Below are 57,671 nucleotides of genomic sequence, written 5' to 3' on the forward strand. Positions count from 1 at the left end.
TCACCCCTTGCGGCAGCTCATCCATTAATGGCATAACCTGATGCTCAAACCCAGAGAGAATAGACAAGACTTGTTGCCGCTGAGCCGCGTCGGAAATTAAGCCAACCTTAGACTCTATCACCGACTTTGCATGTTTAAGATCCCAGTCAAAATGGCGTAAAGCAGCGCTATGTGAAAAGCCTTGTAAGCAAACATCTAGCTTGCCAATCAAGGTGCCAAGCTGAACATGATGGAGCGAATTAAGCTGTTTATGCTCACAGTAAAAAGTACCTGGCACATAACTCAGTAGCCGCAGCGATCTTTGCCTGCCATATCGGTCCTGCAAAGGGGTGATTTCATGGCCTGAGCAGCTCTTTATCACCTTTGGTAATTGGTAGGGCTGCAGGTTCTGTTCATTAAGGTAATTCATCACTGCATTTTGCATATCCAGCTCAGCCAAAGACTCATCGGCATTAGCAATTTTGAGGATAAAACGTTTTCCTAAGCTATCTGTCAGTAGATAGTTAAGATCTAGGTAACCGGGCAGTGGCTTTGCCTCAACCTCCAGCTGAAAATGTTCCTGTACCAAGGCTATCACTGCAGATGATGAATACTCGCCGGCTTTAGTCTGTAGCTCTTCCATTGCTATTTGCCCCTAAGATCTCATTGAAAGCTAAATGTTAAACTTGTGTAATAATGGATATTGTATACACTAACTATTTTTCAATAGCAATTTTTCAACCACCCAGTGTCGTGGTGGCATTTAGGCTTATAGGAGAGCGAGTGATATGAGCAAAGCCCATATTTGGTTACGTGCAGAATCTAAACCTTTAGAGGAGCGCATAGCCCTAACACCCGATGTAGCTAAACAGCTGTTAAATGCTGGTTTCAAAGTCACCGTCGAAGAGTCTCCTCTTAGTGCTATTCCAGCTAAAGATTACCAACAAGTCGGTTGTGAAATTGCCCCAACACATAGCTGGCACAAAGCACCAAGTGACACCATTATTTTGGGCCTTAAAGAACTCAGTGAAGAGAGCTGGCCACTCACTCATCGCCATATTCATTTTGCCCATGTGTATAAGGAGCAACAAGGATGGCAACAGGTACTGCGCCGCTTCAAAACAGGTGCAGGTGAGCTGTACGATCTTGAATATTTAGTTGATGATAAACAGCGAAGAGTCGCAGCATTTGGCTATTGGGCAGGGTTTGCTGGCGCTGCAGTGGCACTCAAGGCCTTTGCTCGCCGTCAGCAAGCTGCGACTCCCGTGCTCAATAAGCTGACATCCATACCGAGTAAACAGGCCCTAGTCGACGATGTAGCAGATTCATTATCTCAACTGAGCCAAGCGCCAAAAGTCTTGGTCATTGGCGCTAAAGGGCGCAGTGGACGCGGCGCTGTCGAGATGGCTCAATCCGTTGGGGCAGAAGTGACGCAATGGGATATTGCAGAGACTCAAGTCGGCGGCCCTTTTGAAGATATTTTAGATTTTGATCTCCTAGTCAACTGTGTCTTTGTTCAGCAGGCTCTTCCCCCTTTTATTACCTTGCCTATGCTCAATACCAATGGCATACATCCGCGTCAACTCAGCATCATTTGTGATGTCAGCTGCGACCCTTATGGTGCCTATAATCCCCTGCCTATCTACTCAAGCTGCACCACATTCGATGAGCCTTGCTTGCGAATTATCAAGGGCAATAACCCAGTAGACCTCATTGCCATCGATCACTTACCGTCTCTGCTTCCTGTGGAAAGTAGTGAAGACTTTTGCCAGCAACTATTACCTCACCTGCTGCAACTCGATAACCTCAACCAAGGGGTTTGGCAACGAGCCAATAGCGTATTTAACGACAAACTAAGCCAAGTATAACTATCTAAGAATTGACGAATAACGTCTGAATAACTAACCATAAAAGAGACAATGCAATGACTACTATTCACTGGCTAGGCGCCGGGCTATCATCACTTCCGGGTATCAAGAAAATCGCTCAATCTGAGCAGAAACTCATTCTGTGGAACCGAACCTTAGCTAAAGCCGAACAAGCCGTTGCCAACTTAGGGATTAACATCCCCACTAAGCAGCTCGATTGGCAGAGCCTTGAGACCGAGGTTAACCCAGGTGATGTAGTGATCTCTATGCTCCCAGCGACTATGCACCTTCAAGTCGCTGAGCTCTGCCTTGAACAGCAAGCTCACTTTGTATCAAGCAGCTATGTCTCCCCTGAAATGCAAGCACTGCATGATAAGGCTAAGGGTTTAAACCTCTGTTTTGTCAATGAAGTAGGACTCGACCCTGGGCTTGACCATCTTCTAGCTCATGCATTAATTGCCGAATATCAAGCATCTGACAAGTTCGATAAAACAAACCAGCATAGCTTCCGCTCTTACTGTGGTGGCTTTCCTAAAGTGGCGAATGAGTTCAGATATAAGTTTTCTTGGTCACCGCTTGGCGTGCTCAAAGCCCTAAAATCTCCCGCTCAGTGGACCCAAGACGGCGAGGTAAAGCGCACCGAAAGACCATGGCAAGCTTTATCTGATTTTGATATGCGCATGAGCGACGCCAGCCTTGAAACCTTTCAGGCCTACCCGAACAGAGACTCAGTGCCTTTTCACAAACAGTATGGCTTTAGTGAGGACTGGAACATTCAGGAATTTGTTCGCGGCACATTACGACTCAATGGCTGGTCTACAGCCTGGAGCGAGCTATTTGATGAAGTCGACAATGCGATCGGTGAAGCAGGGCTTGCTCGTTTAGCTAAGCTCAGTGATGAGCTATGGGACAAACATCAATACAATGATGGCGAAGCTGACCGAGTGGTATTATCGGTTGAGTTAGAGGTTAAAAATCCACAAGGCGAGCAAACAGTTTGGCACTCAAGTTATGGCATCGATGAAGCTGGCGACGAACGTGGCTCAGCCATGGCACGCCTTGTATCGCTCACCGTTGCACTGGCTATTGAATCTTTAATCGCTGGCAACCTTGCGGTCGGCGTTTCACCCGCCCCACATGACGAAACAACAGTAGGTCACTGGCTTAGCGAGATGAGTAAAATGAATGAAAAAGTGTTCCGTCATCAGCTAGTCTAGGAACATCCTTCGAAAATAGTTACCTCCTTCGCACAGTAAGTCATAGCGATAAGCAACTAGGGGAGTTCCACTCCCCTTGGCCCAATTTAAGCTAAACCTTTGTCTAGTTTGCCTTTAAAATTATTTTCACTAAGCGTACTCCACAAACGATTCGAACTTCTGATTGCAGGCGCTTTATTTTGGCTCGTCATTAAATTAAAATCACCGGTTCTCGAGACCTTATACACTCAATCTTCATAACAGCAAGCTCAGGCTTCAAGGCAGAATCAATGAAACTTACCGCACTTAGTCAGCCACTTTACGATCACCTATACCGTGACATCTTACAGTTTCGTTCTACCTTCGATCTGCCAAGCGAAGATGGAAGTACATTAGATGATAAGGCTGATACCCTGCATACCTCTCTGGCCATTGAAGAGCTTACTGAGCTTGCCGAAGCAGACAGCCGTATGGAACAAGCCGATGCTATCGTCGATTCTGTCTATGTACTAATGGGCCGCTTGGTTCACCTTGGTGCGAGTCAAGTTAGCGATCGTCTCGAAATTAGCTATGTTATCGACCTGCTGTTACACGTGGCTCAAAACCGTGAAATCGACTTCATCACCTGTTGGGATGAGGTTCATTCAAGCAATATGAGCAAGGTGTGTCGTAACGAGAAAGAGCTTGAAGAAACGATTGAGTTTTACGCTAAGCAAGGTGTTGAAATTGTTGGTAGTACTAAAGGTGACTTCATCATCGCTAAGTGTGCTAAAGATGTTGAAATGGCAGGAAAAGTTGTCCGTCAAGGCAAGGTATTGAAGTCGGTTTACTACCGTCCAGCAGACTTAGCTAAGCTAGTGAAAGCTTAGGTTTTTCATTTTTTGGACTGTTGATGTCTGATGGGTTGTTTAATTCTGACTTACTTCACTCGGCTAACTAGAATCAAAAGCACTTCGTTCGAAGTGCTTTTTTGTTTTCTGATTCCAATTTTCATATTGGGTTATTGAATTGAAAACCATAGCTTCATTGTTATCTATTGCCTGCCGCAGGCTTAAGTGCAAACACTTCTGCGACACGCTGTAAATATATCCCTATACGCTCTGCGGTTTCATCCCTGAAACCGAAGGTCACAGCCGTGTTTACACCGGATTATTCATCTCTTCGAAGTAAGATTTCATTGTACTTAAAAATAAGTCTAAGCAAGCTTATAGGTCAAAATAACCCCATTATCATAATATAAGCGGACTATATAAAAAGTTGAGTTGGCCGATAAGACAACTTAGCCGACTCATGTAATCTAATTTTATTGAGCTTCATAGTAAGTAACCACTAATGTGTGTAACACTTAGTATAACAGCTCATGAAGCAAGTCTGTATGGTCAGCAGAGTTGAACACAACTGACCATCTGTAGCTTATTCTCATCAAGATTTACCACCTCACTATTACACATTAATAGCACGACTTTACTTATATTCATGCTTGCTCTGGTTTCAATAATTTCCCCTCAGGAAGCTCAAACTTTGCCACATATGGTGGCTTCGGTTTTAGCTCACAGGTCAAAGCCCACTTAGGAATTGCAAAAGCTTCAGAAATTGTAAGCCTGACTTCGCCCAGATCGAATGTAGTTTCGGCAAAATAATCAACTCCATCAATTATCAATTCAGTACCATCAAGTAATACTGATTGAAGTATAAGAGTTGGTTCGCCCTGTTCATTTTCAGCTGGCTCAGTAACGATTTCGACCTTTTTCATTTCGGTATCACCGGGGATAAACAGGAGGCGCTCACGGTGAGCATGCAAGTGACTCCTTATAAAGGTTTTAGCTTCTAAGTAAGGTTCCTCCGTTATCAGACTTAATAGCTTATCAGCATAATCAAACTTGGCTTTATTTCGAAACTCTGAGTTGGAGTCAAAATAAACTTCGTAAAGCATCCCTGAAAGAATATGTTGAGCAGTTTCTTGCGGGAAAATAGCCAGGCGCCTATGTAATGATGCAATATATTCCATTGCTTTTTGTGAATTACCACAAGCAGCTTGATAGATATTTCTGCCTAGCACAAAGCAAGATGATGGGGAAAGTTGTTGATCTCTAAGAGTGCTAATTTTATATATTGCTGGATTCTGGCTGTACCAATTGTGACTCATTAGATCACGGATAATATTATTGATCTCAGAAGGCGCATCTACCTGATAGTTTCTGTCCTGAAGGGCCTCTTCATCGTATACATAAGCAGGATTTTCAGGTTCAGCTTCCACTGCATCCTCAGCTCCAGCTTCCACTACATCCTCAGCCACAACTTCCACTACATCCTCAGCCACAACTTCCACTGCATCCTCAGCTCCAGCTTCCGCTACATCCTCAGGTCCAGCTTCCACTACATCCTCAGCCACAACTTCCTCGGTCTCCTGTATATCAATCTGAATAGCACCCGCTAGATGAGTAAACCGAGTGGGATCCCCCTTAGAGAGACTTTCAACAAGAGTTGCAAGACTACAAATGGAAAAGTTTGAATGACCAACTTTTTGTGAAAATTCCGAAACCAACCTAGGATCAGCAATCTTGATCTCAGGTTTATTGTTGCCAATTAACTTACGATTCCCAGCTGCAAGTACTGCACGCATTTTAGGAGCATAAACCCAGTCCGATTTCTCATCATTCGTTATAAAAAGTACCTTATCAAATGTGCCTTTTGTATCTACTGATTTCGAAAGGATTTCAAACCAAATTATAAGATCACCGAAACGATTCTCACCTTTACCATTATCCTGAAAACCTGGTGGCAGACGATGTTCGAACCTTACATCTCCCTCTTTAGAAGCTCGTAAGCAAAGATTTGCAAGATCAGACTCAAGGACTACTTCAGAGAAATGATTCGTTATCTCCGCATGAATGTCACCGGGCTTAAACTGTTGCTTAAAAGCACAAGTGTACTGTTCCAACGAATCAATGGTATTGCGAAATCCTTCTAAAAATTCTGTGCGATTACCTTGAAATGAGATTTTTTTGAGCAAGTCGTCATCAACAAATAAGGACGCTGTTTCATATAAGGCTTCATACGCTTTTTTCGCCTGAGAAGGCTCTTTACTCTTATGCGTGTACGAATCAAGTTTATTAGTGGTGACACGGTTTAGGTACTCATTCGCTGCCCATCCAGGTAAGAATAGTCTTTTTTCTCCAATTATCGAATCAGACCAATAGAAGAACTCATTACGTGCGGTAGAATGAAGTTTATACAGATAGGCAAGAATATTAGTATCTATAAATACGAGAGTTTTTGGATCTTTTACTATGTCGGCCATTTCGATTTGATGCTCGTCGATGGTCTTATTGAGTTCGTGATGACCTAAGCGCACTTACTACTCCAATATTAAATGTTTTTAACAACCTAAACTATTGTTATATCAATAATATGACCTAAAAAAATAGAGCTGAGTCTCAATAGTACAACATCAAGTTTGGTGTAACTAACTTAACGATAATAGTTATTAACATTAGATTGGCTTATCAATGTGCCATAAAGGGGGTCGGTTCTAATTAGCTTATACTCCACCAAATTTACTATCCTCAACATAGAAACTTTTCGATTCATACGCGATAGAACGCCTCTAATAGCCTGCAAGTTCGATAATTCCCCGTTGGAAGTTGCCGAAGGACGTTGTAATAAATTGCGTGAGACCGACATGGATGTAGGGCTAACTTTCGGGGTACAGGATGTACCATCGGAAGTGCTAGTAATTTATACATAAGGACAAGGGTTACAACTTCGCCGGGGCCTCATGGTGGATCCAAGGAGGATAAGGACGAACAGTCCTCCTTGGCCTGGTGTGGAATGGAATTCCACAACTTTAGTTATTAGACAAAGTCTAATTATAAAGCTCAAGCGCAGCTTAGTGAGCTAACGAGAAAAGCCATTTGCAAACTTTGGGGAAACTCAAAGTCGATCACCTTCTAGTTCATGAATAAGCTCGCGATAAGAGCGAGTTTCCAGTTGTTCCGCAAACAACCCCAGTTCACTGGCTAAGGACAACAACTCCTGTCGATAGATTTCCAACTTGGACTCATCTTCAGTCATGATGGCAAGTTCAGCGAATTCACCTAAGCCTTCGAACGTATCGACTGTGAGATGAAACTTGCCAATAAAATAGATGCTACGCAGCTTTTTTACTTCCAATACCTGATGATATCCCATGGTATTGAGCATGCTTCTAGCTTTACCTACATGGTTGATATTGACGGCTTCACAGCGATCGGCTTCAGGCCCTTTAACTATCCATAGCATGATACCAGACGGCTGTATCTCTCGAATACACACTGATTTATTTTGGTTGGCTAAGCTCGCATCAGGCAAGTCAAAGTAGGTATCATGCTCCAGGTTATCTTCATGCATCACCTCAGGATTTTTGTTGGCTAACAAAGCCAAAAATTGCACTCGACTCGTTAAACGATACTTAAGCTCAACCTCATAGCGACCTTCGAAATGTTTGTTCATACTCAAGCAATTACCCATAACAGCTCAAACCCTAAGCCAGTTTCAGTTAATACGAAACCATACCTTAATTCAGCGATGAGAAGCATCGATTCAATCATGCTTTCAAAAAATGAGCACGCGAAGTAATTTGATCAATCAAACCTCTGGGTTAATCGCTCAAAGACTGCTTTAGCATCATGACTAATCACATCACCATGTGTGACCACAATTTTATCAAAGCCCCACGCTTTAATATTACGAATAAATTGCGTAAATCCAGGCTTATCTTTGATGGTAAAACCCATTTTTAGCGGTGGTGCAATACATAGGTCTTTAAACCCTAAAGGTCTGAAAACACACTTGGTCATCACACCTGCAAAACCTGAGGGACATGCATCGCTATGATTCTGAATGAGATCGGTCACCAAGAGTGACTTTGATTTTTTATGATAAAACACTGATTCGTTAAAAAAGCCTACGCCAGGCATATACTGCCGTTCAAAGTCATCACTCCAGATATTGTCAAAATGCTCATCGAGTAATTGATAGTTTGAGATAGCTATCTTTTTCGGTATGCCTGCACTCACATACATTTTTGCTTCAGGGTAGGCTTTTTTCCACTCATTTAACCAAATATTATGCCCATTACTTGGGCCGACTAAAAAGCGTACCTGACCAAGGTTATCGATAGCTGACTGTAATTCTGCGGTGAGCTTAATCGGGGAGTGCAGCCATAATCCACCACACGACAGTTTAACCACAGTCATACGCAGCCTTAGCTGAATACCACCCAGTGGCATACTATCTTCATAAGCCCAAATATCTTCACCTAGCTGCGTTAATGCTAATGTCATATCTATCCCTATGAGTACTAAAGTTAGAACTTAATCAAATGCTTAATCAAGTGCTTAAATGAATATGTAAACTTGCTCTTTAACCTACTGAGAATTTAGGTAAAAAGACAGGAGCAAATCGTAAACGTTTATGCATCACTGAACACCTACATTCACTGCTAGTATCACGGCAAGCATGCCTAAGCTAAGGCGCTTGCCTCCTGAGTCTTGATGTCGTCAGCAGTGAGCTCTTCTGTAGATCCCCTTGCTACATGATTGCGAATGTAATCGGCTAATTGATGAGGTTCTGCGACCTGTAAATCGACACTATCAACTTGCTCAGTGAGCTGACCTAGGCCGCCGAAATAGGTCTGGGGCTGCTTAAAACTTAACTTGATATTACTCGTGTCACCATAGCCAAAATGAAGGGCTTCCTTATCTTCCTTTCTTAGATAACGGTCCAACTCTACGCGACTTATATCTGTAAGGTTTACTGACATAAAACCCCAGACACTATTGTTAATCACCAGCTTGTCATCATGTCCATAGACAGAGAAATAGCGTGAGATCCGGTAATTTGCCATGACCATCACCACGCTATAACTCACGATACTAGCAAGGATAATTGCGACTAACTCACTCCATGGAGAGATAAGCAGATAGACCACACTAGCTAAAGCCAAAGTGCCTAAGGTCATCATAAACCAATGTAATCGAGAGGCAGAGCGTAACGATAAGCTGGTAATGGCATTAACATGCTTACGTGATAAGTAAGGAATTGCGTAGTACCAACTTGCAGGTTCAGATGCCATGACTAAAGCCAGTGAACGCTTCTTGTCATCTTCCTCTTGATAAGTATCTAAGATATGAACTCTTGGGTCCCCTGACAGACTTCTTGCCTGCCAAAGCGCCTTAATAATGCTGACCATCAAAAATAGCTGGATAGCTAACAATACGGCAATGATGGGATAGCGTAACCAGGCAATAAACTCGAAATAAGCGGCAACTTCAACAGGAAAGCTTAACCTGGCCATCAAGCTACTTAAGCTGAATATCAGTAGCATCTTCCATAGCTTCTGCTCACCGACCTTGATGATACAAAACCAATAAATGAAAGGTAATATCAAGAAGTAAAGCGTTGAAAAGATCCCCAGTAAGCCCTTGCTATTCACGCTATCTATGCTTTCAGGAAGAAACTGAAAGCCTAAAGAGTAACTGATAATAGCGCTCACGAGAAAAATGAGCCTGAATTTTACGCTACGCCTCATAAAGGCTCCTTGCGACTAGATGTTAACACTATGCTACATAACATCTGGTCGCTAGGACAATATTTCAACAGCATTCAGCACAATAATCCAGAATCTAGATATTGCTGACCAGCTTCTCCCTAGTGCTTTGGCTGTTCAGCTGCTCAATCTTGATGATACAGGGTGCTTTTAGTTTGAAGGTTTGCTTTTGGTACTGGTAACTCGTTTCGAACCAATGAATATAAAGTCGTAAGTTCACATCATTAGCAAAATTATTGTCACTGTAAAAGTCTCTATAACAACGTGAATTTGGCAGATAACCAGAGTGATAGAGTTTGATGTTCCTGCCATCTAGACTAATCTCGCGATAGTCTATGCCATGCTTCGCAGTATAAGGAAAATGGTATTCCCCATAATGAAACTCTCCATCGATAATTTCGATGTTTTTGCCTTGAGAAAGTAAGCTATCAAGTTGCATAGCATTCAAACGACTATGAACACATAAGCTTGTCATGCCAACGCTTGCTAGGATCACTAAGCTCCAGGAGATAAACCCCTGCTTTTTGAAGTGCGTTAAGATCAACCAGAAAATAATAAGTGCAGCGACACCTGCCGCTAAAATAAGCTCAAAGAGTTGCCACTCTCCAGCCTCAAAAGCCGTACCTGAATAGGCCATGATTCCCTCCATATAAACAACTAAATCCATTTATTTTTTGCAGTAAAATTCACTCATACCGTAAGTGAATGACCAAAGAATAAACCACTAGCACATCAAAGCTCCACACTAACTGCAACAATCGAGATGTAAGTCTAGTTTTTGCTAAAACTTGTAGTTAATTCTGCTAACTTTATTACCAAATACTAAATTTTTAACGTGTCAAAGATAGTAAAAGGTTAAGCGGGTGAGATTAATGGAGATGCTAATTAGATTAAATTAAGTATAGCGACTAATAGATGATTAGCAGGGAGGAAAGTAGAAAGTGGAAACAGAGGCTGACCTGTCAAAGCCAACCTCATCAATAATGTTCAGTAAGACTAGATTAAATAATCGATACCTAACGCGATAAACATCGACAAACCAGCCCAATTATTATTGAGAAATGCCTTAAAGCAAGGTGCGCGCTCACGACCATAGATAAGCTTCTGTTGGTAGAGGCTAAAGCCTACGAAAGTCATCACCCCTAAACCATAAACCAGGCCGCGATCTGCTGCCCAACCAGCAATGATAAAGCAAGCCAGAGCTGCAAGCTGAAATAAGCCAATGATCTGTCTATCGTACCGTCCAAACAAGATAGCCGTAGACTTAATGCCAACCTTCAGATCATCATCACGATCGACCATGGCATACATGGTGTCGTAAGCCACAGTCCAGCACCAGTTAGCAGCAAATAACCACCAAGCCTCAGCTGGCACACTACCAGTTTGTGCCGCGTAAGCCATCGGAATAGACCAGCTCCAGACGATACCGAGAAACATCTGCGGCATATTAGTAAAGCGCTTGGTAAAAGGGTAAATAATCGTCAGTATGATGCCAACAAATGATAGTTGTACTACCAAAGGGTTCAGCATCAAAACTAAACAGAAAGCCAATAACCCCATCACAGCAAACAAGCACAGCGCTTCTTTACTTGAAACCTCACCGCTCGCTATGGGTCGAGATTTGGTGCGCTCAACATGGGAGTCAAGATCTCTATCGGCATAATCATTGATGATACAGCCACAAGCTCGCATCACCACAACACCGATAATAAAGATAATCAGTACTTTAAGATCAGGCATGCCACCAGCAGCGAGAATCAGGGCCATTAAACATGGCCACATTAGCAACAAGGTGCCTATTGGACGGTCCATACGTGCAAGACGCAGATAAATATCTAGCTTTTTTTTCAAAACGCTCATACTTTAGGCTCTCCTAATACTTCTTTAGCCTTTATTCAACTAGACAGATAATATTCTGTAGGCATTATGACTGACAGCTGTAATGATTCAACAAGTTTCCAGCCGTGCATAAGCGACCACGAGCCACTTACTACCCACATCAAAAAAGTTAACTTGTACTCTAGCTTGTGGTCCACTCCCTTCGGTGCCAGTTACTTTGCCTTCACCAAACTTAGGGTGATTAACACTTTGGCCAATATTAAAACCTGAATCGTTCACCACAGTACTGCGGTTACGGCTAAATGAAGGGCTGGCACTTTGAGATGCATTGACCTGAGTTTTAAGTCGGATCTCCTCAACATGTTCAGTGGGGATCTCCTTAATAAACCGAGAAGGCCGAGCAAAGTTTTCACGACCATAAATACGGCGAGTTTCAGCGTAGGTGATATAGAGCTTCTCCATCGCACGCGTCATTCCGACATAACAGAGGCGTCGCTCTTCATCGAGTCTATCGCCCTCGTCCATGGCCATCTGGCTAGGGAAAATTCCCTCCTCAACGCCCGACATAAACACCACAGGGAACTCAAGGCCCTTTGCAGAGTGCAGCGTCATTAACTGCACCGCATCAGTAAAGGCATCCGCTTGCCCTTCGCCCGCTTCAAGGGCTGCATGGGATAGGAAAGCACTTAGCTCGCCCATATCCTCAATCTCTTCAGGCATAACAAAGGTACGGGCAGCCGTCACAAGCTCATCGAGGTTTTCTACTCTTGAGCGCGCCTTCTCGCCCTTCTCCGCTTCATACATAGCCTTGAGGCCTGACTCTCGGGTCACATGATCGGTAGTGCGATGTAGACTCATCTCTTCGGTGTCTTGCTGCATCTCAACAATCAGATCCATAAAGCCACGCACCGCATTAGCAGCACGGCCACTAAGCAGCTTCTCTTCTAAGGCACGTAAACAGGTCTGCCACAGCGTTAACTCTTGCTGCTTGGCCGTTGAACGTAAAATATCGAGGGTTCTGCCACCGATACCACGCGCAGGCGTATTCACCACACGTTCAAACGCTGCATCGTCATCTTTATTATTGATAAGACGCAGGTAACTCATGGCATCTTTGATCTCTTGGCGTTCGAAGAAGCGCAAACCGCCATAAATTCGGTATGCCAAGCCCTTATGTAGCAAAGCTTCTTCAAGTACACGAGATTGGGCATTAGAGCGATATAAGATGGCGCAACTACTGAGATCGCCGCCCATATCATGCCAGTCACTGATCCTGCCTACGATAAACCTAGCTTCATCCATCTCATTGAATGCACAATAAACAGAGATCTGCTCACCGTCTTTATCTTCGGTCCAGAGCTTCTTACCTAAACGCTCTGGGTTATTAGCAATCAGTTCATTTGACGCTTTTAGGATATGGCCGGTAGAGCGATAGTTTTGCTCAAGACGTATGGTGCCCGCTTTAGGGAAGTCCTCTAAGAACTTATGCAGGTTTTCAACTTGAGCGCCGCGCCAACCATAAATAGACTGATCATCATCACCAACAATCATCACATTAGCGCCTTCACCGGCAAGCACTCGAATCCAAGCATATTGAATCGCGTTGGTATCTTGAAACTCGTCCACCAAAATATTTTTAAATCTATCTTGATAGTGCTGCAGCACATGAGGTTTATTGAGCCACAGCTCGTGAGCACGCAGTAAGATCTCGGCAAAATCAACCAAGCCTGCTCTATCGCAAGACTCTTGATACACCTGATAAATCTGCAGCAAGTTCTGCTCGATTGGGAAACCACCAGCATCGATATGCTTAGGTCTTAACCCCTGATCTTTCTTACCATTGATGTAACCTTGCGCTTGACGAGGAGGGTATTGCTTCTCATCTAAGTTAAGGCTTTTTAAAATTCGTTTTATCAAACGTAACTGATCATCGGAGTCGATAATCTGAAAGGTTTGCGGCAAGTTCGCATCTTGGTAATGAGTTCGCAACAAGCGATGCGCTAAGCCATGGAAAGTACCTATCCACATGCGCCCCATGTTACTGCCACTCACCTTTTCCACCCGCTCACGCATCTCTGCTGCAGCTTTGTTGGTAAAGGTTACCGCTAAAATTGAATATGGACTCTGCTGTTCGACCTGCATTAGCCAGGCAATTCTATGGGTTAAAACCCGAGTTTTGCCACTACCAGCACCCGCCAATACCAACATACTGGATTGTGGTGCCCCTACGGCTTCGCGCTGTTTCTCATTCAGGCCGTCTAGTAAAGAAGATACGTCCATTCTTGCCTCCAAAAAATCAAGGGGGCAGTATAACAGGAGCAAGGGAGGAGATCCTAGACAACAGGTCCTAGGATCTAATTTCTAGACACTAGAATCTTCTTTAAGCCTTCTCAGCTGCAACAACAGATATCTCAACAAGCAGCGCCTCGCGTGCCATTTTGGCTTCGACACAAGCACGAGCAGGTGCATGGCCTTCTGGTACCCAGGCATCCCATACAGCATTCATATCAGCAAAATACTTCATATCACTAACATAGATGGTTGCCGACAAGATATGCTCACGATCGCTACCAGCTTGGATAAGCAACTCATCGACCTTCTCAAGCATAGTTGCAGTCTGCTCAGTAATGCCTTGGGTGGCATCTTTACATACCTGTCCACAAAGGTAGATGGTGCCGTTGTGCTTAACGATGCGACTCATTCGTGCTTTTGTCTCTTGTCTCTCTATTTTCATTGTTTTTCCTATTGTTAGTTTAGCCTTCGTATCTTACGGAAGTTGTAGTAAAAAGTTTAAAGCTAGATCAACTCAACATGATTCTTCCTAGTTCGTGAACAAGGATTTTGTCCTATATGTCGACAAATTAACAGCAAGTATTAATCCAGCTAATCACCACTTAAGGCTCTCTTATATTAAAACAAGTTTCAGCTAACAAAATTGAGAGATAAATGACAATATCTCTGATCATAAAATACAAACATGTAAAAATAACCTCATTGAACATGTATACAAAACAAGGCTTAGCACTCAATGAATACTAATGACTTAGATCTTTTTGTTGCGGTAGCAAAGCTAGGCAGTTTCGCTAAAGCAGCCGCCTCCTTTGATACTCGCCGCGCGCTCGTCAGTCGCCGCATCGGTGAGTTAGAGAAGCAGCTAGGCACACCGCTATTTATTCGAACGACCAGAGCCATGTCGTTAACACCGAGTGGGGAGTTATTTCTTGAGCAGGTCGAGCCCATTCTTAATCAACTATATAACGCCACTCACACGATAAAAAACCAACACACTCAAATTGAAGGAAAGCTACGCATAGGCTTACTCCCATTTGCAGATAAGTTACTGGCAACTCAAATTGCTGACTTTAGTTTTGTGTACCCACAAGTACAGCTTGATGTTTTCACGATTACTGGAGGCTACCGAGAGATAACTCGGCTGGGGTTAGACTTTGTTTTAGATGTGGGCCAACTCGATGACAGCAGTTTTATCGCTAAAAAGCTCATTTCATTCAAGCAGAAACTGTTCGCTTCCCCGGATTATTTGGCTAAAAACCCAAGCATTAACTCCATTGAAGATCTACAAGCCCATAAGCTATTAGCCTCGCGTTCTGGATCCCGCTCAGCAGAGAGGCTCATTGACAATCGATGGCATTTTACGGATACCTCTATCGACGTAAAACATAAAGTGACCACCAGTGACTTTAATTCCCTCTATAGTTTCTGTTTAGCGGGTGCAGGCATTGCTCAACTGCCTTCAAGCATAGTCTTAGAGGATCTGATCAACAAAAGACTCGTGAATGTGTTGCCAGAGCTAGAGACGGAACAGACTGATGTATATCTTATCTACCCAAGCCGTAAACATATGACCTCAGCAGCAAGACTCTTTATTGACTATATTCATCAGGCACTTGAGGGGATACAGCTAGGTGCGGTTAAGATGAGAGAGCAAAGATAATTTTGCATTGAAAAGCACATAAAAACAAAAAAGAGTATGGAGACCAGCCCCATACTCAAAAGCAGATAGGTTAGGCTATCAATTTAAAAACGGTAATCTAAAGAGAGGTAAACTTGTTGGCTGTTTTCGATTTCAATACCTGACTCACTATAGTCCTGCTCTAGGTAGCGATAGCCAAGATCTGAGGATAGGTGCTTACTCCATTTATATTGCATACCCACTTGCCCACCCCAGACAAAATCGGTTGATGCTCTTCCAGCAATCTTATTGTCATTGACCCCGGTCGTTACACCTGCAAATAAATTCACATTTTGATGTACTGGAAATAGGTAATCATAGGAGACCAACCAGCTATACTGCTCCTGCTTGTATTGGCTACCAGATGCAGAAAACTTATCTTCCATATAACCAAAGGTACCTGTGATTCTATGATGATTTTCAATGATCATCCCGATACGTCCTTGGTATGAAAGATCTTCACTGTCTTTTTTCACGGCACCAGCAATACTGTCAGTTTGATAGCCAAGCGCAGCCCCAGCAAAGTAGTCAATCTCTAATGCCTGTGCTGAAGAACAAACTAACGTCGAGCCTGCTAATAACATCATTAATTTAGTACTTTTCATCGTTGACTCCTATTGATAATAAAAAATATGAAGTCACCCAATTGATGAACTTCGATGGAGTAACTTTAAGGAAATCATCACCATAAAAGAAGCCCGTTTAAACGGACTCTTTGTACCATTAACTAATACAATCAGATGAATATTTACAGAATAGAGTCAACACGTTAACCCTATAAAAACAACTAACTTAACATTAAGGGTTCTTCTTAGTTGCGCCATCAAAGTAACCACTCAGCCTTAGTTAAAATGTCCAAAAACTGACTATTGTCTCGATTTTTGAGTCAATGAAACTACTCATATACCGCTACTCTAGACTGACAGGACTCACTATTATCTCGCCATAAACTAAGGAGATATTAATGAGCACACACAAGTACTCAGCGCTATTAATAGCAATGCTACTCAGCACTGCTTGTAGCCAAGAACAGGCTAGCGAGCCCAAGCCATCGCAGCCTATCGCTGTGATGACTATTAATCAAACCAACTTAAACCATGAATTACGCTTTACTGGCATTCTAGAGTCTCAGAAACAAGCCCAAATGGCCTTTCGCGTAGCCGGAACGCTCAATGAGATACTGGTTGAGCAAGGAGACAGAGTCGAATCAGGGCAGCTACTCGCACGTCTCGATCCCCATGATTACCAAGTTAGAGTGGCAGAGTTGGAGGCGCGAAGACGCGAAGCTAAAGCAAGCCACCAGCAAGCAATCAGTGAGTTAGAACGTAGCCAGTTTGCTCAACGTGGGGATGCGATTTCTCAAGTCTCTGTAGATAGAGCCCAAACCGCAGTCGCTCGGGCACAAGCTGGGATAGCTGTAATTGAACAAAACCTCATTCAGGCCAAGGATGCACTTAGATACACTGAGCTCAAAGCGCCTTTTAGTGGCGTGATAGGTAAAAAGAATTTTGATAACTATGAGCAGGTTGCTCCAGGATTACCCGTATTCATAGTGCATCAACCTGAGGCGCTTCAAGCCGTTATCGATATACCTGAGCGACTATTACCGCTCTTTCATCAAGGCCTAAAAACCAGCATATATCACAACAATAACTCACTACCACTGTTTGGCGTAGTCAAAGAGATCACCAGTATTCCAGACCCTATTAAGCGAACATTTAGCGCAACCATTCCGCTTAATAAGCCTGATGGTACTAGCTACCCAGGCATGGTTATCTCGGCCCGTATAGCCGATAAACAGGTAAACAAGCGGGGACTCTGCTTACCAGCAAGTGCGCTTTACACCTTAAAAAACCAGCCACATATATCAAAAATTTCAGCTGACGGTATTGAACGTGTACAGGTGGAGGTCATTAGGCAAGGCAGAGATAATAGCTGTGTCGTCGGCGATATAAACCTCAAAGATCGCATTATTGTCGCAGGTGCCGCTTTTGTACATGAAGATAGCGCTATCGATAATATTATCGATGCGGGAGTTCGATAATGAATCTCGCTCAATTTGCCATAAAACAACGCACCTTCGTCTGCTTTTTTACGGCGCTGTGTATTATCACAGGTATCTACTCCTATTTCGATTTAGGTAAACTTGAAGATCCGGCCTTTACTGTCAAAACAGCCGTTGTAGTCACCCTTTACCCTGGTGCATCGGCACAAGAAGTAGAGGAGATGGTCACAGATACGATAGAAACAAAACTGCAAGAGATGGGCTCACTCGACACCTTAAGGTCGCTATCACGTCCTGGAATGTCGATGATCTTTGTTGATCTCAAAGAATCCGTTAGCTCAAATCAGCTCCCTCAAGAGTGGGATCTGTTAAGACGTAAGGTGGCTGATATTCAACTCTCTCTGCCACTCGAGGCGCAGATCAACATAGTCCAAGATGAGTTCTCAGAAGTGTACGGTATGGTATTTGCCATCCACAGTACCGATACTGAGCCACACCAGCTTAAAACCTACGCCGAAACCCTACAACGTAAGCTCAATGAAGTCGATGGCATCAAAAAAGTTGAGCTACATGGCGCTGAGCAGCGCGTGGTTTATATCGATATTGATGATGAGAAGGTCGCCAATTTCAACCTATCTACGGCGCAGGTGTTTAATCAGATCAACAGCCAGAATATAACCTTAGATGCCGGCGGCTATGACTCAGGTATTGAGCGTATTCGCGTGTCTCAAACTGGCAGCTTTTCTAGCTTAGAAGATATCGAAAACATCACTGTTCGCTCAGGCATTAGCCAGCTATCAACAGGACTGATTCGACTCGGTGATATTGCTGATATCTACTATGGGTATCAAACACCCGCGCTTTCACAAAGCCGATTCAATGGCGAGCGAGCTGTAACAATAGCCGCAAGCCCGGTCGATGGTATCAATGTGGTCACACTCGGTGACACCATCAAAGCAGTAATCGACGATCTCCAGCAGCAGTTACCTGTAGGCGTGAAGATTAGCACTATCGCCTTTCAGCCTGATGAAGTTCAAAAATCGATAAACTCTTTCATCACTAACCTGCTGGAAAGCATCACTATCGTCGTTATCATCTTGATGTTTTTTATGGGCTGGAAAAGTGCGGCAGTGGTTGGCTCCAGCTTACTGATGACCATACTATTCACCCTGATCTATATGAATTTTGCCAGTATCGATCTACAGCGGGTTTCAGTAGGGTCATTTATCCTCGCGCTGGGCATGCTAGTTGATAATGCCATAGTGATCACCGATATGTTTGCGAGTAAGCTCAAGGCAGGCAAAGATAGACTGCTCGCAGCAACAGAGAGTGTCAGTGAAACAGCCTTACCGCTTCTTGGGGCGACCATCATTGCGATTATGGGGGCAACTCCTGTTATCTTTTCACAGACGGATGCCGCAGAGTTTGCCATATCCGTTGTTCAAATCTTAGCAAGCTCACTACTGCTATCATGGCTGGTCGCTATGACCATCACCCCGCTTATGTGTTGGGCATTTATCCGTGTAAAGCCTCAGCAAGCGGGTGATAACCTCACACCTACAGCAAAGAAGTTTAAAGCTATGTTGGTCTGGTGCGTATCAAAGCCAAAGAGCACAATAGCACTGGTTATTCCAGTGCTACTGATCACTCTAGCAGCCGTACCATTTATCAAAGTGAACTTCATTCCTACCTCAGATCGCCCTATGGTCTTCGTCGATTATTGGCTCCCTAATGGTAGCCGTATCGAGGAAGTGTCTGCAGATATGGCTGAAATTGAGAACTGGCTACTCAAACGCCCAGAAGTGGTCAATATCTCAACCTCAATCGGCGCGAGTGCTCCAAGGTTTTCAGTGACGGTAGAACCTGAGCCCCTTGATAGCAGTTATGGTCAAATCTTGATTAATACCCATGACTTTGAGGGAATAGAGAGCTTAATTCGTGACGGCAACAATTGGATAGCCAAGCAGTTCCCTCAAGCTCAACCACGATTTAGGGATCTAAAACTTGCCACCTCTGATAAGTTTAGTATCGAAACTCGCTTCTCAGGGCCTGATGCGCTGGTATTACAAGAGCTGTCATTAAAGGCTCAAGCCATTTTAGACAAACACCCCCATACCCGCTATGTCAGAGATGATTGGCGTCAAGAGAGCAAGGTGCTCTACCCTGTAATTAATCAGGAAAAGTCGCGCTTAGCGGGCATAAACCGCACCGATATCACCCTTGCACTGAAGCGAGGTAGTGATGGCCTAACCATAGGACAACTCAGAGAAGATGGCTCTCAGCTACCCATAGTGCTAAATAGCTCAAAATCTGAGATTGATGATATCGGTAATATCCCTGTTCGCTCCATCGCAGGTATTCACAGTGTGCCACTTGCCCATGTGGTCGATAGTTTTGAGATCCGTGGCGAGCAAAGCATGCTTTGGCGTCGAGATCGCGTACCAACACTCACAGTTCAAGCTGGGGTATTTGGCGACTCTATCGGTAATGTGCGCAATCAGATTGCCGCAGAGATAGAGGCGATTGCACTCCCACCTGGCTATACCATGGAGTGGGGAGGCGAATATGCCGATGAGAGAGAAGCCATCGAAGACATTATTAAGCAGACACCTAAATCATTTCTGATCATGTTGATTATTTTGGTACTGCTGTTTAATGCCTTTAAGCAGCCCGCCATCATTTTAGTCACCCTCCCCCTCGCGATTATAGGCGTGTGTTGGAGTCTGATATTGCTAGGAAAACCTTTTGGCTTTATGGCCTTAGTGGGTGCTATCGCACTATCGGGAATGATTATCAAAAATGGCATAGTACTGCTAGATCAAATTGAGCTAGAGCGTAAAAAAGGACAGCAACTCGATGATGCCATTATCAATGCCACCCTTAACCGTACTATGGCTATCTCAATGGGGGCGTTAACGACAGCACTGGGAATGATCCCTCTGCTGAGCGATCTCCTTTTCGATCAGATGGCAGCCACCATTATTGGCGGACTCGCAGTCGCGACGATTCTCTCGCTATTTATCACCCCCGCACTTTACAAGTTGGCTTTCCAACCTAAGAGATCTTCTGATGAGGTTTCAAATGAAAAAATCTAGTCTTCCTCTACTCATCTCACTGCTCACCTTAGGTTGCTCAGTGACGCCTGATTATCAGGTGAGCGAAACGATTCCAGCAGGGGCTATCTATTTACATGGGGATCTTGCCGAGCAAGGTGCTCAAATAGAAGAGCTATGGTGGAAACAGTTTGGCGATTCAGAGTTAAACCTCTTGATTGCCGATGTGCAAAATCAAAATGTGAGCATTCAGATCGGCGCCCAACGAATTAAAGCGGCCCAAGCCTATCAGACTGCAGTCTCATCCATGAAGGTTCCAACAATCTCTGCCGGAGCGAGCGCCTTCTCCTATGGTATTTCTGAGAAAGATCCGCTCCTAGGCATTGCGGTGTCAGGCATTACCAATCCGATTAACGGCCAACAGATCGAACTGTTAGACAAATCACAAGAAGCTTATGCCCTAGGTTTCAATATCAGCTGGCAAGCAGACCTATTTGGAAAGCTTGCAGCGCTTGATGAGGCAGCCAAAGTTCGCCAGGAGCAGGCGGTCATACTGCAGCAAGGTGTGATCACCTTAATTACCGCAGATCTGATCCACAACTACCTGCAGTACAGGGGGGCCCAAGAAAGGCTACAGATTGCAGAGCGCAACATTGCCGATCAGCAATCCACACTTGAACTGGTTTCAACCTTAGTTGAAAGTGGCTATGGCTCATCTCTTGACCTTTCTAGAGCAAAAGCTGCATTAGCCGCATTAAAGGCGAATAGCACTGCACTGAAAACTGCAGAGCGAGCTCACCTTTATCGTATTGCAACGCTACTTGGGCAGCATCCACGTGAATTAGTTGGTCGCTTTAACCAAGCCGCACTACCTGAAGTGACCGGTAAGATCCCACTGGGTTTACCCTCATCGCTACTCAAGCGTAGAACCGACATCGCCCTTGCTGAGCGCGAAATGGCGGCAATCAACCATGAGTTGGGCGCGAGCATAGCGGGTCGATATCCAGATCTATACCTCACAGCAAGTCCGGGTACACTGGCTGGCAATCTTGATGACCTTTTCAGCTCAGGCAGTAGCAGCTGGTTAGCAGGTATAGGTCTTAACTGGACCCTCTTTGATGGAGGACGTACAGAGGCGGTGATTGATATCCAACATGCACGCTTTAAGCAAGCAGGGCTGCGCTATCAGCAAACCGTTAATAATGCCTTCAATGAGGTAGAAACTAGCCTTATGAGTTACGGCAATAGCATGCTGTTTCACCAACAGCTAAGTGAAGCTGCATCGCATTCTCAGATTGCGGTAAATAAGGCTAAACACCTTTATAAAGCGGGGCTCATTGATCACTTACAGGTGCTCGATGCCCAGCGCCAGCAACATAGGCTTGACGATATCGAGGTGATCGCTAAGTTGAATATTGCAGCAAACCTAGTACAGCTAAATAAAGCGTTGGGAGGTGATTGGCAATCATCCCCTAAGGTGATCCCACCTGCATAGCAGGTATTTAACCAGCTACCTATTAATACCTATCTTTATCAAGATAGGTATTCCCCCTACCTGTACCGCTCTCCCATTTAGACATCTGACAAAATGTAACGGTTAGCATTAATAAAATATTTGCCTGCGAGTCTGATTATCCAGCCAATTTTAACTTTTCAACTATACTCAATCTACTCCTTGAAGAGGATATCAATTGGTATAAAACAGGAACTGGGGTGATCAAATGGATAATAGATTGATACGCTTCATGTCAGCTTTCTCACCGTTAAGCAAATTACATCAGCAGATAACACACCCGAAGCCTCAATCTCTATTTGGGCCTCTCCTTATCATACTGTTCACCCTAACGAATCTAACAGCTTGCCAGCCTACCGATGAGCCACCACTGCGCATTGCCAGTAATACGTGGCCAGGTTATGAGCCTCTCTATCTTGCTCGTAGCTTAGGTTATTATGACGATACGCAAGTCAACTTAGTGGAGATGACCTCAGCTTCAGAGGTCATTCACGCACTACGCAATCACACCATTGAAGGCGCGGCGCTCACCTTAGATGAGGTATTGACTGTGATGGAGGATGACTATCAACTCAAAGTTATCTTAATCATGGATTTCTCTAATGGTGGCGACGTTCTATTGAGTAAGCCTGAGATCACCTCTTTGTCGCAACTCAAAGGCAAAAATATCGCCGTAGAATACACTGCGGTGGGGGCGATTTTACTTAACGGCGCCCTCAACGCCGCCAACCTAAGCGCCAAAGACGTCACCATCACAGCTTGCGCTTTTGATGAGCATCAGCAGTGTTACTCTCAAGCAGATGCTGTTGTCACCTTTGAACCCAATAGGACAAATATCCTTTCACTCGGCGGCAATCAGCTTTTTGATAGTAGCCAAATTCCAGGTAGAATTATCGACGTACTGGTTGTTCACTCCTCGGCAATTGATAGCCACCCCAAATCGATACATGAGCTCATTGTCGGATACTTTAAAGCGATAGATTATTTTAATAAAAAACCTCAAGCTGCGGCTGAACAGATGAAGGCGAGACTAGGTTTATCACCCGCTGAAGTAATAGATAGTTACAAGGGGCTTCACCTACCGAGTTTGCATGAAAATGTTGAGATGCTATCGGGAAAGACGCCAAAACTTGAAAAAATCGCCGCAGAGCTGTCTAGCTTTATGTACCAAAGGAAGTTATTGAGTCATCAGGTACCTGTAGACGCCATTGCAACAGACCAATTTACCTTAGCTATTGATCAATGAGTAACATACGGACTCTTTACCTCAAATTATGGCTTCCAGGGCTTATTTTATGCACCTTTACCGCCCTCGCTGGGTTTGTCGTTTTGCAAACTTACAATGACTTAGAATCAGAGCTAATTAACTCAAGCCTAAATTTCATACGTAAAGATATCTCGGCTCTACAACGTCAGATGGAGAAGCAGCTCAGCACAAATCGGCCCCTCGAAGCCGAGCAGTCTCTATCAGCTAGGGGGGTTAACACCTTATATAAGACCCTTATTTCCCTAGATGAAACAGGTAAAATATTACACTCCACACGTTTTTCAATTAAGGGGGAGATGGCAAATGCGGTTATCCCGCAATTTGAAATCGTGCACTTCAATCAGGTACAAAAAAATAAACAGATCAGCACCCAGCTCTCTGAAGATGGTCATCAGATCTTAGTTTACTACCCACTGGTTTTATCACGGGAAGCGGATGAGATACGCCCATCTCGCACAGGGGGGATCTTCGCCATCTATGACCTTAGCCCTAAACAAAAGCAGATATGGGCCAACGTGAGTTTATTTAGTGTCCCAATAGGCCTCTTGCTCCTTATTGCCATGATCACCATTAGCCTATTCTTAAATGTTTTCGTTACCCGGCCCATTAGACACTTAGTGACTCGCTCTAAACTGCTGGCACAAGGGCAGCTTGAGGCCCGTTGCCAGATAAAAGGACAGGGAGAGATCGCCAGTTTAGGGGAAGCGTTTAACCTCATGGCGGTGCAACTAGAAGAAAGATTTGAACAGAGCAGAGCGGCAGAGCTCGCCACTTTAGAGCAAAAGCATTTAGTCACCGATATTTTAAACTCTACCGCCGAGGCCATCTATGGCATCGATATGAATGGAGAATGTATTTTTGCTAACCCGACCTGTATAAGCATGCTTGGCTATAAACATGTTGATGAGCTATTAGGCCAGAACATGCATGAATTAATACACTATAAACATGATGACTTTACCCCCTACCATGTTGTTGATTGTCCCATTTTCAACGTGCTTAAATCGGGAAAAGGCGTACATATCAATGCAGAAAAATTATGGCGAGCAGACGGTAGCGGCTTTACCTCTGAATATTGGTCTTACCCCATTGAACGTGAAGGTAAAATCATAGGCGCTGTAGTGACTTTTCTTGATACAACCGACCGAGAAAAAGCCGCTGAAGTCATTAGGCATCAAGCTCACTATGACACGCTTACAGATCTGCCCAACCGCTTTCTCGCACTAGAGCGTCTTGCCCAAATGTTAGAGGAGTCGGAGCGCTCCAATGAGAATATTGCCGTGTTATTTCTCGATCTCGATGACTTTAAAAAGATCAATGACACACTAGGCCACGAGACTGGTGACAAGGTGCTCATTGAAGCAGCTGAACGTCTATTAAATTGTATTCGAAGTGGTGACACAGTTGGCCGATTAGGCGGCGATGAGTTTATCATTCTTCTACAAGGCTTAAAGAAACCCGAAGATGCAAGACCCGTTGCAGAACACTTAATCAGTGGGTTTAGAGAGCCTTTTATCATTGGAGATCGTGAGCTTATTCTGACTGCAAGCGTAGGTATATCTATCTATCCTACCGATGGAAAGAACTCATCAGAGCTACTCAGAAATGCAGATTCGGCCATGTACCACGCTAAAGAGATTGGTCGAAATACCTACTCCTACTTCACCGATAAGATGAACCGTGAGGTCTCTAGAAGATTAGCTATTGAGGAGCAGATCCATGGCGCCTTAGAGCGTGGTGAATTTGAGGTTTATTATCAAACTCAGGTAGATATTGATAAAAATATTATTATGGGTGCAGAGGCTCTTCTGCGCTGGAACAACCCAGCATTAGGCAGTATATCACCCGATGAGTTTATTCCTATCGCCGAGCAAACGGGGGCAATCATCCCCCTAGGTAAATTTATTTTCCTTCAAGCTATAGTCGCCACAAGCCTGTGGAAGAAAAAACATCAGAGTCCTTTTAGGATTGCGATCAACTTATCACCTTGCCAATTTAGAGATCCCGATCTGGTGTCATTTATCGTAGACAGTGTTGAACAGTCTGATATGTGTGCTGAAGATATAGAGTTAGAGATAACTGAAGGCGTGCTATTAAGTGGTCACGACTATATTACCGAAGCATTAGAGCATCTCAGTACGGCTGGTTTCTCAATTGCTATGGATGATTTTGGTACCGGTTACTCATCGTTAAACTATTTACGCACTTACCCTTTTAATGTGCTAAAAATCGATCGAAGCTTTGTAAATGATATTGAGGTTGGAGCCAAAAATAAGGAGCTGATCCTCGCTATGATCGCCATGGCCCACTCATTAGGAATAGAAGTCGTCGCAGAGGGGGTTGAAACTGAGGTTCAACTCAACTATTTGAAAGATGTAAAATGTGATTATGCACAAGGGTACCTCTTTAGCCGCCCCAGTCCCGTCGTTAAATTATTACTCTCTTCACCTGAGCCCCAATGCTCACTCAAAGTGATTAAATAACTCCTCCCGTATTGCTTACTCTTTTCAGAATCAAAACAAAAGCCAAAACAAAAACGGTGCCCTGTTAAAGACACCGTTAATCACTGCGATAGGTATAAGGTTAATGCCGACAAGCGAAAAATTAACTCACTTTTGGCTTCTCCTCCTTTAAACCTATGCTGTCCATCCACTGATCAAAGTCCATCATGTTTGCAGGTAACACAATCTTACTGGCGCTATTACTTAACCCATCAAGCTGCTTGAGGTATTGAGCACCTAGCTGCATACGCACAACGTTTTGACCACCAGGTGCCGAGATAACTTCAGCCATACGTTCAATAGACTCAGCGGTAGCGCGAGCAATCGTTAATATCTCCTCACCTTTACCCTCAGCCTCATTAATCCGACGCTGCATTTCACCTTCTGATAGATTAACCATCTCAGCCTTAAGACCTTCAGAGCGATTAATCTTACTCTGTTTATCACCCTCGCTCTTAGCAAGTAATGCACGACGCTCACGCTCTGCATTCACCTGCATCTCCATAGCATTTTTAACCGTTTCAGGTGGGGTAATATTCTTAATCTCATAACGATGAACACGAATTCCCCACAAAGCACCAGCCTGGTCGAGCACCTCAACAACTTTTGCACTAATCACATCACGCTCTTCGAAGGTTCTATCCAAATCAAGTGTACCGATCACTGAGCGGGTTGTGGTCTGCGCAAGCTGAATAGCCGCATAGCGATAATCGGTCACCCCATAACTTGCCTTAACTGGGTCAACCACTGAGATGTAGATCACCCCATCAACCTCAACATTTACTTCGTCACTCGAGAAACATTCTTGAGGAGGAACATCAATTGTTTCTTCTTTAAGGTCATGAATATATGAAACTTTATCAACAAAAGGCACTAGGGCATGAAAACCTGCATCTAAAGTTGAATGATATTTTCCTAAACGCTCAACAATATAGGCAGACTTGGTCGGCACTAAGCGAATAGATTGAAATAACTTAATAATAAAAACGGCAAATATAAGCCCCCAAATACCCAGCACGATCAGATCTGTATCTACACCTGCAATCATGAGCGACCTCCTTTTACACTATTCGTTACTTGCTCCATCCCCTCAAAAAAACCTTCAAGCTTTGCCATTTCAGCGGGTACCACAGAGACTTCTGCTTCATTAAGAATTTTACCAACCTGACCAATAAACTGCTCTTTAAGCTGCATATTCATCGCTTCATTGCCACCGTTAACGGCTAATGCGGTAGAGACTAACTCCATGCCTTCGGCCTTTGCTTTAGCAACAATACTGATCTCTTGCGCAGTACCTTTAGCTTCGTTAATACGCTTTTGTTTCTGCCCTTCAGAGATGTTGATCGCTTCCTGTCGCTCCCCTTCTGAAAGGTTAATCATCGCCGCTTTCTCAGCATTGGCTAAGGTGATCTCAGCTCGCTTACTACGCTCAGCTTCCATCTGCTTCTCTAAAGTATGAATAACATGTCTCGATGGGGTGATGTTCTTTATCTCATACCTAAGCACCTTAATTCCCCATGGATCTGAGGCTTTATCAATCTCACGCACAATCGATTCATTAAGGCTATCTCGCTCTGAAAAAGTCTGGCTGAGTGTTAACTTACCTATCTCAGAGCGCATTGTAGTCTGGGCAAGATTTACCGCCGCTAAACGGTAATCTTCGATGCCATAACTCGCAAGCTTGCCATCCATCACCTTAAGGTAAACTAAGCCATCAACCTCTAGTTGTGTGTTGTCTTTAGAGATACAACTCTGTGGTGGTACATCTAAAACCTGCTCACGAATTTCATGCCTATAGGCCACGCGGTCAAAAAACGGAATAAGAAAATGAAAACCTGGCTGTAATACGGTACGGAACTTCCCTAAACGCTCAATCACATTCACTTCGCGCATTGGGACAATGAGTAACAACTTATAGAGAATAAAAAAGACAAAAAGTACAAATAGGGTAAACGCAAACATAGTTTCCTTCCTTAGCTAACACTTAACGAAAATATGAATCATTGATAGATAATCAATCGATTATGAACCTTTATATGGCTCAACAACGAGTGCAATATTCTCTCGACAGATAATTTTGACTTGGGTACCCGCGGCAATCTCAGTGCCATCCCCTAAAGCAGACCACTCGGTCCCTTGGAACTCCACTCTTCCTTGTTTCTGCGCGGGGCCTATTGCCTCTTTTACGAGTGCAATCTGATTAAAAATCGCTAGCTCTTCATCGGTATCATCCACATGAGCATCGCCTCCAACCAATTTTTGAGTCACTCGCCTAAAACTCAGCAACAGCACAATCGATGTAATAAACCATAGAGTTAACGCTTGCACGATACCTTCGACAAGCCCGACTGCAAGCGCACTGGCTACAACTAGAGATGCCCCTCCCAGCAAGATAACTATGCCACCAGGGATTATAATCTCTGCCAGCATAAGCACCACGCCGATAACGGCCCAGATAAAGATGGGATTAGAAAAATCCATATTCTCCCCTTGAAATGATGATTTCTGTAAAACCACTATATCAGCAGAAATCACTTTGCGCGACATATTATGTCACAAAGCGCGTGTTTTTTAATACCTTATATGTAAGCCATTGTTAAATACAATAAATTTACATTTAACCATCTGATAATTAATATATTTTATGCTTAAAAAGCAAAAAGGCGCCTCGGGCGCCTTTATCTATTTCCTTTAAAGCGAAGAGCTAACTGCAGGGAAGCTCTCGTTTCATAATGAAATTTATGCGAGTAGTTTCTTCGCTGCATCAACCACAATAGAGATGGCACTCACCTCAGTCTTCTTCATTGTCGCCTCATCAGGGATCTCCTGCTGAGTACGATTGACAATAACACCCGCAACACACGCGGCGCGCCAGCCTTGAGATGCACACATGGTAAATAACGTTGAAGACTCCATCTCATAGTTCAAGACCCCAAGGTCTTGCCACTCTTGCATTGAGCCCTTGAATTGACGTGTCACGCGCCCTGAAACGGTATCGTAACGCTCTTGGCCTGGGTAGAAGGTATCTGATGATGCAGTAATACCAACATGAGGCTCTAAGCCTGCATCACGACAGGCTGCAACCATTGCCGTTGTGCAGTCAAAGTTTGCTACCGCTGGATACTCCATAGGTGCAAAATGTAGGCTTGCACCATCAAGGCGTACAGATGCTTGAGTCACAATCACATCACCCACATTAACCTGTGGCTGAATGGCACCTGTCGTACCTACACGTAAGAAAGTTGTTACACCTAGCTGAGCTAGCTCCTCGACAGCAATCGATGTCGAAGGACCACCAATACCAGTAGAGCAAATAACAACAGCCTTTCCATCGATATACGCAAGGTAACTGGTATATTCACGATGGCTCGCCAGAAAGGTTGCCCCCTCCATCAATTCAGCGATGCGCTTAACTCGCTCTGGATCACCAGGCACGATTGCCAAGCTAGCTCCATCTAACATTTTCTTGGTCAAGCCTAAATGAAATACATCAGACATTGTGAAAACCCCTTTCAATTTTGATAATAAAATTCTTCTATTTTCGACTTTAACCTAGTATCGAAGCCAATAAGGTTAACTTGATCACACTTTTTCTGGCAACAGGTAAATATTTTGATGTAAGACAGTTACAGAACCGATTATCTGGCGTTCAGATAAAATGGAGTAATACATACCTATAAAAGTCAAAAATTTAGCCAAAGAATATCCACTCAACAAGCTCGAATTTTCAACTGAAACCAATTGAAGTTTAGTTGATATATATCAGTTTTTATGTACGAAAATCGCGCTAATTTAGAGTTGAACTTGAGGAAAAACCGCTGGTATAAGCAAAGATTAAAGGATTTAAGATATGTTTCCAGAATACAGAGAACTAATCACCAAACTTAAGAGTAATGACAGTCACTTTCTCAAGGCGTTTAACAAACATAATGCCCTTGACCATGAAATAAAAGAGCTTGAGCTGCATAGCGCCTGCGACTCAAATAATCAGATCCAAGAACTTAAAATGAAAAAGCTGCACTTGAAAGAAGAGATATTTTCGATACTGCAAAAGTCCGAGTAACTCAGGTTTGCTAGGCTATAATACATACAGATAAAAAAAAGGGACGTACTAGACGTCCCTTTCTGCAACTCAAATTAGATTTAAACGTAATTACAGCGCCTTAAGTAAGCTTTCACTCGAGTCAAAAATCTCTACGCCAACTATTTTAAAGTTTTCCAATTGAATGAGTGTCGCTTTATCTTTCTCACCAGGTAACATTTTCGTCGCCTCACCCTCTCTATCTAATCCGATAGGAAAAGGTAAGCCTTTCATTTGTGGAATAGCCACAAATTTGGCAATCAAAGACGGCATGCCACTGACATCGGCCACATATACTTGTTTTGCACTATCGAACTTTTCGTCAGCTGAAAGCGTTTCTAGTGCTTCCTTAATAATGTCGCCACCTTTCATGTTTCGGCTAAATAGCAGCACCTGGGTATTAGCGTTTACACCGATCTCATTTTCAAATTGATCTTGCAGTTCGATGGGCTTAACAAGATCGCCCTCGACATAAAATGAAGCCTGAGCAAAACCCACAAAAAATGTACAGATAAAAAAGATGATGGCTCTCATGTTAACGATCCTTGCAATAGACAAATAGGAATAAAGAGTAACCTATCCCTCCCTATGCCACAGTAGTGACTTAGTCAATACATGATCTTCTTCACGCCAAATCTATGGCTACTCATATCCTTTGCCATATTTCACAGTAATAGCTAACAACTGCTAACAATTACAGTACAATTACCCAATAGGTATGAGGCTGAAAACCCAACAGTTATACCAATCAGTATAGAAATAGGAGATAGTTATGCCTGAAGAGCAACTGCAACAGGAACTCGAGCAACTACAGAATGTTTATACACTCATTACAGAATTTCTAGTGCAGTACAGCTTCCGTCTCGTGGGTGCGCTATTCATCTTCTTATTAGGGCTATGGATAGCTGCAAAAGTATCAAACTTAGTCACTCGTCAGTTTGATAAACATAATATCGATGTCACTCTCAGTAGCTTTGTCAGCAACTTAGTCCGCATACTGATTATCATCATGGTCGCCATTATAGCGCTCGGTAAGCTTGGAATAAGCATCACACCTATGGTGGCTGCTATTGGTGCCGCCTCTCTAGGCGCGGGACTTGCGATACAGGGGATGCTATCTAATTATGCAGCTGGCATTACTATTATCGTGACCCGTCCTTTCGTCATAGGAAACACCATCACAGTGAAAGAGGTCACTGGTGTGGTTCAAGATATCTTCCTAGGAATGACAGTGCTAACCAATGAAGAGGGAGAGCAGATAAACATTCCTAACAAGCATATCGTCGGTGAGGTGTTACACAACTCATTTGCTAACAAGCTGGTTGAAACTAAGTTTAATATCAATTACCAAGCAGATCCTGAACAGGTCACAGCACTTGCCACTCAATTATTAACTGATAGCCCCAAGGTGTACCAAGAGAAAGGCATCCATGTAGGCATCAATGGCTTTAACAGTGTTGGGATTGAGATAGGTGTACGTTACTGGGTGCCAACCGAATCTTATTATCAAGACAAATACCACACTAACTTGACAATATTTAAGGCGCTTAAAGATGCAGGTATTGAGATCCCATGTCCAGTGAGAGAGGTACACATAGAACGTTAGCTCAAACACTGGTTAATTAGCATTGATTATTCTTTGGTGAGTTTATATCTCTTTCAGAAATAAGCTCATCAAAGTAAAAAACACACCAAATAGTTTTAAAAATCGAAGAAAATAAACTAAAAGCCTTTTAAATCACCAAAATATCAGCCTGCACTCCTTACAAATCTCTAGCGATATAAAATAAATCATCAAAGTTACTCAAATTAAATATTAATTAAACCTTAATGAACACTTAGGTTTCAGCCATATTGATAAGTAATTCGAATAATCATTATAAGAGATACTCTATCGATCAAATTGCACCCAAACGCCAAAATGCACCCCATAGAAACAAAACACATAATGATTTTTAAATTTCCATTAGGGAGCACAAAAATGAAAAAATCACTTCTAGCAATCGCACTAATGAGCACATTCTCATATGCAAATGCGGCAGATATTGATAACACTTGGTACTTAGGTGCTGGAGCTGGTCAAAGTAATTACGAGTCAGTCGAAGTGTCAAACGACCGTTTAGGTGATGACAGCGACTTAGCTTGGAACGCTATTGTTGGTTACCAGCTAAACAAATACTTCGCTATCGAAGCAGGCTGGCAAGACCTTGGTACAGCTGATGACAACCATATGCGTACTGACATCGGACAGAGCATCGAAGTTGACGGTTTTACCTTAGGCATGGTCGGCACCCTTCCTCTTGATGAAAAGTGGTTCCTTACTGGTGAAGCTGGTGCTTATCAATACCACCTTGCACATCAAATGAATGCAGACAAATACGTTAGCGCTACAGATACCGCAGCCTACTTCGGCGCTGGTGTCGGTTACAACATTACTGACGCTTTATCTGTATCGGCTAAATACCGCCGCTTTGCAGGCATCGATGAGTCAGCATGGAATACGGCCAATATGGATGCACAAACGGTTGGCATCCAGATGACATACCGCTTTGGTGTTAAGCCAACTCAAACTGCTGCAGTGGTACTTCCAGCAGTAATTAAAGAGACTAAACCTGCACCTCGTCCAGAGCCAGTCTACGAAACAAAAGTAGAGAAGAGCAGCATCGCTGTCCTATTCGGTTTTGACTCTTCAGAGCTAAGCAGCACAGCACAAGCTAAACTTGACGAAGTCGTTCGCATCTCCAAGAAAAATGACAGCGATGTCATTATGCTAAATGGCCAAGCCGATAACCAAGGTGATGCAAGTTACAACCAAAAGCTATCAGAAGCGCGTGTACAACACGTTGAAGACTACCTGACTTCTCATGGTGTTGAAGTTCAAAAGCTAGAGAAGCAAGCTTCTGGCGAGCAGGATGCTCATGCAAACTCAACTAGAGAGCGTGCTTTAGAGCGTCGCGTGATCATCACTCTAACCAGTAAAACACAAGTTATTGCATCTTAAACTTCTGACAGCCAAGGATCGGCTATCAGCGTGTTAGCGCACAGTAATGTCAGAATATATGGACCCGAAAACTCTAGGATTGAGTATCTGACATTGAATGGATTCATTTTCTCTAGATAGGGAATACTAGAGGCCAGGAGGCAAGCTTATTTGGAAAATAGGCTGATATATATAGGGATGTAGCACTGCTTAAAGGAATGGTGCACGGCACCGTACAACAGGAAAGTTAACTCAATTGATCAATAAGATATTGAGCGCAGTGAATTAAATCAGGAAAGATGAACTTAGGCTTAAGCAGGAAGCGATGAACACAGGATGTGTTAGCCACTCATAACATGGAAAGTGTTGGCAACATGGATGACTAACTTCAACAAAGCAGGATGCTACCAGTGATAGGAAGAGCTGGATCGAAGTGAATCTTAATAAACGATGAATGTGTACCAGATACGGATAAAAGTTCAAATGGGTAGGATGCCCATGCCTTGGTGAGTAGCTGCTTGGCAGTAAAACAAGATGGAACTTTAAATGGATTTAAGCTACACGGAAAGAGCGCTCTAACGAGTTACAGTACAGAAAAGGACGGCATATATCTCAGGTATATGGTCAGCGAGAGTAGAAGCAGGAAGCTTCTAACTCTATCGCTTATGGAGTATCACTCATATGAGTATACAGCTAATTTATCCCTCTTAATCTCGTCCGTAGATTAAGATGCAAGTTTGTGACCCCTAAGGCCAAGGATCGGCCTTTTTTCACACCACATCTCTATGATGAAATCTTATTTTCATCTATAGTCAATCAGTTACTGGACATTATCACTGAGCAGCTGGATGCCACTTAAAAGAAACTTCGATCTACTTAAAGGCTCAGACCTTAATTTACTTATCGCTTTATCTGTTCTACTTAAAGAAGCGCACGTAACTAAAGCAGCTAAAGAGTTGGGCTTATCGCAGTCTGCAATGAGTCAGGTATTAAAACGTCTCAGGTTAATGTTTTCAGATCCTTTATTGGTAAAGCGCCACAATGGTATGACTCTGACCAGTAAAGCTGTATCCATTGAGCTAGAACTTAAGCCCCTGCTTAATAGAGTTGTAGAGCTATTAGAAAGTGATGATTTCAATCCACTAACAGCTCAAGGTCGAATACGCTTTATTATGAATGATGCAACGGCTCAACTTTGTATCGCGCCGCTGCTATCTCGTATGCAACAGCTGGCTCCGCAACTTGAAATAGAGTATCTAACACAGCGCCGGGATGGCTTTCAATTGCTTCGTAGAGGCCAGTTGGATCTCATTGTAGGCTTTTATGATAATGTCCCAAAACCACTGAAAAGTGAGGTTATTGCCAAGGCTCCCTGGCAGATGTTGAGTTTACATCATGGTTCAGAATCAGAGCTAAAAAGTAATGATAATGGATTGAAGCTATTGCGCTATCAATATCAAGAGCATAATCAGATCCATGTAATCAATGCACTGAAAAAAATTAATGCTGAGGAAGCCAGTTATGCGTTAACCTCCGGCTCTCTATCAACCATGATCCAAGCGCTGATAACCAAAAATACTGCCACCTTAATCCCCCACTACACCACAAAAACGCTGAAAGCGTATTGTGCGGAAGATTTTAACTGGCAGGGAGAACCTATCGACCTTGAACTCAAGCTCTGTTGGAACCCCCATACCCGGCATGCAGAGTTGCATAAATGGTTCAGGCAGCAGATAGCAGAAGTTCTGCAACAAAATATCTCACTAAAAAGCAGCTCATTATGAATCATTCAGATCTAAAAATTATTCAGGCTTGTGACCTTAACTTGCTATTAAGCTTAGCCATACTGATTGAGGAGCAAAGTGTCTCTAAGAGTGCTGAAAGATTAGATATATCGCAGCCAGCTATGAGCCAGAACTTGAAGAAGTTGCGAAACCTCTTCGATGTCCCTCTTTTTGTAAAGAAAGGGCAAGGGATCATGGCAACCGAGAAGGCAAACGCCCTACTCCCAGAACTTAAAGAGTTGCTGCAGTTAAGTAGCAGACTCATATTACAAGAGCCATTTGATCCAGCTGAAAGTCATGGCGTTATTCGTATCTCCTTCGTCGATGACCTCACCCAATCTTTAGTGCCATTAATGCTCGAAAAGATCATTAAAGAAGCCCCCAATGTTGAACTTGAGTTTATTCATAAACCTAAAGATATCTTTCAAATGTTGGAGACAGGCGAGCTTGATATTGCAGCAGCGGGCACTGAAGATGCCCCCGCCAATATCTATGGACGCCATATTAGTGAAGAAAGCTATTGCGGTGCGGTCGCTAAACATCATCCTCTTGCTAAAGTGAATAACCCCAGCTTAGCGAAAGTACTCTCTTTTGAAACTTGCGAATACTCATCGGCAAACCTTGTTGAGTCTGAAGTTAATCATTTTATCAGCCAACGTAATTTAACCAGAAAAGTCACCTTTTTAAGTAACTCCATGATAGTGATGTTAAATGGTTTACTAGCGGGTAAGCATGTAGGCTTTATTCCAGAGCGAACCTTTCAAGATCCTTACTGGAGCCAGCACCTCACTAGAGTGCCTATTGATGGATTACCTACAATGGAAGGCACACTATACTGGCATGCCCGAGTTCATCGCGATCCATTAATTCAGTGGTTCAAAGATTACTGCCTAGAAATAACGACTAAGCATAGAGCCCAATAAGTACTCATATTTTATGTTTATAATCCTCTCTGCCACTCTTGCCTGAGTCCACTCTGCGTCGGCTGGTTAATCGCTTGCTCAACTTGAGCAAGCAGCTTTGCTTTATCTCGGCCCAAAATCCCTTTTAAGACTAAATAGTTTGAGGCATGATCGGACCTAAATACGGTTTTATTAAGCGCTAAACCATCCAAAAGTGTATGCATCTCTTTGAATAGGCCTAGCTGATCAGGCAATTGAAAATGACCATCAAACTGCTTATCCATACGCTCAGTACCTAAAGGTAGCGTAACCACTAAAGTCGATAGAAACTCTGGCTGTGCCTCATTCATCAACCTCGCAGAGTTAACTGCATGCTGATGGGATAGTTCACTGCCCCCCAGCCCGTTGAGTATCATTACCGAAGACTTAAGTCCAGCGGCTTTTATCTTTAGTAGGGCTTCCAATGATGACTCATAGGTCTCGCCCTTTTCTATGCGTTTGAGTACCTCATCATCACCACTCTCACAACCAATATAAAGTAAAGATAGGCCAAGCTCTTTTAACCTAGCGAGTTGCTCTACGCTCTTCCCTTTCAAATTTCGCGGCAAACAATAACTACTAATTCGGGTCACCTGCGGGAGTTGCTCTTTTATCAACAAGCAGATCTCCTCTAGCCGATTAAAAGGCAAGCTCATTGCATCACCGTCGGCTAAAAAAACACGGCTAACACTCGCGCCGTTATAAGCTACCGCCTTAATCTCTTCAGCTATTTTATCCAGTTTCTGAGCGCGAAAACGTTTCTGCGGTGCAGTATACATATCGCAAAAACTGCATCGATTCCAACTGCAACCATTGGTGACCTGTAAAATAAGTGACTTCCACTCCGATGGGGGTCGAAACACAGGCTCTATATAATTTAACACTCACCCCTCCTAATTTAGCTATCACTGAAAAATCGTGAGAAAGTTCACAACTTTTCATCTTTATACCTACAAAGGTATATAAATTGATTCAGTTCAATTTTCATTCAAGTATCTAGTGCTAATATGAGTGCTGTCTAATCTTCAGTTTGAGATCAGATAAGCACATTATTGTGCAAACAGTCAGGCAGCATCGGCCTGCATACGTAAAGATAAAAATATGCAAATAGCACAACAACTGCAAGATAGGCGAACTCGCCCTCTAGAGCAAAGCGAACATTGGCAATTGATGAATGCGGAGCAAAAGATGGCACTCTACAGCCTACACCGATTTGGTTATCGGCTGTTGTTTGTCCGCCATTTGTCTTCTGGACCTTTAGCCGTGATCGCTCAACAGAGTAAGCTCGCCACAATCAATTGCCATGGCGACATTGATTATCAAGCTAAGGTTCAACTCAGGGATTAACCTCTGCTCTTGAGGTTTGCCTAAAAGGGAGCGCATGAGACTGATATAGCATCATGCGCTCCTTTTATTTAGTTGCGTTTGAACAACATATCCAGATGAGGGATCCCATCTTCTAGGTACATCTCAGAAACAGGTTCAAAACCCATCTTCTGATAAAAACTTTTAAGATACTCTTGTCCACCTAGCTGAATATTTTCAGCTGGCCAATGACGGCGTGCAACTGTCATCGATTCCGTCATCAACTGATGAGCAACCCCAGCACCTCTAGCTTGCTCTGCCACAGCGACACGGCCAATACTCACCTCAGGATAACTCACACCAGGCGCTAAGACCCGCGCGTAGGCAACGATATCACCTAAAGGATTTCGACCGAGAATATGACGGGTTTCAGGATGGCGATCTTTATCATCTAACTCTGGGTAGGGGCAGTTTTGCTCAACCACAAAAATATCAACCCTAAGCTTCATCACCTCATATAACTCGTCCACTGAGAGCGCATTAAATGCTAACTCACTCCACTGCATTGCTATTCTCCAGCTCGGTAAAAGATCAGTCTATCACATAGGTTCATAATCTATTCTGGCAAATATAACTAAGATGTTTTAGCTGGCTTCCTGATTGACAAAACAGCGATCACTGCGATGAGCAAAAGTGCAGCCATCAAGAAAAACACATCGTTATAGGCCTGAATATAGGCTTGCTGCGTCATCGTCTGACTCAACATGGCATGGGCTTGTGACGATGCAGTTACAGGATCAGAGCCCGCCTGAGTAAATACGCTGGCAGTTTGATTAAAATAATCATTGGCCAATGGGCTCACCGCTGGCAAGGTTTCCTTTATATTGGCTAAATGCTCTCTGGACAAGTTATCTGTCATGGTTGCCACTAAGGCAATGCCGCATGCACCACCTAAGTTGCGCATCACATTTAGCACAGTCGATGCAGAAGCATTTTCATGGGGCTTAATATGCATAGTGGCTATGATGCCTATGGGCACTAAAATAAATGGCTGACCTAAAGCTCGGACAATTTGCGAGGCTATCATCTGCTCACCAGCAAAGTCGGCACTCATATGGCTATTCATGTAATAACTTAAAGAGAACATAGCAAAACCGAATGCCGCTAAATAACGACCATCAAAACGTTCCATAAGCTTAGGAACAAAAGGCAGTACCAGTAACTGGGGAAAGCCCATCCACATGATCACTTCACCAATCTCCAACGGACTATAATCATGGATCTGCGACAGATAGAGGGGGATCATATATATCGCCCCAAACAACGCCATACCAAGTAGAAAGTACGCCACAGTAGAGATCGCAAAATCCCTCTGTCCCAATAACCTAAGGTTTACCAACGGCTCTTTCTTTTTCAGCTGAATATAGATAAAAAGAGCGATGTTAATTGCAGCAATTATGCTTAAATCACGAATTAAATCTGAGCCAAACCAGTCCTTACGGTTCCCCTCCTCCAGCACAACCTCTAGGCATCCCATACCTAAGGCCATGGTGATGATTCCCGAAAGATCCATATTCTTCAGCTTATCCCAAATCACGGGCTTCTTCTCTAGGCCATAGGCAAGCATGGCCATCACCAACAATCCAGGAGGCACATTGATATAGAAAAGATAATGCCAGCTAAACTGCTCGGTAAGCCAGCCACCCAGCGTGGGGCCGATTGATGGGGCAAAAGTCGCCGTCACACCGAATAATGCCATTCCGATTGATCGTTTATTATCGGGTAGAAACTCTAAAATCAGTCTAAACGCTAGAGGAATTAACGCGCCACCGAAAAAGCCTTGTAGCGCCCTAAAGGCGATCATCGACTCTAGATTCCAGGCCATAGAGCACAATAGTGATGAAACGATAAAAAGTGAGGTCGTCCACAGCAAGTAGCGGCGTACCGATAACCCCTGGCTCAGCCAGCCAGAAAGCGGGATGGCTATCATCTCGGCGACCAGATACGCCGTCGCGATCCATGAGCCTTCTTCAAGCGTCGCACCTAAGCTGCCCTGGATCTCTTTCATTGAGGCATTGGTTATCTGGATATCCAGAATTGCCATAAAGGCGCCGATAAGGCCACCAAACACGGCAATCCAAGCCCTACGGCTACCCCGCTCATAACCCTGTGGCTGATGCTCTACTGAAGCTAAGTTCGATGCGCTTGATGTTGCTGCGGTCATGATTACTGACCTAGGTTTGCAGCAATGGCGTGTTCAAGTGGCTCACTGTGGGTATTAACCTTAACAACGGCACTTAATCCCGGCACCACTCGCGCTTGCGCTTCTGTTAAATCCAAACGAATTCGAACTGGAATTCGCTGAACTATTTTTGTGAAGTTGCCTGTAGCATTTTCTGCCGGTAGCAAACTAAATTTGGCACCGGAAGCAGGAGACAAACTATCGATAACACCATTAAAGGTTTTGTCGGGAAACGCATCGAGACTTATCTGTACCTGCTGACCCGGCTGCATATTCTGGATCTGGGTCTCTTTAAAGTTTGCCGTGATCCATACAGCGCCATCCGGCACCAAACTGTAAAGTGCTTGCCCAGGCTGAACGTACTGGCCCTTCAAGGCGCCACGTTTACCGATAACACCTGAAAATGGTGCACGCACTTGTGTATCTTCTAACTGAATTTTAGCAAGCTCGAGCCCAGCCTTTGCCTTGACCACACTCGCCTCAACTTGCTGAAGCTGGGCATTAAAAACCGTCAACTCCCTTTTCTGAGCGATGAGGCCAGCTTTTGCCTCATCTAAGTGAGCGCTAGATGACTCAACGCCAGCTTGTCTTTCATCGACGTCATCCTGCGAGCTGTAATTTTTCACCTTCAACTTCTTCGAACGCGATAACTGCTGCTGTGCCCTTGATAAGTCAGACTCAGCGGCGGCGACACTCGCTTGGGCTTGTTTAATCAAGGCATCTTGTAATTTCACCTTGGCCAATAATGCTTGCTGGTCTGCAACGCTACTAGCTAATTCGGCTTCACCTTGAGCCACTTTAGCCTCATATTGGTTATCTTCAAGTTGTGCCAGTAGCTGACCCGCCTCGACATGTTGGTTATCACTAATCTCGGTCATCACCACATAACCTGGTACTTTAACGCTTATATGGGAGATATCAGCCTCAACATAGGCGTTATCTGTCGACTCAAAGAAACGTACTTGTGTCCACCAGTAGTACCCACCAGCTACAAATGTAGCGATGACTAAAGGGATGATGATGAACATTTTGCTTTTGGACATAGGTGACTCCTTGATTAGAGGTTAATAGTCTACTACTGTCTCTATAGGTTTATTAGATAGCTAAAATATTACCCACTGTTTCACAGGTGTAACAATTATGGATTTAAATCGCGTTCAGATGTTTGCTCAGGTTGTAGAGCAGGGAAGCTTTACTGCGGCAGCTAAGGTATTAGGCCTAACAAAGGCGACGGTTAGTCGAAAAATAGCCGAGTTAGAAGCCGATGCAGGCGTGCAACTTCTATTTCGCACCACAAGAAAGCTTAAGTTAACCGAGTCAGGTTCGGCCTATTACAGCAAGGTACATAGAATCTTAACGGATCTTAGCAATGCCGAAGATCAGCTCAGCGCTAATCAGGAGCTCATTAAAGGAAACCTGAGCATAGTTTGCCCTATTGAGTTAGGTCAGTTGTTTCTCGGGCGTATTTTTGCCCGTTTTTTGGAGCGTTACCCTGACATCACCATAGAAGCCGAACTCAGTAACCGTAAGGTTGATGTGGTTGAAGAAGGGATCGATATACTCTTTCAAATCACCAGCACTACGGATACCAGATTACAAAGTTACGACCTGATCAATACCTCAAAAACCTTAATGGCTAGCCCTGCCTATTTAGAAAAATTTGGCACACCTGTTAACCCAAGAGATCTACAACAGCATAAGGGGATACGGCTCAAGTCTGCCCATATTGACGCCAGTTGGACCCTGTTTGATGGTCAGGCATGGGTCACTTATGAGCCTGAAGCTAGACTAACAGTCAATAATGTCACCCTAGCAAGAGAAGCGGCCATTGAGGGATTAGGGATAGCAACGGTACCAGATCTCATTGCCCGGCAAGCCTTAGATTATAAGCAGCTTATCCCTTTGCTAGAAGATTTCCCTATGGCACAGACTAAGGTGACCATCTGTTTTCCACAGCGAGCTTATCTGCCTCGTAAGTACAGAGTATTTATCGATTTCATCTATCAGAGCCTAAGTGAAAACACCGACTACGTACTGCTCGATATACCTGATTTTGTCACACTTGCAGATAAGCCAGAGCAATAAAAAAGCCGTTAACTGAGTAACAGCTAACGGCTTTTTAAACTTAGCTAGAACTAGGCTCTTACAGGCTCAGCGTCGATCTTCACTTCAGTAGAAAGACGTCTGCGTTGACGCCAGAACACTAAACCAGCCAGCATCAAGGCAGGAATAAAGATCCACTCTTTGGCAAAACGAATATTGGTTTCCTGAACCGCTAAGATCTGCTGATCAAAGTCCAAGCCGGCTTTTTGCGCATTACTGGCGAAACCAACCATGTCCACCACAGTCTGACCTTTATCGTTCTGCATCAGCATCAAGCCTGCATCATCGAGTCGTTGCTGCGCCGTATCCGCGTGTGGTAAATCCAACATGATCACCCTTTGCTTACTCTCGCCTTTGTAAGTTTCATAACCCATCACAAGGCGTAGTGGTTCATCCTCTGCAAGCGTCTCAACCACCTGAGTGATCTCACTGCCAGGATGATCAATGAACTTAGGCTGGATCTGATCGACCCAAAAATCAGGACGAACGATACTGAAGGCTACCAAAACCAACAATGCCGACTCGTAACGCTTGTTGAACGTCACGAAATATCCCTGCATCGCGGAGGCAAACAAACACATGGCCACCAGTGTATAACCAAAGATAAACATCATCTGCCAAATGCTATCGATACCCACCAAGATAATGTCGGTATTAAAGATAAACATAAACGGCAATACTGCAGTTAACATGGCGTATTTAAATGCCTGAACACCTGTTTTGATAGGATCGGCTTTCGAGATTGCCGAGGCAGCAAACGCCGCTAGCCCTACAGGTGGAGTAATGTCGGCCATAATACCGAAGTAAAATACAAACAAGTGAACAGCAATCAGTGGCACAATTAATCCATGCTGAGCCCCTAGGCTTATCACGACTGGCGCCATCAGACTAGAAACAACAATATAGTTGGCTGTCGTTGGTAGTCCCATACCTAAAATCAAGCTAATCACGGCGATCAAGACTAGCATCAAACCTAAGCTGCCACCCGACATTACCTCCACCAGCTCTGTCATCACAGGCCCAAGCCCGGTCAAGGTTACCGCACCAACCACAACACCAGCAGCGGCGGTCGCCACGCCGATGCCGATCATGTTTCTAGCACCAGTCTCTAAGCCATCGAGTAGATCTTTGATACCCGCCTTAATGTCACTCAAACCAGCTTGCTGTCCTCTAAACAGACTAAACAGTACTCGCTGTGAAAGCAGGATAAAGATCATAAATGCCGTGGCATAAAAGGCCGATAAACCCGGAGAGAGCTTCTCCACCATCAAACACCAGACCAAGATAACCACAGGCAATAGGAAGTGCAGACCGGATTTAACCGTTGGGCCAAGTTTTGGTAGCACTGGCGTGGTGCAATTTGGGTCATCGACTGCTAAATCTGGCTGTTTGGCGCTGCGAGAAACTAAGAATAGATACGCGAGCAAGGTCCCTACGGAGATGATCCAAACCGCAGCATCACCTGTCATGCTCTTGATCATGTCCAAGCCAAAGTAAACCACACCCGCGAGAATAATCAGGCTAGAGATGGTAATCCCCGAACGCAGTAAGCGTAACTTCCACGGCGCAGGTGCCTCGGTGCGCTCAATGCCCTGCAGGTTAGCTTTTAACGCTTCAAGGTGCATGATGTAAAGGAAGGTCAGATAGGCTGCAATCGCTGGAATAAAGGCATGTTTAATCACCTCGACATAAGGAATACCGACATACTCTACCATCAAGAAAGCAGCTGCTCCCATGATAGGTGGCATGATTTGACCATAACATGATGAGGCAACCTCAACGGCTCCCGCCTTATGTGCAGGCAAGCCCATGCGCTTCATCAAAGGAATAGTAAAAGTACCTGTGGTCACCACGTTAGCAATCGAAGAGCCTGAAATAAGCCCTGTCATACCCGACGCCAACACAGCCGCTTTAGCCGGCCCCCCGCGCATATGACCCAAGAGTGCAAATGCCATCTTGATGAAATAATTACCCGCGCCAGCTTTCTCTAATAGCGCCCCAAAGAGGACAAATAGGAATACGAAACTAGTAGATACCCCCAAGGCTATGCCAAACACACCTTCGGTTGTGATCCACAGATGACTGGCCGCTTTTGAGAGTGATGCGCCGCGGTGAGAGATCACCTCAGGCATATAAGGACCCGCAAAGATATAGATCAAAAATAGGCCCGCAACAATCATTAATGGCGGACCTAAGGCTCGTCTGGTTGCCTCAAGCAGTAAGACCATACCAATAACAGCGGCATAGATATCCGTGGAAACAGGTGCTCCGGGTCTGGTGGATAACTGCTCATAGAAAAAGAACAGATACAGGGTGGCTCCAGCGCCTAAAAAGGCAAACAGCCAGTCTTGAATGGGCACACTCTGTTTTTTAGACGATTTAAACGCTGGAAAAGCAGTAAAAGCGAGGAACACAGCAAACGCTAAGTGGATCACCCTAGCTTGTGTATCATTAATAATACCGACATTTAATATAAACGGCAGCGGTGAGGCATACCAAAGCTGAAACAAGGCCCAGGACAAGGCAATACAAGTGATCAACTTGCCAGCAAACCCCGTTAACTGTCTGGAGCCAGAATCATTGCTCGCGGCTATCTCCGCCAACGCCCCTTGATCTTGTGTTTTTTGCATGTGAATAACCTGCTTGAACTGATTGTGCTCCCCCAATGGGCATCACAAAACATCGGTAAATCTTCTGGCGAATTAGGGCAGTGTAGAATGCCTACACTGCCCTAACGGTTTACCAGATTATGTATTAAGCGCGAACGTGGCTGACTAGTTGATTAAACCAGCTTCTTTGAAGTATTTCTCAGCACCAGGATGAAGTGGCGCCGTATTTCCCTCTAGCATCTCTTCTTTGGTCAGGTTAGCAAAACCTGGGTGCAGACGACGGAAGTTATCGAAGTTATCGAATACCGATTTTACCGTCCAATAAACCGACTCATCAGATACTTTGGTACTCGACACCAGTGTCGCCTTCGCACCAATGGTGGTGACAGGCTTATCGTTGCCGCTGTACATGCCGCCTGGTATCTCATAAGAGACAAAGTAAGGTGTAGACTCCACCATCTGCTTCACCTCAGTATCGTTAACGCTAACAACGGTAGTGTCACAAGAGGTTGTTGCTTCTTGTACCGCACCATTAGGGTGACCGACAAAGTAGACCATGACATCAATTTTGTTATCACAAAGGGCCTGGGCCTGCTCAGCAGCCTTTAGCTCTGACGCAAGACGAAAATCACTACGACTCCAGCCTTTAGCATCCATAATGGCTTCGATAGTGGCACGCTGACCAGAGCCTGGCTCACCAATGTTGACTCGCTTACCTTTTAGGTCGTTAAAACTGGTGATATGGGCATCTTTACGAGCTACAACCGTAAATGCTTCGGTGTAGATAGAGAATACTGAGCGTAGGTCTTCATAAGGGGCTGCATTAGCGAATGCGCCTTTGCCTTTAATCGCATTGTACTGCTGATCAGATTGAGCAATACCGAACTCAAGCTCACCCGCCCTGAGGGTATTAAGGTTATAAACTGAACCACCTGTGCTTTCTACCGAGCAGCGCATACCGTGCTCTTGGTTATTTTGATTAACCAAGCGACACATGCCACCGCCAGCAGGATAATAGATCCCTGTAACGCCACCGGTACCGATAGTTAAAAACTCTTGCGCCTGAACCAAGGGGGTTATTGCCATGGTCGACAACGCAGCGGCTACGAGGATAGATCTCTTAGACATGATAGTTTCCTTCAGTTTGCAGTATATCGGCGTGATTCTTATAGCCGCTGAACAACCGCTTTATCGCTCGATAAAACTAAAGAAAATTCATCTTTTTGTTGATTTCAGCTTCTATTGCCACGCTCTAATTTAGGCTTAAACCCTCTTAGAAAACGATTCCCTAAACAAGCTTTAATGTGCTTCCATGTCTAAAAAAGCACCCAATTCAACAACACTCCAACCTAGAGGCAACCAAAGAAAAACAGTTTGAACAGATATTGGTTTAAATTAGCGATCAAAACCAGACCAAACTCGCCTAAACTGTTCACCTTTAACGCATGATTGTTTACAACACTCCGAAACCCAGCCTACATGGGCAGTTTAGCGCTATGCATCGTACAGTTCACCGAACTTATCACTCACACTTTAGCCTCAAAGCGGATCCATTTTGAGTAAACTGAGATCCATTTATAGAATTAAAAACTCCCCCCTGCAAAAGTGTCGCTAAAGCTGCTAACATTGCAGACAATTTTTTAAGCATAATGAGATAGGGCAAGATGGGAAGAGCATACCAAAACCGCAAAGAGTCTATGGCTAAAACTGCTGGTCAGAAAACCAGAATTTACTCAAGATATGGTAAAGAGATATATGTTTGCGCAAAAAATGGTGGCTTCGACCCCGACGGTAACCTGCCACTACGTCAGCTGATCACCAAGGCTAAGAAAGATCAGGTGCCTGCACACGTTATTGAACGCGCTATCGACAAAGCAAGAGGCGGTGGCGGTGAAGATTATGAAACAGCACGCTACGAAGGTTTCAGCCCAGGCGGCGCTATGGTTATCGTTGATTGCTTAACAGACAATGGTAAGCGTACCTTTACCGAAGTACGCCAAGCTTTTGTTAAAAACGGTGCTAAGTTAGGTGGCCCAGGAACTGCTGGCCATATGTTTGATCATCAAGCAGTTTTTGCCTTTAAAGGTGAAGATGAAGAAGCCGTACTTGAAACATTAATGATGGCTGATGTCGATGTCACAGACATTGAAGTTGAAGATGGGATGGTAAGTGTATTTGCCCCTCATACTGAGTTTTTCAAAGCTAAAACAGCGCTGACAGAGGAAGATAGCGAGCTTAATTTTGAGGTGGAGGAGATCACTTTCGTTCCTCAGAACGCTCATGAGATCACTGACCCAGAAGTGGTTGAACAATTTGAAAAGTTCTTAGCTGCACTTGAAGATTGTGATGACGTACAAAACGTTTACCACAATGCTGAACTACCAGCTTAAATAATAAGTTGAAGGTGCTATTTCTCATATAGCACCTTCATTGATTAACCCTTGCCTTCCGCCAGATTAAACCTATTACATACTCCTCATTAAAGCCGCATTCTTAATAGACTTTTCATGCTCAAGCTCTACCCTAATCCCTAATGGACAACTATATTTAACGGAATATGCGTCGGTAAAGCCATATAAAACGAGAGAACAAGTCTTGCCGCACTCTAACCAACATACTATTAGGTCAATGATGAAACATACTAAAACAGTGATTGCCATTGCCATCGCAAGCCTACTCGCAGGCTGTGGCGGCAGTGATAGTGATAGCGATAACAACACACCAGATCCAACAACAGGCACCTTCAGCTTAGGTGTTTCAGACAATCCTGCCGATGCCGACGTCGTCAATATCGCCTTTAAACAAGTGGTATTAAAAAACAGTGACGGCGCAATTTCATTTGACGTATCCGAAGACGGTGAACTCAAACATGTCGACCTGCTAACGGTGCAAGGCCAAGAAGTTGAAACTTTAGTCACTGGTCAATCTGTCCCTCTGGGTGAATATCAGATGTGTATTTATATGCAAAAGAGTGAAACGGCTAACCCCGATAGCTCTTATGTTGAAACAGCCTCTGGTATTGCGGGACTGACAACCAATAGCAATGGTTCTTGTGGTGGTGAAGGGGCAGAGGATGAAGATACAGGCCGCCTGTTTTTCAATAAATCGTTCACGATCGCCGCTGGCACTAATACCTTTGTCGCTGAATTTAATTTAGCCAAAGGACTGCAGGCCCCTCACGGTAACAAGGATTACTGGACCTTAAAGCCAACATCTGTGCAGCTTGTGAATAGATCTGAAGTCGGTGCCATTACTGGACAAATTAGCCCAGAAACAACTGCAAGCTGTCAGTCTGCAGCCGTTGAACTTGGCCTACCCGATGAATACAGTCCGGCTGTTTACTTATACCCTACAACCACAGCGCTCACTGATATGGCTGACTTCAGAGGAGAAGATGTCCCCTACCTGCTTACCGAAGTCGCACCGATAACTTCAGCACGAGTTAACGAGCTCACAAACGACTCTGAAGAGGTGATAGGTCACGAATATGAGTTTGGTTTCGTCGTTGCAGGGGATTACAGCTTAGGCTATACCTGTGTGGCACAAAATGATGACCCAGAAGCTGCGAATACACCCGATGATGAAACCGATGCCTTCTTCATCCACCTCGATGAGCAAGATGTCACTATCACTGAGGGAGGCACAACTGAACGTCATTTTCCTGAGACATTTGTTCCAACGCCTTAAGCCGCTGTTCAAATAAAAAAGGCACTCTACTGAGTGCCTTTTTTGGGGCTAAGTAAGACTAATTAATTTGTAATGAGATTACTTAGTCGCTACTTGCTCTCCTGGAAGCTGGCCCGCATCGCCTTTAAGATACTTATCTAGGAACTTAACATAAGCTTCTGAGGCGGTGATTCGGTTTTGCTTCTTACGAAATCCATGACCCTCATCGTCAAATACCACGTACTCTACGGGGACACCGTTTTGTTTTACCTTTTCCACCAGCTCATCACTCTCCACCTTTAGCACACGGGGATCGTTAGCCCCTTGAATAACCATGAGTGGCTTAGTGATATTTTGCGCATGAAATAGCGGTGAGATAGCACGATGACGCTCGCCATCGGTGGCAGGATCGCCCATTTCATCGTAAAGCGCCTTCTTAAACGACTCCCACCAAGGTGGAATAGACTCTAACGTTCGTACCCAGTTAGTGACACCGAAGATATCGATACCAACTTGAAACTCCTCAGGTTCAAAGGCCAATGCAGCAGCGGTCATATAGCCACCGTAGCTACCACCAACAATGCCGATTTTATCGCCATCGACCCAATCGAGTGTCTGCAGATACCTCTTACCATAGATAATATCCTGCAGATCATTCTCACCATGATTCTTATCATCTAGATGAAAGAAGGTCTTGCCGTAACCTGAGCTACCACGATTGTTCACTGCAAATACCGCATAACCATGGTTAATCAGGTGCTGACGCATGGCGCTGTAACCTGTGCGGCTCTGACCACCGGGACCGCCATGGACAAATACGATAGCAGGCTTCTTGTTATCTGCGCTTGCATCGATAGGTTTAAACAGTAATCCGGGGATCACCAACTCATCAAAGCTCTTGAAACGAACCACCTCACTGGCGACAAGATCATTTGGATTAATTTTTGGATTCAAGGCTTGTGTCAGCTGTTTAGCTGAGTCAGCACCGAGCTGCCAAACAAACAGGTTTGATGGCGAGATATCAGAGTTGATATAGAAGGCAACTGTGGCTTCATCTTTAGAGAAGTTAACACTACGCAGATCGCCATCTGGAAGCTGAGGTAATTTTAGTGCCTTACCTGTCTTTGTATCTAAGATGCTGATACGGGTGCTAGCGTCGGCATTAACACCAGATACGCGATAACGACCTGACTCTGAGAAATAAACAAAGCTGACATTCCAATCATCTTTCACCGCTAAAGCATGCTCACCAGTGGCAATGTCGTACTGCCATACTTGCGAGAACTCCCCTTTAGCGTCGGTGCTGTAATACAAGGCACTGCCGTCGGCCGAGAAGGTCATGGGGTTATAGTTGGCTGGATCAGTATGTTGACTGATGAGTGTCGGTTTAGCACTGCGTTTTCTGAAATCTAGCAGGTAGGTATCACTGTCTCTATTGGTATGAGTTTTAGACAAAGAAACAAAGTGACCATCGCTCGATACTTCTGAAATATCAAAACCTAGCTCATTGGTAAATACTAACTCACGCTTATAGGTCTTAGCATCATAACGGTAAAGATCCATAAACTTTGGATCGCGCTCGTTAGTGGTCGCAAAAAAGTAAGCCCCATCATTGGTAAAATTCACAAAGTCGGCACGTGTCTCTTCACCCGGCGTGATATCAACTATCTTGCCATCTAGCTCCCGTACAAATAGATGGTAGAGCTCATTACCGCCATTATCTTGGGTCAGCAATACTCGGTCATCATTGGGAAACCAAGATACGGGGTAGGTCGTGTCTTTGAATGTCGTCAAAGGAGATTGCTCCCCCGTAGCAGCATCTACCTTATACAGGTTAAAGATCCCCGACTTATCTGAACCTATTAATATCGACTTACCATCAGCTGAAAAAGATGATCCAAAGTAAGTCGTTGTCTCGAAGAAGGTCTTAGCATCGTATCGTTGCAGTGGCGCTTGCTGTGTTAGCTCAGTCGTTGCAGCACCACTTTGGCTGGTATTCGTTTTACTGTTATTTACAGCATCTGTCGAACATGCTGACAGGCCTATGCTAACAGCTAGTGCTAACACAGTTAGGTGAAGAGACTTTTTCATTGTGTTCCTCTTATATGTCATCGAAAAAGATCGTTAAAATCCATGTACTTCACGCCGAATACACTGAGCCAAAAGCTCAAAATACTTAGCCGGCACTTTTTACGAACAAATAGCAAGCTAACGCATACTTGGCTAAAAAACGAGTCATTTACATTAGTGGGGCAATATAAAGAGGCACTGAAGCTGTAAAGCTGTAAACCATAGGCAACAAAAAAGGCCCCTAAGGACCTTTGATGAATATGCGACTCATGTTTTAAGGTTGGGGATGGAAGTGGCAGCCTGCAGGGTAGCCACCTTCCATCCCCATTTACTGCTAAAGCTAAGCAGTAATCATCTACAAAGCTGCTGAGCGGTTACCAGCAGCTCTCACTTATCGCTAATACTTACTTTAAGTATTTAAAGTGCACGGTCAAAAACGTGGAACTTATCGATACCGTAAGACTTACCTTCAGCATGACAAGTTGCACAAGACTCTGAAGTTGGCAATGTATACCAATCTTCTAGCTTCTCAGCATTGATTTCACCACCTTGCTGAAGCATGTGGTTCTTCGCTGAATCATCATTATGACAAGCAAAACAGTTAGCTGTTATTGGGCTAGTCATTACACCTGATGTACCACCGTTATAAGCTTTAGACAGGATGTACTGGTTAGGAATCGCATTCAAATCGATACCTTCAGCATGACAAGCAACACAGTTTTCAGCATTTAGCTTAGCGGCTGAGTTTTCTTCTCCATCAGGGTCTGTTGCAGTATTGCCTACACCCCAGTGCATGCTGTGAACCATAGGACCAAAGCCTGGTGCTGAGTTCTTCGCACTACGATCTTGGCCATTGTTATGACACGCTACACAGTCCAAGCCACCTTCGTTGTAACTACCATTTTTATGGTAGTTTGTCTCGTTAGTGTGACAGGTAGTACAGCTATCAGCTGTTACGCTGTGTCGACGATCAAACTCTTGTAGCTTGATACCTGAATGATCGACAACATCTGAGTAGCTAGTTAATGAAACACCGTCATAACCGCCATCTTCATCCTGCTGCTTAAATGTCACTCGAGTACTCGCCGTTAAGCCAGCTAAACGATAATCGCTGTCTAAACCATCAAGATGTGGGTAACAGATTGAACGGCTACCACTAACATTCTCAATATATTGCTCAGAACCACGCGGGCTAGGACGGCCCACTAACGAATCATTTTGATAACCGTGCACGTATGCACCTGCATATGTCAGCGTACCATCGGCATACAGTGCCGCGATATTAAGCTGAACTTCTGTATCACCTTCAGTATTAAACAAGGCAACATCGGTACACCAACCACCATTAGGGTAGTCTTCCCACTCTAACGAGTCATTGAGGTAAGGGGCTGAAGTCGTTGTGTAATGAACTTCACGCAGCTCAGCACGGTCAGATACTTGCTTATGGAACAAGCGCATATCAGTACCATCACTGAACGCATTAAATGCTGTCGCTAGGTCTGATGTCTGAATGTTTGCAGCATCATGACAATCGATACAGGTCTGCTGTGAATACACTGTCTCAATTGGCTTCTCATGACAGGTGTAACAGTTAGACGGAGCAAAGTCTTTTTCAAACTTCTGATGGTTGATATGACCAATCTTCTGCATAGTGTTACGTGCGTAACCACCATCATCACGAGCAATGTTGCCGTGACATGTCATACAACCAGCTACCAGATCGGTTTCACCTTCTGGATTAATAGCTGTGTAGCTAGGATGCTTCAGTGATGATGCTGCATAGTCTGTGTGGCAAGCATGACAAGTTGCAGTTGAAGTCGTGTGAAGGTTTTCGCTCTTATCCACGACGATATAACGTGATTTTGCGATGTTATCACCACCACCGACAGCTAGACGAATTAAGCCTTCAGTTCCCGCTGTAACTGATGCCATTGGTGCGACAAACTCATATCGACCAGTCTCAATTTCAGTTAGCTCTGCGCCCTCTGTTGACTCACTCGCACTACCACCAAGAATGGTACCTTCGAAATCATCACGGCTGCGACCGATGCCACCTTCAGTCAACTCAGCGACTTCTGCATTGGCTTTTTCAAGACCCGAAATTAGATTGTTATCTTCATCGGTGATCTCAAATTCAAATCTGACCTGTCCATCTTCAAGCGCGTGGCTGATCATCTCAACATTAGTAACAGTTGACGTCTCTACCGAAGGTGGCGGTGTAGGCTTACCATCTTCACCGTCACTACCATCTTTACCATCACTGCCACAAGCAGATAGGCCCACGACCCCTGCAACTACCAAGGCTAGATAGCGTTTATTAAACTCTTTCATCATCACTCCGAAGCCATTATATATGACTATTTCATCATTGTTTTAATAGCAAGTTTGCTACTCCCCGCATAGATAACGATATGATGAAACCCTTACTCTTTGTGATGATTTAACTGAAAAACAGACCTAAGTCATAACATTTATGAACAAAAAACAAACGAGCAACAATACCTCTAAGTAGGTAGTCATAAGTTAACTCAAAAAGCCAAATAAAAAAACACAAACAGAAAGCAAATCCGCAACAAAAGCGTTAATTGCTACCATTAATGTACACTGAAAGTTAACTTAAACGGCAAGGTAATATTCTTAAATAATAACAACTTAAGATTAATCTAAATTACCTTTAGTAAAATTTGGAATTTGTATTTAAAATTCTGTAAAAAGTTTCAAGTGACGGTTAAACCTCAAGCTTGTTAACAAGCTAAAGCTGAAAGAGGTGGGTAAACGATACATGGCTAGTGAGCAGGAAACGGCGGCCTGCAGGGTGGCCGCCGTAACGAGCGTTAACTTAGGAGAATAACGTGCCTAAATCGAGTATTTATGAACAGCAGTCTCTTCGCCACCAATTTTTTGGTAACTTTTCAAGCAGTACTTTAGCCATCAATATCGCCAACAGCACACCCGAGCTATAAACAATAGCTGCAGGCAGTAGATTGTGATGATCGCCCACCTGAGGCATAACGACAAAACCATAGGTTTCTACAAGATAGTTAACCAGTATACCCGACACAAGTGCGACACCGAGCACCCCACCCAAATAGCCAAAGAGTGCCCGCTTACCCAGCTCTTTAGTGACCACACCTAAAGTCGCAATATTGGTCGCAGGCCCTGCGAGCATAAATACCAGCACAGCACCTGGAGAGACTCCAGCTAATAGCAGCCCAGCAGCAATAGGGGTCGATGCCGTAGCACAGATGTACATAGGGACAGATATCAGCACCATTACCAACATCGCCAGAATGCCATCTCCCCACTGCGCCATAAAATCACCAGGTACATAGGTTTGTACCAACGCTGCAAAGAACAAGCCTATGAGCAACCAAATGGTGGTGTCTCTAACTAAATCAGTTGCTGCAAAGTGTAAGCCTTTGCCGATACGGCTGAGAACAGAAGTACCTTTAAGCTCAGTAGCAACATCTTTAGTCGACTCACAGCAGCTGTCAGCTTCCGCTTTAGACGATTCACTCTTGGTTGAACTGCAGCAAGAGCTACTCACTTCAGCTTGAAGATTAGCCTTAGTTTCACTTTTAGCTTTGCTGCCACAGCAGGAGCTCGCTTTGCTCTGGGCAACAGGGGCTGCACTCAAAGTCGGCGCATTCATCAAACTATCACTTGCCGCCATCGGCGTCATAGTGACCACTGGCTTAGCTTTCTCTTCACCCTTAGTTGTGGATTTAGATGAGCAACAAGCGCTCACTTCTTTAGGTTCACTCTTATCACTTTTACTGCTACAGCATGATGCAACCGATGAGTTAACTTCCGTGGTAACAGCTGAGCCTTTCTGGCCGGAAATAGGGTCGTCTTTATCATCCCGACCGACTAAAATCCCGGCGACAATCGCACTAGTAACGGCAGCAATCGGCCTTACAATAGCCATAAATGGCCCAAGCAACACATAGGATACTGTCACTGAGTCAACACCTGTTTCAGGGGTTGAGACTAAAAATGAAGTGGTGGCTGCTTTTGAAGCACCAGAACGGCGAAGGCCCACAGCCGCAGGAATGACGCCACAAGAACACAATGGCAGAGGCGCACCTAATACCGCCGCTTTTACCGTAGTCTTAAAGCCATGGCCCCCCAGCTGCTTCTGCATCCACGCCATAGGCACAAACATTTTCAGCATTCCAGCAAGAAACAGCCCCAGCAAAAGCCAAGGTGCTGAGTCCAAAAACAGGTCAATAAAATTTGCTAACAACATACCTAACCCTTACTTTTACATTTTTTAGTGTACTGAGACTCATCATGGTGGTGACCATGGTTTTCACATTTAATTTTATCGGTATTAGACTCTAGCGCTTCTAAAATTGAGCAATGTTCGGCGCTTTCAGGCCCGCCACAGCAAGCATCTGACAAACGCTGTAATGAGATCTGAAAATGTTTCAACTCGGCAATTTTGTCATTTACATGCGTGAGTTTACTATCGACTAACCCTTTTACATCAGCACATGCCCAGTTAGATTTATCGAGCTCAATCGAAAGCAACTCAGTTATTTCTGACAAGGTAAATCCGACTGCCTTAGCCCGTAAAATAAAGCGCAATCTTTCAGCATCACTCTCTGTATAGATCCTGTAACCAGACTCTGTACGAGACGAAGGCGATAACAGGCCATGCTTTTCATAAAACCTTAAGGTGTCAGCCTTGACCTCACACTGTTTAGCCAGCTCTCCAATTCGGTACATTACTTGGGCTCCATAGGCTCATTTTAGGGGAATGCCAACAACAATTAGGCTGATTATAAACCTTGGAGTTAAATCTAAGGTCAAGGGTTATTATGCTGCTTCTTTATGACATATGCTTGTTCTGCTGTGCGTATTGTGAAATCGCGCAGAAAAAAACACTCTAGAGGGGTGTTTTACGTTAAAATGTGCGCGCTATGAATAGGGGCTCACTAAAGCAGCTAGGATTGAGGGACTTTTGGAAAGCAGTGTCGTATCAGAATTGATTGATATTGTTCTGTTTTCCGAAAGATCCTTAAATATAACTACTGGACACTGTACCCAAAATGAATAATGCCAGACCCATTCGTCGCGCGCTGTTAAGCGTTTCAGATAAAACCGGAATCCTTGAGTTTGCTAAAGCGCTACATGCTCAAGGCGTAGAACTGCTATCTACTGGTGGCACCGCCCGCCTTTTGGCTGACAACGGTGTGCCTGTCATTGAAGTATCGGATCATACCGGACATCCAGAGATCATGGATGGACGTGTCAAAACTTTGCACCCTAAAGTGCATGGTGGCATCTTGGCGCGCCGCGGTATCGACGAGCTTGTCATGGAACAAAACAATATCAAACCAATCGACCTTGTAGCCGTTAACCTATACCCATTTGCAGAAACAGTTGCTAAAGAAGGTTGTACGCTGGCTGATGCCGTCGAGAATATCGATATTGGTGGCCCGACTATGGTTCGCTCTACAGCTAAAAACCATAAAGACACCACCATCATTGTTAACGCTCAAGATTACGATCGCGTAATTAAAGAGATGAATGACAATGAGGGGAGTACAACCCTAGAAACACGTTTCGACCTAGCAATTGCCGCCTTTGAGCATACTGCCGCATACGATGGCATGATTGCTAACTACTTCGGGACTAAGGTTCCGGCGCACAGTAAAGATGAGTGCCATGAAGACTCTAAATTCCCACGCACTTACAACACTCAGCTAGTTAAAAAGCAAGACCTTCGTTATGGTGAAAACAGCCATCAAACAGCCGCTTTCTATGTCGATACCAATATCGATGAGGCTTCTGTTGCTAGCGCTATTCAGCTTCAAGGTAAGGCTCTGTCATACAACAATATCGCCGATACTGACTCTGCGCTTGAATGTGTTAAAGAGTTCAGCGAGCCAGCTTGTGTTATCGTCAAGCACGCTAACCCTTGTGGCGTTGCAGTAGGCAGCGATCTGCTAGATGCATACAACCGTGCTTACCAAACAGATCCTACTTCAGCCTTTGGTGGCATCATCGCCTTTAATGGCGAGCTAGATGAAAAGACAGCCAGCGCGATTGTTGAGCGCCAGTTTGTTGAAGTCATTATTGCGCCAAAAGTAAGCCAAGCAGCTCGCGATGCCGTTGCCGCTAAAGCCAATGTTCGTCTACTAGAATGTGGCGAATGGGGCACTAAAACAACGACACTTGATTACAAGCGTGTGAATGGCGGACTACTTCTACAAGATCGCGATCAGGGCATGGTCGGGATTGATGATGTGAAGATCGTATCTAAGCGTCAACCAACAGAAACTGAGATGAAAGATCTTATGTTCTGCTGGAAAGTAGCCAAGTTTGTTAAGTCTAACGCGATTGTTTACGCTAAAAATAGTATGACTATCGGCGTAGGTGCGGGCCAAATGAGCCGCGTATACAGCGCAAAAGTCGCTGGTATTAAGGCTGCAGATGAAGGGCTAGAAGTACAAGATTCAGTGATGGCATCTGACGCCTTCTTCCCATTCCGTGACGGTATTGATGCAGCAGCTGCTGCAGGTATCAGCTGTATTATCCAGCCAGGTGGTTCTATTCGTGACGAAGAGATCATTGCTGCTGCTGATGAGCACGGTATGGCGATGGTGTTTACCGGAATGCGTCACTTCCGTCATTAATTGAAAGAAGAAACTCGGTGCTAGGGTTTAGTTCCTAGGAGTTTTAACCCTGAGTTTCGAACAGAATATTAATTTTTAATATTTAGCGCAAAGCCATCAGTTCTAGAACAAGGAAAACATACGGAGTTTACGCGAGTAAATGAGTATGTTTGACGAAGTTAAAGAGCTGATGGAACAGCGATAAAGGATAAAAAGATGAATGTATTAGTTATAGGTGGCGGCGGTCGTGAACATGCATTAGCATGGAAGGCTGCTCAATCAACACAAGTTAACACCGTTTTTGTCGCACCGGGAAATGCAGGAACATCTGTTGAACCTAAACTAGAAAACGTCGCAATTAATGTCGAAGACATTCCAGCACTTGTGGCTTTTGCTCAAGATAAATCGATTGAGATCACGATTGTTGGTCCAGAAGTACCTTTAGCTCTCGGTGTTGTCGATGCCTTTAATGACGCAGGCTTACCCATTTTTGGCCCAACTCAAGGTGCGGCACAATTAGAGTCATCTAAAGCTTTCACTAAAGACTTTTTAGCACGTCATAATATTCCAACAGCAGCCTACTCTAACTTTACCGACATTGAGCCAGCTAAGGCGTATGTAAGCGAAGTAACAGCAACTACTGGCTTCCCTATTGTAATTAAGGCTGATGGTCTTGCTGCAGGTAAAGGGGTGATCATCGCCGAAGATCAGGCCGAAGCTGATGCCGCTATCGAAGATATGCTTGCAGGTAATAAGTTTGGTGAAGCTGGTTCTCGCGTGGTTATCGAAGAGTTCTTAAAAGGTGAGGAAGCTAGCTTCATCGTGATGGTTGATGGTAAGAATATTCTTGCTATGGCCACCAGCCAAGACCATAAAGCACGTGATAATGGTGATAATGGTCCTAACACTGGCGGCATGGGCGCATACTCACCAGCCCCTGTTGTGACTCAAGCAGTACATGACTGGACGATTAATAATGTTATCCGCCCAACTGTTGATGGTATGGCTGCTGAAGGTAATGTTTACACAGGCTTCCTATACGCTGGCTTAATGATCTCACCAGATGGCAGTGCAAAGGTGCTTGAGTATAACTGTCGCTTTGGCGATCCAGAGACTCAGCCAATCATGATGCGTCTTAAATCTGATCTTGTTGAGCTTTGCTTAGCGTCTACTCGTGGCGAGCTTGATAAGGTTACCGCTGAGTTTGATAGTCGTGCTGCTGTAGGCGTAGTACTTGCTGCTGGCGGTTATCCTGAAGCTTATCGCAAGCATGATGTTATCCAAGGGCTAGACCTTGGTAATAACGACGCCAAAGTATTTCATGCCGGTACGAGTATGAAAGATGGCAACATAGTCACTAATGGTGGCCGAGTTTTATGTGCAACCGCACTGGGTAATAGCGTCACAGAAGCTCAGCAATCAGCTTACGGCTTAGTAGATAAAATCCACTGGGATGATGTCTACTTCCGCACAGATATCGCTTACCG

The 57,671-nt window shown here is 44.2% G+C and carries 45 protein-coding genes (2 of these 45 cut by a window edge); 20 read left to right on the forward strand and 25 right to left on the reverse strand.

What is annotated here, in order from left to right:
• Nucleotides 1-622 carry the start of an aminotransferase class III-fold pyridoxal phosphate-dependent enzyme gene (locus tag BM736_RS20400; protein ID WP_076415577.1) on the reverse strand. The gene continues 1,736 nt to the left of window position 1, outside the view, so the window shows 622 of its 2,358 coding nt (coding positions 1-622); it begins with the start codon at nucleotides 620-622; its stop codon lies off the left edge, out of view.
• 145 nt (nucleotides 623-767) lie between these two features.
• On the opposite strand from BM736_RS20400, the gene BM736_RS20405 reads away from it, so the two are divergent.
• The 3 genes from BM736_RS20405 to BM736_RS20415 all read left to right on the forward strand — a co-directional run bounded on the left by BM736_RS20405 (nucleotide 768) and on the right by BM736_RS20415 (nucleotide 3,912).
• On the forward strand, nucleotides 768-1,847 hold the full coding sequence (locus BM736_RS20405; RefSeq protein ID WP_076415579.1) for a saccharopine dehydrogenase: 1,080 nt from the start codon (nucleotides 768-770) through the stop codon (nucleotides 1,845-1,847).
• A 56-nt stretch (nucleotides 1,848-1,903) separates the two neighbouring features.
• Entirely contained in the window at nucleotides 1,904-3,064 is a 1,161-nt protein-coding gene (locus tag BM736_RS20410) for a saccharopine dehydrogenase C-terminal domain-containing protein (RefSeq protein WP_076415582.1), read from the forward strand.
• A 269-nt stretch (nucleotides 3,065-3,333) separates the two neighbouring features.
• Nucleotides 3,334-3,912 carry a nucleoside triphosphate pyrophosphohydrolase family protein gene (locus BM736_RS20415; protein WP_076415585.1) on the forward strand — a complete coding sequence of 193 codons (579 nt, stop codon included), beginning with the start codon at nucleotides 3,334-3,336 and terminating at the stop codon, nucleotides 3,910-3,912.
• Nucleotides 3,913-4,517: 605 nt separating this feature from the next.
• Here the strand turns inward: BM736_RS20415 and BM736_RS20420 are convergent.
• The 8 genes from BM736_RS20420 to BM736_RS20455 form a co-directional block, all read right to left on the reverse strand.
• Nucleotides 4,518-6,398: a PIN-like domain-containing protein gene (locus tag BM736_RS20420; protein WP_076415588.1), complete on the reverse strand. Its 1,881-nt coding sequence runs from the start codon at nucleotides 6,396-6,398 to the stop codon at nucleotides 4,518-4,520.
• Nucleotides 6,399-6,976: 578 nt separating this feature from the next.
• Nucleotides 6,977-7,534 carry a class IV adenylate cyclase gene (gene cyaB / locus BM736_RS20425; protein ID WP_076415677.1) on the reverse strand — a complete coding sequence of 186 codons (558 nt, stop codon included), beginning with the start codon at nucleotides 7,532-7,534 and terminating at the stop codon, nucleotides 6,977-6,979.
• A gap of 131 nt (nucleotides 7,535-7,665) precedes the next feature.
• Complete coding sequence (locus tag BM736_RS20430) at nucleotides 7,666-8,367, reverse strand: DUF4336 domain-containing protein (RefSeq protein ID WP_076415590.1); 702 nt, start codon at nucleotides 8,365-8,367, stop codon at nucleotides 7,666-7,668.
• Between the two features lie 179 nt (nucleotides 8,368-8,546).
• Nucleotides 8,547-9,614 carry a hypothetical protein gene (locus BM736_RS20435; protein ID WP_076415593.1) on the reverse strand — a complete coding sequence of 356 codons (1,068 nt, stop codon included), beginning with the start codon at nucleotides 9,612-9,614 and terminating at the stop codon, nucleotides 8,547-8,549.
• 94 nt (nucleotides 9,615-9,708) lie between these two features.
• A complete protein-coding gene (locus BM736_RS20440; RefSeq protein WP_076415595.1) occupies nucleotides 9,709-10,269 on the reverse strand; it encodes a hypothetical protein in 561 nt (186 codons plus the stop codon).
• A gap of 359 nt (nucleotides 10,270-10,628) precedes the next feature.
• On the reverse strand, nucleotides 10,629-11,492 hold the full coding sequence (gene ubiA / locus BM736_RS20445) for a 4-hydroxybenzoate octaprenyltransferase (protein WP_076415597.1): 864 nt from the start codon (nucleotides 11,490-11,492) through the stop codon (nucleotides 10,629-10,631).
• 87 nt (nucleotides 11,493-11,579) lie between these two features.
• Nucleotides 11,580-13,751 (reverse strand): DNA helicase II, encoded by a 2,172-nt coding sequence (uvrD, locus tag BM736_RS20450; protein ID WP_076415599.1) that lies wholly within the window; start codon nucleotides 13,749-13,751, stop codon nucleotides 11,580-11,582.
• A 100-nt stretch (nucleotides 13,752-13,851) separates the two neighbouring features.
• Complete coding sequence (locus BM736_RS20455; protein ID WP_076415601.1) at nucleotides 13,852-14,205, reverse strand: RidA family protein; 354 nt, start codon at nucleotides 14,203-14,205, stop codon at nucleotides 13,852-13,854.
• Nucleotides 14,206-14,499: 294 nt separating this feature from the next.
• Between BM736_RS20455 and BM736_RS20460 the strand changes: the two genes are divergently transcribed.
• Complete coding sequence (locus BM736_RS20460; RefSeq protein ID WP_076415604.1) at nucleotides 14,500-15,423, forward strand: LysR family transcriptional regulator; 924 nt, start codon at nucleotides 14,500-14,502, stop codon at nucleotides 15,421-15,423.
• An 83-nt stretch (nucleotides 15,424-15,506) separates the two neighbouring features.
• On the opposite strand, the gene BM736_RS20465 is transcribed toward BM736_RS20460, so the two are convergent.
• Complete coding sequence (locus BM736_RS20465; RefSeq protein ID WP_076415607.1) at nucleotides 15,507-16,046, reverse strand: outer membrane beta-barrel protein; 540 nt, start codon at nucleotides 16,044-16,046, stop codon at nucleotides 15,507-15,509.
• 359 nt (nucleotides 16,047-16,405) lie between these two features.
• Between BM736_RS20465 and BM736_RS20470 the strand changes: the two genes are divergently transcribed.
• The 5 genes from BM736_RS20470 to BM736_RS20490 all read left to right on the forward strand — a co-directional run bounded on the left by BM736_RS20470 (nucleotide 16,406) and on the right by BM736_RS20490 (nucleotide 25,762).
• Nucleotides 16,406-17,485 carry an efflux RND transporter periplasmic adaptor subunit gene (locus BM736_RS20470; RefSeq protein WP_076415609.1) on the forward strand — a complete coding sequence of 360 codons (1,080 nt, stop codon included), beginning with the start codon at nucleotides 16,406-16,408 and terminating at the stop codon, nucleotides 17,483-17,485.
• Entirely contained in the window at nucleotides 17,485-20,541 is a 3,057-nt protein-coding gene (locus BM736_RS20475; protein WP_218638775.1) for an efflux RND transporter permease subunit, read from the forward strand. Before BM736_RS20470 ends, BM736_RS20475 begins: the two co-directional genes overlap by 1 nt.
• A complete protein-coding gene (locus tag BM736_RS20480; RefSeq protein WP_076415679.1) occupies nucleotides 20,528-21,994 on the forward strand; it encodes an efflux transporter outer membrane subunit in 1,467 nt (488 codons plus the stop codon). The genes BM736_RS20475 and BM736_RS20480 overlap by 14 nt, the downstream gene beginning before the upstream one ends.
• Nucleotides 21,995-22,220: 226 nt before the next feature.
• Nucleotides 22,221-23,258, forward strand: a complete 1,038-nt coding sequence (locus BM736_RS20485; protein WP_083700414.1) for an ABC transporter substrate-binding protein — start codon at nucleotides 22,221-22,223, stop codon at nucleotides 23,256-23,258.
• Complete coding sequence (locus tag BM736_RS20490) at nucleotides 23,255-25,762, forward strand: EAL domain-containing protein (RefSeq protein WP_076415617.1); 2,508 nt, start codon at nucleotides 23,255-23,257, stop codon at nucleotides 25,760-25,762. The genes BM736_RS20485 and BM736_RS20490 overlap by 4 nt, the downstream gene beginning before the upstream one ends.
• Nucleotides 25,763-25,883: 121 nt before the next feature.
• On the opposite strand, the gene BM736_RS20495 is transcribed toward BM736_RS20490, so the two are convergent.
• The 4 genes from BM736_RS20495 to udp all read right to left on the reverse strand — a co-directional run bounded on the left by BM736_RS20495 (nucleotide 25,884) and on the right by udp (nucleotide 29,278).
• Nucleotides 25,884-26,828, reverse strand: a complete 945-nt coding sequence (locus BM736_RS20495) for an SPFH domain-containing protein (RefSeq protein ID WP_076415619.1) — start codon at nucleotides 26,826-26,828, stop codon at nucleotides 25,884-25,886.
• Nucleotides 26,825-27,742 (reverse strand): slipin family protein, encoded by a 918-nt coding sequence (locus BM736_RS20500; RefSeq protein ID WP_076415621.1) that lies wholly within the window; start codon nucleotides 27,740-27,742, stop codon nucleotides 26,825-26,827. The genes BM736_RS20495 and BM736_RS20500 overlap by 4 nt, the downstream gene beginning before the upstream one ends.
• Nucleotides 27,743-27,802: 60 nt before the next feature.
• Nucleotides 27,803-28,261, reverse strand: coding sequence for an NfeD family protein (locus BM736_RS20505; protein ID WP_076415682.1), 459 nt, complete (start codon nucleotides 28,259-28,261; stop codon nucleotides 27,803-27,805).
• Between the two features lie 258 nt (nucleotides 28,262-28,519).
• Nucleotides 28,520-29,278: a uridine phosphorylase gene (udp, locus tag BM736_RS20510; RefSeq protein WP_076415623.1), complete on the reverse strand. Its 759-nt coding sequence runs from the start codon at nucleotides 29,276-29,278 to the stop codon at nucleotides 28,520-28,522.
• A gap of 352 nt (nucleotides 29,279-29,630) precedes the next feature.
• Between udp and BM736_RS20515 the strand changes: the two genes are divergently transcribed.
• Nucleotides 29,631-29,843, forward strand: coding sequence for a YdcH family protein (locus BM736_RS20515; RefSeq protein WP_076415625.1), 213 nt, complete (start codon nucleotides 29,631-29,633; stop codon nucleotides 29,841-29,843).
• Nucleotides 29,844-29,933: 90 nt separating this feature from the next.
• On the opposite strand, the gene BM736_RS20520 is transcribed toward BM736_RS20515, so the two are convergent.
• The gene (locus BM736_RS20520; RefSeq protein WP_076415627.1) at nucleotides 29,934-30,395 is read right to left on the reverse strand and encodes a hypothetical protein; all 462 of its coding nucleotides are present in this window, start codon (nucleotides 30,393-30,395) and stop codon (nucleotides 29,934-29,936) included.
• 238 nt (nucleotides 30,396-30,633) lie between these two features.
• Here BM736_RS20520 and BM736_RS20525 point away from each other — a divergent pair, with 238 nt between their 5' ends.
• From BM736_RS20525 to BM736_RS20540, 4 genes are all read left to right on the forward strand, one after another.
• Entirely contained in the window at nucleotides 30,634-31,467 is an 834-nt protein-coding gene (locus BM736_RS20525; RefSeq protein ID WP_076415630.1) for a mechanosensitive ion channel family protein, read from the forward strand.
• Between the two features lie 375 nt (nucleotides 31,468-31,842).
• The gene (locus tag BM736_RS20530) at nucleotides 31,843-32,862 is read left to right on the forward strand and encodes an outer membrane beta-barrel protein (RefSeq protein WP_076415633.1); all 1,020 of its coding nucleotides are present in this window, start codon (nucleotides 31,843-31,845) and stop codon (nucleotides 32,860-32,862) included.
• Nucleotides 32,863-33,689: 827 nt separating this feature from the next.
• A complete protein-coding gene (locus BM736_RS20535; protein WP_076415635.1) occupies nucleotides 33,690-34,625 on the forward strand; it encodes a LysR family transcriptional regulator in 936 nt (311 codons plus the stop codon).
• Nucleotides 34,622-35,548, forward strand: a complete 927-nt coding sequence (locus BM736_RS20540) for a LysR family transcriptional regulator (protein ID WP_076415638.1) — start codon at nucleotides 34,622-34,624, stop codon at nucleotides 35,546-35,548. Before BM736_RS20535 ends, BM736_RS20540 begins: the two co-directional genes overlap by 4 nt.
• 17 nt (nucleotides 35,549-35,565) lie before the next feature.
• Here the strand turns inward: BM736_RS20540 and BM736_RS20545 are convergent, their stop codons facing one another.
• Nucleotides 35,566-36,450, reverse strand: coding sequence for a radical SAM protein (locus BM736_RS20545; protein ID WP_076415639.1), 885 nt, complete (start codon nucleotides 36,448-36,450; stop codon nucleotides 35,566-35,568).
• A gap of 217 nt (nucleotides 36,451-36,667) precedes the next feature.
• Here BM736_RS20545 and BM736_RS20550 point away from each other — a divergent pair, with 217 nt between their 5' ends.
• On the forward strand, nucleotides 36,668-36,913 hold the full coding sequence (locus tag BM736_RS20550) for a hypothetical protein (RefSeq protein WP_076415641.1): 246 nt from the start codon (nucleotides 36,668-36,670) through the stop codon (nucleotides 36,911-36,913).
• Between the two features lie 68 nt (nucleotides 36,914-36,981).
• On the opposite strand, the gene BM736_RS20555 is transcribed toward BM736_RS20550, so the two are convergent.
• The 3 genes from BM736_RS20555 to BM736_RS20565 form a co-directional block, all read right to left on the reverse strand.
• Nucleotides 36,982-37,437, reverse strand: a complete 456-nt coding sequence (locus BM736_RS20555; RefSeq protein WP_076415644.1) for a GNAT family N-acetyltransferase — start codon at nucleotides 37,435-37,437, stop codon at nucleotides 36,982-36,984.
• 68 nt (nucleotides 37,438-37,505) lie between these two features.
• Nucleotides 37,506-39,095: a DHA2 family efflux MFS transporter permease subunit gene (locus BM736_RS20560; RefSeq protein ID WP_076415646.1), complete on the reverse strand. Its 1,590-nt coding sequence runs from the start codon at nucleotides 39,093-39,095 to the stop codon at nucleotides 37,506-37,508.
• 2 nt (nucleotides 39,096-39,097) lie between these two features.
• A complete protein-coding gene (locus BM736_RS20565) occupies nucleotides 39,098-40,156 on the reverse strand; it encodes an HlyD family secretion protein (RefSeq protein ID WP_076415648.1) in 1,059 nt (352 codons plus the stop codon).
• A 97-nt stretch (nucleotides 40,157-40,253) separates the two neighbouring features.
• On the opposite strand from BM736_RS20565, the gene BM736_RS20570 reads away from it, so the two are divergent.
• A complete protein-coding gene (locus tag BM736_RS20570; RefSeq protein WP_143562451.1) occupies nucleotides 40,254-41,198 on the forward strand; it encodes a LysR family transcriptional regulator in 945 nt (314 codons plus the stop codon).
• 50 nt (nucleotides 41,199-41,248) lie between these two features.
• On the opposite strand, the gene BM736_RS20575 is transcribed toward BM736_RS20570, so the two are convergent.
• Both BM736_RS20575 and BM736_RS20580 read right to left on the reverse strand, forming a co-directional pair.
• Nucleotides 41,249-43,846 (reverse strand): TRAP transporter permease, encoded by a 2,598-nt coding sequence (locus BM736_RS20575; protein ID WP_076415652.1) that lies wholly within the window; start codon nucleotides 43,844-43,846, stop codon nucleotides 41,249-41,251.
• Nucleotides 43,847-43,990: 144 nt separating this feature from the next.
• Nucleotides 43,991-44,953: a TAXI family TRAP transporter solute-binding subunit gene (locus tag BM736_RS20580; protein ID WP_076415654.1), complete on the reverse strand. Its 963-nt coding sequence runs from the start codon at nucleotides 44,951-44,953 to the stop codon at nucleotides 43,991-43,993.
• Between the two features lie 536 nt (nucleotides 44,954-45,489).
• Between BM736_RS20580 and BM736_RS20585 the strand changes: the two genes are divergently transcribed.
• Entirely contained in the window at nucleotides 45,490-46,215 is a 726-nt protein-coding gene (locus tag BM736_RS20585; protein WP_076415655.1) for a YebC/PmpR family DNA-binding transcriptional regulator, read from the forward strand.
• A gap of 241 nt (nucleotides 46,216-46,456) precedes the next feature.
• Nucleotides 46,457-47,512, forward strand: a complete 1,056-nt coding sequence (locus BM736_RS20590) for a DUF4382 domain-containing protein (RefSeq protein WP_076415656.1) — start codon at nucleotides 46,457-46,459, stop codon at nucleotides 47,510-47,512.
• Nucleotides 47,513-47,590: 78 nt separating this feature from the next.
• On the opposite strand, the gene BM736_RS20595 is transcribed toward BM736_RS20590, so the two are convergent.
• From BM736_RS20595 to zntR, 4 genes are all read right to left on the reverse strand, one after another.
• Nucleotides 47,591-49,582 (reverse strand): S9 family peptidase, encoded by a 1,992-nt coding sequence (locus BM736_RS20595; RefSeq protein ID WP_076415657.1) that lies wholly within the window; start codon nucleotides 49,580-49,582, stop codon nucleotides 47,591-47,593.
• Nucleotides 49,583-49,978: 396 nt separating this feature from the next.
• Nucleotides 49,979-51,892, reverse strand: a complete 1,914-nt coding sequence (locus BM736_RS20600; RefSeq protein WP_076415658.1) for a cytochrome c3 family protein — start codon at nucleotides 51,890-51,892, stop codon at nucleotides 49,979-49,981.
• 538 nt (nucleotides 51,893-52,430) lie between these two features.
• Complete coding sequence (locus BM736_RS20605) at nucleotides 52,431-53,810, reverse strand: SO_0444 family Cu/Zn efflux transporter (RefSeq protein WP_076415659.1); 1,380 nt, start codon at nucleotides 53,808-53,810, stop codon at nucleotides 52,431-52,433.
• A gap of 2 nt (nucleotides 53,811-53,812) precedes the next feature.
• Nucleotides 53,813-54,292, reverse strand: coding sequence for a Zn(2+)-responsive transcriptional regulator (gene zntR / locus BM736_RS20610; RefSeq protein WP_076415660.1), 480 nt, complete (start codon nucleotides 54,290-54,292; stop codon nucleotides 53,813-53,815).
• Between the two features lie 323 nt (nucleotides 54,293-54,615).
• Between zntR and purH the strand changes: the two genes are divergently transcribed.
• Nucleotides 54,616-56,205: a bifunctional phosphoribosylaminoimidazolecarboxamide formyltransferase/IMP cyclohydrolase gene (gene purH, locus BM736_RS20615; RefSeq protein WP_076415662.1), complete on the forward strand. Its 1,590-nt coding sequence runs from the start codon at nucleotides 54,616-54,618 to the stop codon at nucleotides 56,203-56,205.
• A gap of 195 nt (nucleotides 56,206-56,400) precedes the next feature.
• Nucleotides 56,401-57,671, forward strand: partial view of a phosphoribosylamine--glycine ligase gene (gene purD, locus BM736_RS20620; RefSeq protein WP_076415664.1) — the 5' portion only. 22 nt of this gene lie beyond the right edge of the window; the window shows 1,271 of its 1,293 coding nt (coding positions 1-1,271); its start codon is at nucleotides 56,401-56,403; its stop codon lies off the right edge, out of view.

Source organism: Shewanella sp. UCD-KL12 (assembly GCF_001957125.1).
Lineage (GTDB): Bacteria > Pseudomonadota > Gammaproteobacteria > Enterobacterales > Shewanellaceae > Shewanella.

What these genes read in the sequence shown, in the direction of transcription:
- BM736_RS20405 (WP_076415579.1), top strand. Translation starts at nt 768, where the DNA reads ATGAGCAAAGCCCATATTTGGTTACGTGCAGAATCTAAACCTTTAGAG.
- BM736_RS20410 (WP_076415582.1), top strand. Translation starts at nt 1,904, where the DNA reads ATGACTACTATTCACTGGCTAGGCGCCGGGCTATCATCACTTCCGGGT.
- BM736_RS20415 (WP_076415585.1), top strand. Translation starts at nt 3,334, where the DNA reads ATGAAACTTACCGCACTTAGTCAGCCACTTTACGATCACCTATACCGT.
- cyaB (WP_076415677.1), bottom strand. Translation starts at nt 7,534, where the DNA reads ATGAACAAACATTTCGAAGGTCGCTATGAGGTTGAGCTTAAGTATCGT.
- BM736_RS20430 (WP_076415590.1), bottom strand. Translation starts at nt 8,367, where the DNA reads ATGACATTAGCATTAACGCAGCTAGGTGAAGATATTTGGGCTTATGAA.
- BM736_RS20435 (WP_076415593.1), bottom strand. Translation starts at nt 9,614, where the DNA reads ATGAGGCGTAGCGTAAAATTCAGGCTCATTTTTCTCGTGAGCGCTATT.
- BM736_RS20440 (WP_076415595.1), bottom strand. Translation starts at nt 10,269, where the DNA reads ATGGCCTATTCAGGTACGGCTTTTGAGGCTGGAGAGTGGCAACTCTTT.
- ubiA (WP_076415597.1), bottom strand. Translation starts at nt 11,492, where the DNA reads ATGAGCGTTTTGAAAAAAAAGCTAGATATTTATCTGCGTCTTGCACGT.
- uvrD (WP_076415599.1), bottom strand. Translation starts at nt 13,751, where the DNA reads ATGGACGTATCTTCTTTACTAGACGGCCTGAATGAGAAACAGCGCGAA.
- BM736_RS20455 (WP_076415601.1), bottom strand. Translation starts at nt 14,205, where the DNA reads ATGAAAATAGAGAGACAAGAGACAAAAGCACGAATGAGTCGCATCGTT.
- BM736_RS20460 (WP_076415604.1), top strand. Translation starts at nt 14,500, where the DNA reads ATGAATACTAATGACTTAGATCTTTTTGTTGCGGTAGCAAAGCTAGGC.
- BM736_RS20465 (WP_076415607.1), bottom strand. Translation starts at nt 16,046, where the DNA reads ATGAAAAGTACTAAATTAATGATGTTATTAGCAGGCTCGACGTTAGTT.
- BM736_RS20470 (WP_076415609.1), top strand. Translation starts at nt 16,406, where the DNA reads ATGAGCACACACAAGTACTCAGCGCTATTAATAGCAATGCTACTCAGC.
- BM736_RS20475 (WP_218638775.1), top strand. Translation starts at nt 17,485, where the DNA reads ATGAATCTCGCTCAATTTGCCATAAAACAACGCACCTTCGTCTGCTTT.
- BM736_RS20480 (WP_076415679.1), top strand. Translation starts at nt 20,528, where the DNA reads ATGAAAAAATCTAGTCTTCCTCTACTCATCTCACTGCTCACCTTAGGT.
- BM736_RS20485 (WP_083700414.1), top strand. Translation starts at nt 22,221, where the DNA reads ATGGATAATAGATTGATACGCTTCATGTCAGCTTTCTCACCGTTAAGC.
- BM736_RS20490 (WP_076415617.1), top strand. Translation starts at nt 23,255, where the DNA reads ATGAGTAACATACGGACTCTTTACCTCAAATTATGGCTTCCAGGGCTT.
- BM736_RS20495 (WP_076415619.1), bottom strand. Translation starts at nt 26,828, where the DNA reads ATGATTGCAGGTGTAGATACAGATCTGATCGTGCTGGGTATTTGGGGG.
- BM736_RS20500 (WP_076415621.1), bottom strand. Translation starts at nt 27,742, where the DNA reads ATGTTTGCGTTTACCCTATTTGTACTTTTTGTCTTTTTTATTCTCTAT.
- BM736_RS20505 (WP_076415682.1), bottom strand. Translation starts at nt 28,261, where the DNA reads ATGGATTTTTCTAATCCCATCTTTATCTGGGCCGTTATCGGCGTGGTG.
- udp (WP_076415623.1), bottom strand. Translation starts at nt 29,278, where the DNA reads ATGTCTGATGTATTTCATTTAGGCTTGACCAAGAAAATGTTAGATGGA.
- BM736_RS20515 (WP_076415625.1), top strand. Translation starts at nt 29,631, where the DNA reads ATGTTTCCAGAATACAGAGAACTAATCACCAAACTTAAGAGTAATGAC.
- BM736_RS20520 (WP_076415627.1), bottom strand. Translation starts at nt 30,395, where the DNA reads ATGAGAGCCATCATCTTTTTTATCTGTACATTTTTTGTGGGTTTTGCT.
- BM736_RS20525 (WP_076415630.1), top strand. Translation starts at nt 30,634, where the DNA reads ATGCCTGAAGAGCAACTGCAACAGGAACTCGAGCAACTACAGAATGTT.
- BM736_RS20530 (WP_076415633.1), top strand. Translation starts at nt 31,843, where the DNA reads ATGAAAAAATCACTTCTAGCAATCGCACTAATGAGCACATTCTCATAT.
- BM736_RS20535 (WP_076415635.1), top strand. Translation starts at nt 33,690, where the DNA reads ATGCCACTTAAAAGAAACTTCGATCTACTTAAAGGCTCAGACCTTAAT.
- BM736_RS20540 (WP_076415638.1), top strand. Translation starts at nt 34,622, where the DNA reads ATGAATCATTCAGATCTAAAAATTATTCAGGCTTGTGACCTTAACTTG.
- BM736_RS20550 (WP_076415641.1), top strand. Translation starts at nt 36,668, where the DNA reads ATGCAAATAGCACAACAACTGCAAGATAGGCGAACTCGCCCTCTAGAG.
- BM736_RS20555 (WP_076415644.1), bottom strand. Translation starts at nt 37,437, where the DNA reads ATGCAGTGGAGTGAGTTAGCATTTAATGCGCTCTCAGTGGACGAGTTA.
- BM736_RS20560 (WP_076415646.1), bottom strand. Translation starts at nt 39,095, where the DNA reads ATGACCGCAGCAACATCAAGCGCATCGAACTTAGCTTCAGTAGAGCAT.
- BM736_RS20565 (WP_076415648.1), bottom strand. Translation starts at nt 40,156, where the DNA reads ATGTCCAAAAGCAAAATGTTCATCATCATCCCTTTAGTCATCGCTACA.
- BM736_RS20570 (WP_143562451.1), top strand. Translation starts at nt 40,254, where the DNA reads ATGGATTTAAATCGCGTTCAGATGTTTGCTCAGGTTGTAGAGCAGGGA.
- BM736_RS20575 (WP_076415652.1), bottom strand. Translation starts at nt 43,846, where the DNA reads ATGCAAAAAACACAAGATCAAGGGGCGTTGGCGGAGATAGCCGCGAGC.
- BM736_RS20580 (WP_076415654.1), bottom strand. Translation starts at nt 44,953, where the DNA reads ATGTCTAAGAGATCTATCCTCGTAGCCGCTGCGTTGTCGACCATGGCA.
- BM736_RS20585 (WP_076415655.1), top strand. Translation starts at nt 45,490, where the DNA reads ATGGGAAGAGCATACCAAAACCGCAAAGAGTCTATGGCTAAAACTGCT.
- BM736_RS20590 (WP_076415656.1), top strand. Translation starts at nt 46,457, where the DNA reads ATGAAACATACTAAAACAGTGATTGCCATTGCCATCGCAAGCCTACTC.
- BM736_RS20595 (WP_076415657.1), bottom strand. Translation starts at nt 49,582, where the DNA reads ATGAAAAAGTCTCTTCACCTAACTGTGTTAGCACTAGCTGTTAGCATA.
- BM736_RS20600 (WP_076415658.1), bottom strand. Translation starts at nt 51,892, where the DNA reads ATGAAAGAGTTTAATAAACGCTATCTAGCCTTGGTAGTTGCAGGGGTC.
- BM736_RS20605 (WP_076415659.1), bottom strand. Translation starts at nt 53,810, where the DNA reads ATGTTGTTAGCAAATTTTATTGACCTGTTTTTGGACTCAGCACCTTGG.
- zntR (WP_076415660.1), bottom strand. Translation starts at nt 54,292, where the DNA reads ATGTACCGAATTGGAGAGCTGGCTAAACAGTGTGAGGTCAAGGCTGAC.
- purH (WP_076415662.1), top strand. Translation starts at nt 54,616, where the DNA reads ATGAATAATGCCAGACCCATTCGTCGCGCGCTGTTAAGCGTTTCAGAT.